Annotated in this window: 60 protein-coding genes; 37 read left to right on the top strand and 23 right to left on the bottom strand. The window is 59.3% G+C overall.

Annotated elements, in window-relative coordinates:
* Together ABJP42_RS09735 and ABJP42_RS09730 are read left to right on the top strand one after the other, a co-directional pair.
* Nucleotides 1-1,364 (top strand): chromosome segregation SMC family protein (locus ABJP42_RS09735; RefSeq protein WP_490363207.1); only part of this gene is annotated, 1,364 nt, incomplete at its 5' end.
* Between the two features lie 3 nt (nt 1,365-1,367).
* A complete protein-coding gene (locus ABJP42_RS09730) occupies nt 1,368-1,970 on the top strand; it encodes a YbjN domain-containing protein (protein ID WP_348340114.1) in 603 nt (200 codons plus the stop codon).
* Between the two features lie 122 nt (nt 1,971-2,092).
* On the opposite strand, the gene ABJP42_RS09725 is transcribed toward ABJP42_RS09730, so the two are convergent.
* The 4 genes from ABJP42_RS09725 to ABJP42_RS09710 all read right to left on the bottom strand — a co-directional run bounded on the left by ABJP42_RS09725 (nt 2,093) and on the right by ABJP42_RS09710 (nt 6,286).
* The gene (locus tag ABJP42_RS09725) at nt 2,093-3,262 is read right to left on the bottom strand and encodes a lytic murein transglycosylase (RefSeq protein WP_348340113.1); all 1,170 of its coding nucleotides are present in this window, start codon (nt 3,260-3,262) and stop codon (nt 2,093-2,095) included.
* Between the two features lie 40 nt (nt 3,263-3,302).
* Entirely contained in the window at nt 3,303-4,214 is a 912-nt protein-coding gene (gene cbiB, locus ABJP42_RS09720) for an adenosylcobinamide-phosphate synthase CbiB (RefSeq protein ID WP_348340112.1), read from the bottom strand.
* On the bottom strand, nt 4,211-5,185 hold the full coding sequence (locus ABJP42_RS09715) for a threonine-phosphate decarboxylase (RefSeq protein WP_348340111.1): 975 nt from the start codon (nt 5,183-5,185) through the stop codon (nt 4,211-4,213). The genes cbiB and ABJP42_RS09715 overlap by 4 nt, the downstream gene beginning before the upstream one ends.
* Nucleotides 5,186-5,311: 126 nt before the next feature.
* Complete coding sequence (locus tag ABJP42_RS09710) at nt 5,312-6,286, bottom strand: glutathione S-transferase family protein (protein WP_348340110.1); 975 nt, start codon at nt 6,284-6,286, stop codon at nt 5,312-5,314.
* 255 nt (nt 6,287-6,541) lie between these two features.
* Here ABJP42_RS09710 and ABJP42_RS09705 point away from each other — a divergent pair, with 255 nt between their 5' ends.
* Nucleotides 6,542-6,910 (top strand): hypothetical protein, encoded by a 369-nt coding sequence (locus ABJP42_RS09705; protein ID WP_348340109.1) that lies wholly within the window; start codon nt 6,542-6,544, stop codon nt 6,908-6,910.
* 94 nt (nt 6,911-7,004) lie between these two features.
* Here ABJP42_RS09705 and ABJP42_RS09700 read toward each other — a convergent pair whose 3' ends face one another.
* Both ABJP42_RS09700 and ABJP42_RS09695 read right to left on the bottom strand, forming a co-directional pair.
* The gene (locus ABJP42_RS09700; RefSeq protein WP_348340108.1) at nt 7,005-7,538 is read right to left on the bottom strand and encodes a L,D-transpeptidase family protein; all 534 of its coding nucleotides are present in this window, start codon (nt 7,536-7,538) and stop codon (nt 7,005-7,007) included.
* Between the two features lie 5 nt (nt 7,539-7,543).
* Nucleotides 7,544-8,716 carry a MalY/PatB family protein gene (locus ABJP42_RS09695; protein ID WP_348340107.1) on the bottom strand — a complete coding sequence of 391 codons (1,173 nt, stop codon included), beginning with the start codon at nt 8,714-8,716 and terminating at the stop codon, nt 7,544-7,546.
* A gap of 192 nt (nt 8,717-8,908) precedes the next feature.
* Between ABJP42_RS09695 and def (ABJP42_RS09690) the strand changes: the two genes are divergently transcribed.
* From def (ABJP42_RS09690) to ABJP42_RS09660, 7 genes are all read left to right on the top strand, one after another.
* Entirely contained in the window at nt 8,909-9,427 is a 519-nt protein-coding gene (gene def / locus ABJP42_RS09690) for a peptide deformylase (protein ID WP_348340106.1), read from the top strand.
* A 4-nt stretch (nt 9,428-9,431) separates the two neighbouring features.
* Nucleotides 9,432-9,938, top strand: coding sequence for a peptide deformylase (def, locus tag ABJP42_RS09685; protein ID WP_348340105.1), 507 nt, complete (start codon nt 9,432-9,434; stop codon nt 9,936-9,938).
* A complete protein-coding gene (def, locus tag ABJP42_RS09680; RefSeq protein WP_348340104.1) occupies nt 9,935-10,432 on the top strand; it encodes a peptide deformylase in 498 nt (165 codons plus the stop codon). Before def (ABJP42_RS09685) ends, def (ABJP42_RS09680) begins: the two co-directional genes overlap by 4 nt.
* Nucleotides 10,433-10,448: 16 nt before the next feature.
* Nucleotides 10,449-11,357 carry a methionyl-tRNA formyltransferase gene (gene fmt / locus ABJP42_RS09675; RefSeq protein ID WP_348340103.1) on the top strand — a complete coding sequence of 303 codons (909 nt, stop codon included), beginning with the start codon at nt 10,449-10,451 and terminating at the stop codon, nt 11,355-11,357.
* Nucleotides 11,358-11,370: 13 nt separating this feature from the next.
* Complete coding sequence (locus tag ABJP42_RS09670) at nt 11,371-11,607, top strand: hypothetical protein (protein WP_348340102.1); 237 nt, start codon at nt 11,371-11,373, stop codon at nt 11,605-11,607.
* Nucleotides 11,608-11,619: 12 nt separating this feature from the next.
* Entirely contained in the window at nt 11,620-11,856 is a 237-nt protein-coding gene (locus tag ABJP42_RS09665) for a GlsB/YeaQ/YmgE family stress response membrane protein (protein ID WP_348340101.1), read from the top strand.
* 72 nt (nt 11,857-11,928) lie between these two features.
* Nucleotides 11,929-12,387: a hypothetical protein gene (locus ABJP42_RS09660; protein ID WP_348340100.1), complete on the top strand. Its 459-nt coding sequence runs from the start codon at nt 11,929-11,931 to the stop codon at nt 12,385-12,387.
* 21 nt (nt 12,388-12,408) lie between these two features.
* Here ABJP42_RS09660 and ABJP42_RS09655 read toward each other — a convergent pair whose 3' ends face one another.
* The 5 genes from ABJP42_RS09655 to ispH form a co-directional block, all read right to left on the bottom strand.
* Complete coding sequence (locus ABJP42_RS09655) at nt 12,409-13,032, bottom strand: trimeric intracellular cation channel family protein (RefSeq protein WP_348340099.1); 624 nt, start codon at nt 13,030-13,032, stop codon at nt 12,409-12,411.
* A 31-nt stretch (nt 13,033-13,063) separates the two neighbouring features.
* Nucleotides 13,064-13,531 (bottom strand): ribonuclease HI, encoded by a 468-nt coding sequence (gene rnhA / locus ABJP42_RS09650; protein WP_348340098.1) that lies wholly within the window; start codon nt 13,529-13,531, stop codon nt 13,064-13,066.
* Nucleotides 13,524-14,117 carry a class I SAM-dependent DNA methyltransferase gene (locus ABJP42_RS09645; RefSeq protein WP_348340097.1) on the bottom strand — a complete coding sequence of 198 codons (594 nt, stop codon included), beginning with the start codon at nt 14,115-14,117 and terminating at the stop codon, nt 13,524-13,526. Before ABJP42_RS09645 ends, rnhA begins: the two co-directional genes overlap by 8 nt.
* A 52-nt stretch (nt 14,118-14,169) precedes the next feature.
* Nucleotides 14,170-14,784 carry a LysE family translocator gene (locus tag ABJP42_RS09640; protein WP_348340096.1) on the bottom strand — a complete coding sequence of 205 codons (615 nt, stop codon included), beginning with the start codon at nt 14,782-14,784 and terminating at the stop codon, nt 14,170-14,172.
* 103 nt (nt 14,785-14,887) lie between these two features.
* Complete coding sequence (gene ispH / locus ABJP42_RS09635; protein ID WP_348340095.1) at nt 14,888-15,862, bottom strand: 4-hydroxy-3-methylbut-2-enyl diphosphate reductase; 975 nt, start codon at nt 15,860-15,862, stop codon at nt 14,888-14,890.
* 269 nt (nt 15,863-16,131) lie between these two features.
* Here ispH and ABJP42_RS09630 point away from each other — a divergent pair, with 269 nt between their 5' ends.
* Nucleotides 16,132-18,354, top strand: a complete 2,223-nt coding sequence (locus tag ABJP42_RS09630) for an ATP-binding protein (protein ID WP_348340094.1) — start codon at nt 16,132-16,134, stop codon at nt 18,352-18,354.
* A 264-nt stretch (nt 18,355-18,618) separates the two neighbouring features.
* On the opposite strand, the gene ABJP42_RS09625 is transcribed toward ABJP42_RS09630, so the two are convergent.
* Nucleotides 18,619-19,194 (bottom strand): LabA-like NYN domain-containing protein, encoded by a 576-nt coding sequence (locus ABJP42_RS09625; protein ID WP_348340093.1) that lies wholly within the window; start codon nt 19,192-19,194, stop codon nt 18,619-18,621.
* A 124-nt stretch (nt 19,195-19,318) separates the two neighbouring features.
* On the opposite strand from ABJP42_RS09625, the gene folK reads away from it, so the two are divergent.
* The 12 genes from folK (at nt 19,319) to recO (ending at nt 28,855) form a co-directional block, all read left to right on the top strand.
* Nucleotides 19,319-19,900, top strand: a complete 582-nt coding sequence (gene folK / locus ABJP42_RS09620) for a 2-amino-4-hydroxy-6-hydroxymethyldihydropteridine diphosphokinase (RefSeq protein WP_348340092.1) — start codon at nt 19,319-19,321, stop codon at nt 19,898-19,900.
* Nucleotides 19,901-19,994: 94 nt separating this feature from the next.
* A complete protein-coding gene (gene rpoZ / locus ABJP42_RS09615) occupies nt 19,995-20,348 on the top strand; it encodes a DNA-directed RNA polymerase subunit omega (protein WP_009810773.1) in 354 nt (117 codons plus the stop codon).
* A gap of 40 nt (nt 20,349-20,388) precedes the next feature.
* Nucleotides 20,389-22,521 (top strand): RelA/SpoT family protein, encoded by a 2,133-nt coding sequence (locus ABJP42_RS09610; RefSeq protein ID WP_348340091.1) that lies wholly within the window; start codon nt 20,389-20,391, stop codon nt 22,519-22,521.
* A 32-nt stretch (nt 22,522-22,553) separates the two neighbouring features.
* A complete protein-coding gene (locus ABJP42_RS09605; RefSeq protein WP_348340090.1) occupies nt 22,554-23,261 on the top strand; it encodes a DUF2062 domain-containing protein in 708 nt (235 codons plus the stop codon).
* 85 nt (nt 23,262-23,346) lie between these two features.
* Nucleotides 23,347-24,096 (top strand): pyridoxine 5'-phosphate synthase, encoded by a 750-nt coding sequence (locus ABJP42_RS09600; protein WP_348340089.1) that lies wholly within the window; start codon nt 23,347-23,349, stop codon nt 24,094-24,096.
* Nucleotides 24,097-24,098: 2 nt separating this feature from the next.
* A complete protein-coding gene (locus ABJP42_RS09595) occupies nt 24,099-24,599 on the top strand; it encodes a hypothetical protein (protein ID WP_348340088.1) in 501 nt (166 codons plus the stop codon).
* A gap of 60 nt (nt 24,600-24,659) precedes the next feature.
* On the top strand, nt 24,660-25,091 hold the full coding sequence (acpS, locus tag ABJP42_RS09590) for a holo-ACP synthase (protein ID WP_348340087.1): 432 nt from the start codon (nt 24,660-24,662) through the stop codon (nt 25,089-25,091).
* A 61-nt stretch (nt 25,092-25,152) separates the two neighbouring features.
* Complete coding sequence (lepB, locus tag ABJP42_RS09585; RefSeq protein ID WP_348340086.1) at nt 25,153-25,989, top strand: signal peptidase I; 837 nt, start codon at nt 25,153-25,155, stop codon at nt 25,987-25,989.
* A complete protein-coding gene (gene rnc, locus ABJP42_RS09580; protein ID WP_348340085.1) occupies nt 25,986-26,672 on the top strand; it encodes a ribonuclease III in 687 nt (228 codons plus the stop codon). The genes lepB and rnc overlap by 4 nt, the downstream gene beginning before the upstream one ends.
* Nucleotides 26,669-27,574, top strand: coding sequence for a GTPase Era (era, locus tag ABJP42_RS09575; RefSeq protein WP_348340084.1), 906 nt, complete (start codon nt 26,669-26,671; stop codon nt 27,572-27,574). The genes rnc and era overlap by 4 nt, the downstream gene beginning before the upstream one ends.
* A 124-nt stretch (nt 27,575-27,698) precedes the next feature.
* Nucleotides 27,699-28,028, top strand: a complete 330-nt coding sequence (locus ABJP42_RS09570) for a DUF1491 family protein (RefSeq protein ID WP_348340083.1) — start codon at nt 27,699-27,701, stop codon at nt 28,026-28,028.
* 101 nt (nt 28,029-28,129) lie between these two features.
* Entirely contained in the window at nt 28,130-28,855 is a 726-nt protein-coding gene (gene recO / locus ABJP42_RS09565) for a DNA repair protein RecO (RefSeq protein WP_348340082.1), read from the top strand.
* A 27-nt stretch (nt 28,856-28,882) separates the two neighbouring features.
* Here the strand turns inward: recO and ABJP42_RS09560 are convergent, their stop codons facing one another.
* From ABJP42_RS09560 to ABJP42_RS09550, 3 genes are all read right to left on the bottom strand, one after another.
* Nucleotides 28,883-29,320 carry an META domain-containing protein gene (locus tag ABJP42_RS09560; RefSeq protein WP_348340081.1) on the bottom strand — a complete coding sequence of 146 codons (438 nt, stop codon included), beginning with the start codon at nt 29,318-29,320 and terminating at the stop codon, nt 28,883-28,885.
* A gap of 34 nt (nt 29,321-29,354) precedes the next feature.
* Complete coding sequence (locus tag ABJP42_RS09555; protein ID WP_348340080.1) at nt 29,355-30,089, bottom strand: SGNH/GDSL hydrolase family protein; 735 nt, start codon at nt 30,087-30,089, stop codon at nt 29,355-29,357.
* A gap of 225 nt (nt 30,090-30,314) precedes the next feature.
* Entirely contained in the window at nt 30,315-32,000 is a 1,686-nt protein-coding gene (locus tag ABJP42_RS09550; protein WP_348340079.1) for an acyl-CoA dehydrogenase family protein, read from the bottom strand.
* A 159-nt stretch (nt 32,001-32,159) separates the two neighbouring features.
* On the opposite strand from ABJP42_RS09550, the gene ABJP42_RS09545 reads away from it, so the two are divergent.
* The 3 genes from ABJP42_RS09545 (at nt 32,160) to dgt (ending at nt 35,341) form a co-directional block, all read left to right on the top strand.
* Nucleotides 32,160-32,927: a sulfite exporter TauE/SafE family protein gene (locus ABJP42_RS09545; protein WP_348340078.1), complete on the top strand. Its 768-nt coding sequence runs from the start codon at nt 32,160-32,162 to the stop codon at nt 32,925-32,927.
* A gap of 46 nt (nt 32,928-32,973) precedes the next feature.
* Nucleotides 32,974-33,870 (top strand): cation diffusion facilitator family transporter, encoded by an 897-nt coding sequence (locus tag ABJP42_RS09540; RefSeq protein WP_348340077.1) that lies wholly within the window; start codon nt 32,974-32,976, stop codon nt 33,868-33,870.
* Nucleotides 33,871-33,979: 109 nt separating this feature from the next.
* Nucleotides 33,980-35,341, top strand: coding sequence for a dGTP triphosphohydrolase (gene dgt, locus ABJP42_RS09535; RefSeq protein ID WP_348340115.1), 1,362 nt, complete (start codon nt 33,980-33,982; stop codon nt 35,339-35,341).
* A gap of 93 nt (nt 35,342-35,434) precedes the next feature.
* Here the strand turns inward: dgt and ABJP42_RS09530 are convergent, their stop codons facing one another.
* Nucleotides 35,435-37,033: a phosphoenolpyruvate carboxykinase gene (locus ABJP42_RS09530; protein ID WP_348340076.1), complete on the bottom strand. Its 1,599-nt coding sequence runs from the start codon at nt 37,031-37,033 to the stop codon at nt 35,435-35,437.
* A gap of 356 nt (nt 37,034-37,389) precedes the next feature.
* Here ABJP42_RS09530 and ABJP42_RS09525 point away from each other — a divergent pair, with 356 nt between their 5' ends.
* The 7 genes from ABJP42_RS09525 to ABJP42_RS09495 are packed head-to-tail and all read left to right on the top strand — an operon-like array spanning nt 37,390 to nt 42,833.
* Nucleotides 37,390-38,094 carry a response regulator transcription factor gene (locus ABJP42_RS09525; RefSeq protein ID WP_348340075.1) on the top strand — a complete coding sequence of 235 codons (705 nt, stop codon included), beginning with the start codon at nt 37,390-37,392 and terminating at the stop codon, nt 38,092-38,094.
* A 33-nt stretch (nt 38,095-38,127) separates the two neighbouring features.
* Entirely contained in the window at nt 38,128-39,843 is a 1,716-nt protein-coding gene (locus tag ABJP42_RS09520; protein ID WP_348340074.1) for a sensor histidine kinase, read from the top strand.
* A 6-nt stretch (nt 39,844-39,849) separates the two neighbouring features.
* On the top strand, nt 39,850-40,296 hold the full coding sequence (locus ABJP42_RS09515) for an HPr kinase/phosphorylase (protein WP_348340073.1): 447 nt from the start codon (nt 39,850-39,852) through the stop codon (nt 40,294-40,296).
* A gap of 14 nt (nt 40,297-40,310) precedes the next feature.
* Nucleotides 40,311-41,207: an RNase adapter RapZ gene (gene rapZ, locus ABJP42_RS09510; RefSeq protein ID WP_348340072.1), complete on the top strand. Its 897-nt coding sequence runs from the start codon at nt 40,311-40,313 to the stop codon at nt 41,205-41,207.
* A gap of 21 nt (nt 41,208-41,228) precedes the next feature.
* Nucleotides 41,229-41,636, top strand: coding sequence for a PTS sugar transporter subunit IIA (locus tag ABJP42_RS09505; RefSeq protein WP_348340071.1), 408 nt, complete (start codon nt 41,229-41,231; stop codon nt 41,634-41,636).
* A complete protein-coding gene (locus tag ABJP42_RS09500) occupies nt 41,637-41,906 on the top strand; it encodes an HPr family phosphocarrier protein (RefSeq protein ID WP_058333034.1) in 270 nt (89 codons plus the stop codon).
* A 33-nt stretch (nt 41,907-41,939) separates the two neighbouring features.
* Complete coding sequence (locus ABJP42_RS09495; RefSeq protein ID WP_348340070.1) at nt 41,940-42,833, top strand: lysophospholipid acyltransferase family protein; 894 nt, start codon at nt 41,940-41,942, stop codon at nt 42,831-42,833.
* A gap of 230 nt (nt 42,834-43,063) precedes the next feature.
* Here the strand turns inward: ABJP42_RS09495 and ABJP42_RS09490 are convergent, their stop codons facing one another.
* Nucleotides 43,064-43,939 carry a 3-hydroxybutyryl-CoA dehydrogenase gene (locus tag ABJP42_RS09490; RefSeq protein ID WP_348340069.1) on the bottom strand — a complete coding sequence of 292 codons (876 nt, stop codon included), beginning with the start codon at nt 43,937-43,939 and terminating at the stop codon, nt 43,064-43,066.
* 157 nt (nt 43,940-44,096) lie between these two features.
* Between ABJP42_RS09490 and ABJP42_RS09485 the strand changes: the two genes are divergently transcribed.
* On the top strand, nt 44,097-44,912 hold the full coding sequence (locus tag ABJP42_RS09485) for a DUF6473 family protein (RefSeq protein ID WP_348340068.1): 816 nt from the start codon (nt 44,097-44,099) through the stop codon (nt 44,910-44,912).
* A 121-nt stretch (nt 44,913-45,033) separates the two neighbouring features.
* On the opposite strand, the gene ABJP42_RS09480 is transcribed toward ABJP42_RS09485, so the two are convergent.
* The 6 genes from ABJP42_RS09480 to ABJP42_RS09455 form a co-directional block, all read right to left on the bottom strand.
* Entirely contained in the window at nt 45,034-45,963 is a 930-nt protein-coding gene (locus ABJP42_RS09480; RefSeq protein ID WP_348340067.1) for an electron transfer flavoprotein subunit alpha/FixB family protein, read from the bottom strand.
* Nucleotides 45,963-46,721, bottom strand: coding sequence for an electron transfer flavoprotein subunit beta/FixA family protein (locus tag ABJP42_RS09475; protein ID WP_348340066.1), 759 nt, complete (start codon nt 46,719-46,721; stop codon nt 45,963-45,965). Before ABJP42_RS09475 ends, ABJP42_RS09480 begins: the two co-directional genes overlap by 1 nt.
* Before the next feature lie 377 nt (nt 46,722-47,098).
* The gene (locus tag ABJP42_RS09470) at nt 47,099-47,671 is read right to left on the bottom strand and encodes a cob(I)yrinic acid a,c-diamide adenosyltransferase (protein WP_348340065.1); all 573 of its coding nucleotides are present in this window, start codon (nt 47,669-47,671) and stop codon (nt 47,099-47,101) included.
* Nucleotides 47,672-47,674: 3 nt separating this feature from the next.
* Complete coding sequence (locus ABJP42_RS09465; RefSeq protein WP_348340064.1) at nt 47,675-47,881, bottom strand: twin transmembrane helix small protein; 207 nt, start codon at nt 47,879-47,881, stop codon at nt 47,675-47,677.
* A 71-nt stretch (nt 47,882-47,952) separates the two neighbouring features.
* A complete protein-coding gene (locus tag ABJP42_RS09460) occupies nt 47,953-48,783 on the bottom strand; it encodes an SDR family NAD(P)-dependent oxidoreductase (protein ID WP_348340063.1) in 831 nt (276 codons plus the stop codon).
* A gap of 59 nt (nt 48,784-48,842) precedes the next feature.
* Nucleotides 48,843-49,544: an SH3 domain-containing protein gene (locus ABJP42_RS09455; RefSeq protein WP_348340062.1), complete on the bottom strand. Its 702-nt coding sequence runs from the start codon at nt 49,542-49,544 to the stop codon at nt 48,843-48,845.
* Nucleotides 49,545-49,898: 354 nt separating this feature from the next.
* On the opposite strand from ABJP42_RS09455, the gene ABJP42_RS09450 reads away from it, so the two are divergent.
* From ABJP42_RS09450 to ABJP42_RS09440, 3 genes are all read left to right on the top strand, one after another.
* Entirely contained in the window at nt 49,899-52,244 is a 2,346-nt protein-coding gene (locus ABJP42_RS09450) for a DNA topoisomerase IV subunit A (RefSeq protein ID WP_348340061.1), read from the top strand.
* Between the two features lie 141 nt (nt 52,245-52,385).
* Nucleotides 52,386-52,967: a hypothetical protein gene (locus ABJP42_RS09445; RefSeq protein WP_348340060.1), complete on the top strand. Its 582-nt coding sequence runs from the start codon at nt 52,386-52,388 to the stop codon at nt 52,965-52,967.
* A gap of 192 nt (nt 52,968-53,159) precedes the next feature.
* Nucleotides 53,160-53,390, top strand: a 231-nt coding sequence (locus ABJP42_RS09440) for a GTP-binding protein (protein ID WP_348340059.1), incomplete at its 3' end; no start/stop codon positions are given.

Raw genomic sequence — 53,390 nt, 5'->3', positions numbered from 1 at the left:
CTGAGGCCGAACGTAATCTGGCCGAGGGCAAGCTGGAGACCTTGGGCATTGCTGTGGCCCGCCACAGCGAGGATGCGATGAATGCCCGCCTGCAGCTGAAAGAGGCCGAGGCGGCGCAGGCGGATCTTGGCGATCTGGACGCGGCCCGCGCCGGGGTTGAGGACGTCAAACAGGGGGTCGAGGCCGCCCGGATCACCATGTTGACCCATCGTTCGGCCCATGATGAGCTGCGCCGCGAGGGGGAAGCTCGCACCAAACGCTCCCAGCAGGTCACCAAGGAGCTGTCCGGGTGGCGGCACCGGCTGGAGACCGCAGAGCGGCGCATCGAAGAACTGGCCGAACGGCGCGAGGCTTCGCAGGAGGAGCTGGAAGAGGCCCATGCGGTGCCGGCCGAGATTGCCGAAAAGCGCGAAGAGCTGAGCGAAGCCATCGCGGACGCAGAGGGACGCAAGACCGAGGCCTCAGAAGCGCTGATTGCGGCCGAAGCTGCCCTGCGTGAACTGGTGCAGATCGAACGGGATGCGGAACGGCTTGCCTCGGAAGGGCGTGAGGCGCGGGCGCGTTCTGAGGCGCTGTGTGAGGCAGCGCGCGAAACCGTTGCCCATACCGCCGAACGGATCAGCGAAGACCAGAATTGCAGTCCAGAGGTCCTGCTGGAACGGCTGGAGGTCAGCCCGGACCAGATGCCAGGCGCCGAAGAGCTGGAGGCAGAGGTCAATCGCCACAAGCGGCAACGCGATGCCTTGGGGGCGGTGAACCTGCGCGCCGAAGAGGATGCCCGTGAAATCCAGACCGAGCATGATGAGCTGGTCTCGGAAAAATCGGATCTGGAAGAGGCGATCAAGACCCTGCGCAGCGGCATTGCCAGCCTCAACCGCGAGGGGCGGGAACGGCTGTTAACAGCCTTCGAGGAAGTAAACGCCAGCTTTGCCAATCTCTTCACCCATCTGTTTGGCGGGGGTGAGGCCAATCTGGTGATGGTCGAAAGCGATGACCCACTGGATGCCGGCTTGGAGATCATGTGCCAGCCGCCTGGCAAGAAACTCTCGACCCTGTCGCTGCTCTCAGGTGGCGAACAGACACTGACGGCCATGGCGCTGATCTTTGCGGTCTTCCTGTCCAACCCGGCGCCGATCTGTGTACTCGACGAGGTGGATGCGCCGCTGGATGACGCCAATGTCACCCGGTTCTGTGATCTGTTGGATGAGATGTGTCGCCAGACGGAAACCCGGTTCCTGATCATCACCCACCACGCTGTGACTATGGCGCGGATGGACCGGCTTTTTGGGGTGACGATGCAGGAAAAGGGCGTCAGCCAGCTGGTTTCAGTGGATTTGAAAAAGGCCGAGGCCTTGGTGGCCTAGTCTGTGCGCAACCAAAAGGCTTTGGTGCAGGGGAAAACGGGGAAAAACCGCCCCCTTGTTTGCAGCAGGGACGCTTTTGTATTGAGACAAAAGAACATTAAGGCCAAAGTTAACAAAAACGTATTGGAGGATATTATGAACCTGACCAAAATTCTTGCGGTTGCCGCACTTGCGATTGCTCCAGTTGCCGCACAGGCGCAAAACCTGACGGCCCGCGACGCCAGCAGCATCCAGAACTTTTTCTTGGATGAAGGATCTGACGTTGAATTGCTGGAAGATAATGTGGGCGACCCACAGCTGAACGTCATCCATTATGGCAGTGAATTCACCATCTTTTTCTACGGATGTCATGACAATACCAACTGTGACTCCATTCAGTTCTATTCTGGCTATGCAACAGACGGCGGCGTGCGGTTGAAAACCGTCAACACTTTCAACGCCGAAAAGCGTTGGGTGCGCGCCTATGTGGGCGACTCCGGTTCGACCAAACTGGAGATGGACCTCTATATGGGTGACGGTGGGATCAATGCTGATGATTTTGCCGAAACTGTTGGTCTCTGGTCGCGCCTGATGGGCGACTTCGAAGAAGTAATCGGCTACAACTAAATCCCTGCACCGGGTGCTTTGACCTCGAAGTGCGAAGGTAGGAGTAACCAGAAAAAAGGGCGTGACAGATGTCACGCCCTTTTCATTTGAGGTTTTCTGCGGCGTTTGACCTTTGGTTCTGATTACAGGCGCTGTAGTAAAGCCGGGGTTGGCCAAGCATCTGCAGGCAGGCCAAGGCGCTGTTGCTCCTGCTGCACGGCGGCGCGGGTTTTTGCGCCCAGGATGCCGTCGATTTTGCCCACATCATGTCCCATGCCCTGCAGCTTTTGCTGCAGCTGCTTCATTTGTGCGCCGCTCAGCCCCTGATCGGGATTGCCAGCGGCATAGACCGATGCGCCCTCCAGCCGATTGGCAAAATAGGCGGCGGTCAGAACATAGGTGAAGCTTTGGTTCCATTCAAAATAGACGTCAAAGTTGGGGTAGGCGAGAAAGGCCGGCCCCTTGTGGCCTTGGGGCAAAAGCAAGGAAGCCTGTAGATTGCCAGCCGCCAAGGAACCTTCCTTGGCGCGTAGCCCCATGGCTTGCCAGTCCTGGACCGATAGCTTGGTATCGGTGCCGGATTTGGACATATCCAATCCCTGGGGAATGGTGACTTCCTGCAGCCAGGGCTGCCCAGCCTGCCAGCCCAGATGCGATAGCATCTTGCCGCCGGACATCAGCGCATCGGCAGGGGAGGTCTTGAGGCTGACCTGTCCATCGCCATCGGCATCAACTCCATTGTCGAGGATGTCCTGCGGCAGCATTTGCACCATCCCGATCTCACCGGCCCAAGCACCGGTGGTGCGGGCGGGGTCAAAATTGCCCCGCTTGTAAAGCTCCAAGGCGGCAAAGATTTGTGGGCGGAACAGATCGGGGCGGCGGCAGTCATGCGCCAGGGTGATCAGCGCATTACGGGTGTTGAAATCCCCCTGAAAGCTGCCGTAATCGGTTTCAAAGGCCCAAAAGGCCAAAAGCACGCCGCGGTCAATGCCATAGGTGCTCTCGATCCGGCGGAAAGTGCTGTCGTATTTCTGCGACATCGATTTGCCGCGATTGATGCGGCTTTGCGAGATCAGACGGCGGGAAAACTCGATAAAGGGTTTCTGAAACACCCCCTGGGCGCGATCAGCCCTTAGCACCTTGGGATCCTGCTTGGCCCCTTGGAAAAACCCGTTGACGGTGGCGGTGTCATAGCCTGCGGTGACGGCTTCGGATTTGAGGGACTTTACAAAGTTGGAAAAGCTGCCGCCACATTGGGCAAAAGCCGTCGCCGGCATCAGGAGGGCGGCAAGGGCGAGGGGCAAAATGCGCATGATGGGCGGTCCTTAAGGAAGCTCTAAAACATCGTATGTGCTAAAAGATGAGCGCAAAAGCAACCAGCAGCGCCACTCCCATTGCCCAGGTTTGCCAAAGAATCTCACAGCAGCGCAGAATTGCCGGTCCGGAAATGCTTTTGGCACCTGGGGCGTTCACCCAGGGAAATTGCCGCATTTCGCCATCATAAGAGCGCGGTCCCGCCAGCGACAGGCCAAGGGCGCGGGCCATCGCGGCCTCTGGCCAGCCGGCATTGGGAGAGCGGTGTTTGGCGGCATCGCGGGCGATCTCTGGCCAGTCACGCAGCCCCCCGCCCACCAGCGCCATCATCAGACCCGTCAGCCGCGCCGGGATCAGATTGACCAGATCATCCAGCCGGGCGGTGGCCCAGCCAAACTCTTCAAAGCGGGTATTGCGATAGCCAATCATGCTGTCGCCGGTATTGATCATCTTATAGGCTAAAAGCCCCGGCAGACCGCCCAGCAAGAACCAAAAGGCTGGGGCCACCACCCCATCTGACATGTTCTCCGAGCCGCTCTCGATGGCAGAGCGGGCCACCTGTGGTCCGGTCATGCCTGCGGTGTCGCGGCTGACGATCATCGCCACCGCCTGCTGTCCCTTGGCCAGGGACTGCGCCAGCCCAGTAGCCACGGCGCGCAGGTGTTCGACCAGCGAACGCTGCGCCAAAAGCACGGCGGCGACCACAATTTCGACCATCGGGCCAAAGAGCGACAGCAACCAGCCGAGTGCGAGCCCAAGACCCACCAGTGCTGCACTGGCCAGAAGGCCCTTGGCCCGTTTGGAAGCGCCGGTGTTGAGGCGAGTTTCGAGCCAGGAGACACAATTGCCCATCAGCACTGCTGGATGTGGCAGGCGGGACCAGAGCCAGGCGGGCTCCCCCAGAAGGGCATCCAGTATCAGGGCCAGCAGCAGGATTTCGGCGGTGCTCACAGGGCATCCTCCAACCGGTCCCAACCGGATTGGGGCGGCAGGCCGAGGCGGATGAGGTTTTTGGAATAGGGAAAGATCCGGCTCCAGATATGGGCCCGTGCCAGATGGTCCTGCCAGCGGGCGGCGTACTCGACCTCGTAGAGGCGAAACAGGTCGGTGCCACCCTGCAGCTTTGCCCCGCGTGAGATGAGTAATTGATCCAACCTCAGCGCATCCCGTGCCAGGGCCCGGCGGCTGCGCTGCGCCCAGTCCTGGTCCTGCAATGCCTGAATGCCGGTTTTCAGCGCCGGGCCAGAGACCGCCCAGGGGCCCTGCAGATGGGCCAGCTGTTGGATCAAGACCGGATCGCCAATAGCAAAGCCAAGCCGCATGCCGGCCAGCCCCCAGAACTTGCCAAAGCTCTTGAGCAGGATCACGCCCGGCTTGGCAGCAAGATGGATCAGGCTCTGATCGGGGCAGATATCGCAAAAGCTCTCATCGATGATGGTGAGCGGCGCGGTCAGCTCTTGGTCCTGCCACAGCCGTCCGTCGGGATTGTTAGGATGCACCGCGACCTGCGCTTCGGCTGCGGCATCCCCGGACAGGGACCAGCCGTGATGGGCAAAGGCGGCGGCGTGTTCGTTATAGGTTGGCGTCTCGATCCGCACCCGTCCTGCCGGGCGCAGGCTCGGGAGCAGGGCAATCAGCGCCGAAGCTCCGGGAGCAGGCAAAACAGCGGCACTGGCTGGCACCGACCAGAACTGCCGCGCGGCCTGTTGCAGCGCCTCGTTGGCGGCACTGTCCGGCAGTTCGCTCCAATCCGAGGCGGCAAACTCCGGCAAGGGATAGGGCGCGGGGTTGATGCCGGTGGAGAGATCAATCCAGTCGCTGCGATTGCCGCCGTATTGCGCGATGGCGGCGCTGAGGTTGCCGCCATGATCGCGCTGGGTTGCGCCGGTTTCTATCCGGCTTTCAGGACCATTTGCCGCCATGGAACAGGCTCCGTGTCTGTGACAGTTGCAACGCTGCGGGGCGTTGCTCCCTTTGCATATGAAACAGAGCCAGCTGTAAGGCAAGCGTGGTTCATATTTGCCAGGGGTCACAGGCCGGCGGGGGGCTTATCCCCGTTGAGGGGGCTGCATCCAATCGATGTCGGGGTTTGCCGGGATGATCCGGTGAGGATTGATGGTGTCATGGCTGTAGTGGTAGTGGCGCACGATATGCTGCATGCCCACGGTCGCGCTGACTCCCGGCACCTGATACAGCTCGCGGCAATAGGCCCAGAGGTTGGGGTAGTCGATGATACGCTTCTTGTTGCATTTGAAATGCAGGTGGTAGACCGGATCAAACCGCAACAGCGTGGTGAACAGCCGCCAGTCTGCCTCGGTCAGTTCCTCGCCCATCAGGTAGCGATGCTGTGACAGCAGATCTTCGAGCCAGTCGAGCGAGTCAAACAGCGGGCCGATGGCGGCGTCATAGGCCTGCTGGCTGGTGGCAAAGCCGCATTTGTAGACGCCATTGTTGACGCTGTCATAGATCCGCGCATTGACCGCCTCGATCGGCTCGCGCAGCTCTTCGGGCCAGAAATCAAGCGCATTGCCGGTGATCCCGTCAAAGGCGGAGTTGAACATGCGGATGATATCGGCGCTCTCGTTTGACACGATGGTCTCGCGTTTCTTGTCCCAGAGGATCGGCACCGTGACCCGGCCGGTATATTTGGCATCGGCCCGCGTGTAGATCTGATGCGCATGGCTGCTGCCAAACAGATCATCCCCCGTGGCGCCATGCTCGTCGCGCTCAAAAGTCCAGCCTTCGCCCAGCATGTCCGGGTGCACGACGGAAATGGAGATATGATCTTCCAGCCCTTTCAGGGCGCGAAAAATCAGGGTGCGATGGGCCCAGGGGCAGGCCAGAGACACATAGAGATGATAGCGACCTCTTTCGGCCTTGAACCCCTCAGTGCCGGTCGGGCCGGCGCTGCCATCCGCGGTGATCCAATTGCGGAACTGAGCCTCGGATCGCTTGAAGGCGCCACCGGTGGATTTGGTATCGTACCATTGATCTTTCCAGATCCCGTCAATCAATAGTCCCATCGGTTGTCCTCTTTGGTGTGGCTGAATGCTAGGCTGAGGCTGAAGATAGGCGGCAATGCAAATTGGTCCTATCCCCGCCGTCGCGCAGCTGCTCTGCATGGCTGCACATCACGACCTGGTGCGTCATCAGCGCGCGCACTGTCTCAAAATGTTCACTTGATTTTATCCATTTCTGGGTCACCTTTAGAACAAGAGCTGAGAGTCTGACTCGCTGCGATTCTCACCGTTCCACTACTTGCCAGAAGGCCCTTCGCCATGACCACATATGTGCCAAAAGCCGTTCAAGAAGCCCTGGATGCTGCACGCATTTCCGGGTTGAAAAACAAAAGCCGTCTACGGGTGGCTGTAGGAGATGGCTATTTCCCAGTGCTGCGGACCTGGGATACTGGATTTTCGGTTGAAGAAGAATTTGTGCCGCAGCTGCGTGGCCTCGTGGATCTCTACGAGGGGTCTCGGCACCTGTCGCAGTGCCTGATCGTCGCCTCCGAGGCCGAGGGCGGGGAGATGCGCTATGAATTCAAACGCGCCACAGCGGCTTCTGAAACCGCGCCGCTGGATTTCTACCGTGCCCCGGATGCGCCGGTGGGCCTGCTGGGTAATGAGGGGGCTGAATCCCGCCTTTAAGGGACAACAGGCACAGGCCGCCCAACGAGGACGGGAGATTGAGTTGGACCCGTGCGCCTACCGGCGGCGGGTCTTTTCTTTGGTATTCGCCTGTTTAGGGTCTGATTTCCACCTCTGTGCCCAGATCGACAAGGCGCCAAAGGGTTTCCATTTCTGTATCGCTGATGGCAATACAGCCTGCAGTCCAGTCACCGGGTAAGACAAGGGCCCCGGCCAGGGTATTGGGCTGACCATGGATGAAGATATCGCTGCCGGGATCGATGCCGGCCTCGGCAGCACGGGCGATGTCTTTAGCCCGCGGATAGTTCAGCCCCAAAGACAGATGGTAGCCGCTGTTTTGGTTGCGGCGATCGACCTTGAACAGACCTTCGGGCGTTTTGCCATCGCCTTCGCGGGCCTTATCGCCAACCGGGGCAAACCCTAGCGCGATGTCGAATTCCAGAACGGTTTGCCCCATCCGGCTGGCGGTCAGTCGGCGGGCAGACTTTTCGATAAGGATGCGATCCACCCGGTCTACCTGTGCTGCCAGGTCAGGCGGAGGTGTGCGGGGGCCATAGCTCCGCCAAAGCCCCCAGCCCAGGATCGCGATCAAAGCAACCGAGACAAGTATCAGACCCCTGCGCAGCATGGGTATTACTGCAGATCCGCGAAGGCCTTGGCCAAGCGTTCACCGGCCTCGATCACACGGCTGCGCTGGGTGCCCATGTTAAAGCGCAGGAAGCTTTCGCCGCCAAGGCCAAAGGTGGTGCCGTGGTTGGCGGCGATACCGGCATCCTGTTCCACCCGTTTGGTGAATTCTTCGCGGCTCATACCGGTGCCGGAGAAATCGATCCAGGACAGGTAAGTCGCCTGCAGCTTCATCGAGCTGAGACCGGGGATTTCAGCAATGGCGGCATCAAAAACCTGACGGTTGCCATCGATATAGGCGACCAGCTCGTCCGCCCATTTGGCGCCTTCGGGTCCATAGACCGCCGCTGTGGCCATCTGCCCGGCTGAGTTCGGCGACAGGGCGAGCGCCAGCATACGGCGCTGAAACTTTGCCCGCAGGTCAGGATCGGGGATGATCACCTGGCCTGTGTGCAATCCGGCAAAGTTGAAGGTCTTGGAGGGGGCGGTCAACATCAGCAGCCGGTCGGTGATCTCTGGCACTGCGTTCTGCATCGGAATATGCGTGGCACCGTCAAAAACCAGATCATGGTGGATCTCATCCGAGAGCAGGATCAGATCATGCCGCTTAGCAAAATCCGCCACCCCCTGCAGCTCTTCCTGGGTCCAGACCCGGCCACCGGGGTTATGCGGCGAGCAGAGGATGACCATCTTCTCCTTGCCAGTCATCTGCGCGTCATAGCTGGCCATATCCATCTCGTAGCGACCCTGGCGATTGATCATCTCGCATTCCACCACTTTTCGCCCGGCATTGTTAATCACCTTGGCAAAGGCGTGATAGACGGGGGTGAACAGAACGATACCGTCGCCCGGCTGGGTAAAGGTATCCAGACACATGCCCACGCCATTGACCAGACCGGTGGTGGTAAAGATCGCCTCCGGGTCGACTTCCCAGCCGTGGCGGTTCTGCATCCACCAGCGGATCGCATCCTTGTAGGGTTTGTCGACATTCACATAGCCATAGATCCCGTGATCGGCCATTTCGCGCATCTTGTCGCTGACCATGGGCGGCACGGCAAAATCCATATCCGCCACCCACATCGCCAGCCCGTCGTCCGGGGAGACCCCATAGAGGCTCTCCATAAAGTCCCATTTGGCGCAGTGGGTGCCGCGACGGTCGATGATGCTGTCAAAATCCATAAAGGTGCTCCGCTAGTTTTCCTGCGAAGCTAGCGGCAAATGCGCTTTGTGCAAGGGGATCTGTGCTCCTGGCCGCCCGAGGGCCTGGGATCGGCGGTAAAATTGGCAGCTGCGTCAGGGCAGCAGGCAAATGACGCAGGTGCGATGCAGGGACCGTTGCAGAGCCTGAGGCAATGGCCTAAATCATCCCCCATGAAACATTCGATCCTGATCCATCCCGATCCCCGTTTGAAAAAGATCTGCGCCCCGGTGGCCGATCTTTCGGACAAGCTGCGCCAGCTTTCTGACGATATGCTGGAAACCATGTATGCCGCCCCCGGCATTGGCCTGGCGGCGCCGCAGATTGGCGTGATGGATCGCCTCATCGTGCTGGACTGCGAAAAGGCAGAGGGTGTTGCGCCCAAGCCCTTGGTGATGTTCAACCCGGAGATTGTCTCTTCTTCGGAGGAGACCAACGTCTATGAAGAAGGCTGCCTGTCGATCCCGGATCAATATGCCGAGGTCACCCGCCCCAAAGAGGTCGAGGTGGAATGGATGGACCGCGACGGCAATCTGCAGCGCCAGAGCTTCGACGGGCTTTGGGCCACCTGCGTGCAGCACGAGATCGACCATCTGGAGGGCAAGCTGTTCATTGATTATCTGAAACCGCTGAAGCGGCAGATGATCACCCGCAAGATGCAAAAGCTCAAACGCGAGCGGGCGCGGGGCTGAACGCATGGCGCGGCTCCCCATCCTGCAATGGCCTGATCCCGGTCTCTCAACTCTTTGCACCCCGGTGGGGGAGGAAGACCTAACCGGGCTGATCGCGGATATGTTTGAAACCATGTATGCCGCCCCCGGGCGCGGCTTGGCGGCACCGCAGGTAGGCGTTCTGAAACGGCTGTTTGTGATGGATGCCACCTGGAAAGAGGCGCCTGGCACACCGCTGGTGATGATCAACCCGGAAATCCTGTCCTTTGGCACCGATCAGGAACCCGGTGACGAGGGCTGCCTGTCCATTCCCGGCGTGCTGGCCTCGGTGCAGCGCCCAACAACTGTCTCCCTGCGTTGGCAGGATCAGGACCGCAGCTGGCAAAGCGGCAGCTTTGACGGCTTTGCCGCCCGCTGCATTCAACACGAATTTGACCATCTTGAGGGTCTGGTGACCTTTGACCGTCTGTCTCCCGAGGCCCGCACCGAGTCTGAGGCGACCTATCAACACCATTTGGAGAGCTCCGCATGACCGCTCGCACCTGCCTACCCTGGCCCGACAAACGCCTGCGCACCGCCTCCACCGAGGTGAGCGAAATCACCGATGAGATCCGCCAGATCTGGAGCGATATGATCGACACCATGGAGGCAATGCCGGGCGTTGGCCTTGGCGCCAACCAGATCGGTGTGATGCTGCGTCTCGCTGTGGTGGATGGCTCCAAGGAGCGCGGCAAAGCGGTGCGTATGGCCAACCCGGAGGTGCTGCATGCCTCGACCCAGCTGCGCGAGCACGAAGAGGCCAGCCCCAACCTGCCCGGCGTCTCGGCCAAGATCAAACGCCCACGCGCGGTGACTGTGCGCTACATGGATGAGACCGGCGCGATCACCGAGCGTGATTTTGTTGGCATCGAGGCCACCAGCGTGCAGCATCAGATCGACCATCTGAACGGCAAGCTCTACTTTGATCACCTGTCGAAGATGAAGCGCGATATGCTGATCAAGAAATCCAAGAAACTGAACGGCTAAGGCCAGGGAGCAGCAGATGCGCGTCATCTTTATGGGAACACCGGAGTTTTCGGTGCCGGTTTTGGACGCGCTGGTCGCGGCCGGCCACGAGATTGCAGCGGTCTACTGCCAGCCGCCCCGGCCCGCTGGGCGTGGCAAAAAGGATCGCCCCACCCCGGTGCATGCCCGCGCCATCGAGCTGGGCTTTGACGTCCGCCACCCGGTGTCCTTGAAAGGCGCCGCCGAACAGGCCGAATTTACCGCTCTGAAGGCGGATATTGCAGTGGTCGTGGCCTATGGGCTGATCCTGCCGCAGGCAGTTTTGGATGCGCCTGCCAAGGGCTGTCTGAATATTCACGCCAGCCTGTTGCCGCGCTGGCGCGGGGCCGCGCCTATTCATCGCGCCATCATGGCCGGCGACGCAGAGACCGGCGTTTGCATCATGCAGATGGAGGCCGGGCTCGACACCGGCCCGGTGCTGCTGCGTGAAGGCACAGCCATTGGCGATGAGGAAACCACCAGCCAGCTGCATGATCGCCTGTCAGAGATGGGCGCTTCGCTGATTGTAACCGCGCTGCGTCATCTTGATGGTCTGGAGGCCGACCCTCAGCCTGATGAGGGTGTCACCTATGCCGCCAAGATCGACAAGAATGAGGCGCAGATTGATTGGACCCAGCCCGCCGAAGAGGTTGACCGCAAGATTCGCGGGTTGTCGCCCTTTCCCGGGGCCTGGGTGGAGATCGATGGTCAGCGGGTGAAACTGCTCGCCTCGCGCCTGGCCAAGGGAAGTGCCGCGCCGGGGCAGGTGCTGGATGGGGCCAACCTGATCATCGCCTGCGGCAGTGGCGCGGTGGAGCTGTTGCGCTTGCAACGGGCCGGCAAAGCTGCGCAGGATCGCGAAGTCTTTACACGCGGTTTCCCGCTAGAGACCGGACGCCAGTTGTAGCGGGAGAGCTGAGATGTTTCTGACCCTGATGGGCACTGTGGTCATTGCCGGGATCACCGGCTACGCCGCCGAAAAAAGTGGTTTTACCCATAACGGTTATCTGCCGTCGATCATCATCTGTGTCGGCGGCGCATTTCTGTTTTACTTTGTGCGGATCATGTTTGGCTTTGGCTTTGGTTCTCCGGGGCTCAACGCCATTGTTTCTTCCATTGGGGCGCTGATCATCGTGCCCTTCCATTGGCGAAAGTAGCGGAGCGATTTTATGAGTATCGTCTTTCTGATCATCATTGGCATCGCTGCCGGGTTTCTGGCGACGCGGATCATGGGCATCGAATCTGACATCATCACCACCATGGCCATCGGCATCGCCGGAGCGCTGATTGGCGGGTTGGTCTTGCGTGCGCTTTTGGCGATGCTGGGCATGGTGGCAGGGTTGGTAGGCGCGGTGTTTGGTGCCTTGGCGCTGATTTGGTTATGGCAGACCTATATCAAGCGCTGACCCCGGTCAGGCTTAGCCGCTCTATTGGCAGTAGCCAAGACGTGGTGTTGAGCTGTGATTGATCAATAGAGAATGCTGTTTGAAAAGGTCGCTTCTCGAATGTTTATTGAGCACACGCATCTGCATTTTCAGTCTGTTCCTCTGGATCGGGGCGAATTCCTGCTTCTCAAAATGATCATTGAGCTGGGACAGGCCGGAGGAGGTCTGCGGTTTGAGAACGGGTTGAGCCCGAAGATGAATGCTCTTGTGAGCGATCACAGCGGCTGCTGGGAGGCTCTGCGGGCAGGTGCCAAGGTGGGGATGCAGGAGGCAGGTGTTGAAAACGCAGTGGCCTGCCTTATTGGTGCTAAGTTCCAAGATGGCAGTCTTACCTTGCCCCTGTGCGAGCAGCTTTCAAAAACATGCATCACACGCGCCATAGCGGAACCAGATGTTTGTTTTACGGAAACAGGGAATAGGCGGCAGATCCAACGTTTCAAAGAAAGGAACGCTGACCTGTTGGCAGCTTGGGATGCTAACCAGTTTTATTAACGGTCGGCCTGACGCAGGCATTTACTGGCGCGGCGGGCGGCTTTTGTAGACGGGAAGGTGCCAGCCAAAACCGATTGAGCCAGCGCGCAGCCCCCAGCAAACGCCAGCACAAAGAATGAGGGCAAACCCGGAGCTGAAGCCAAACGAACTGGCTGCAACGGCAACCATGGCACCGCTCATGGCGCAGGTGATGTAGAGCTCGCCCTGTTTCAACACCAATGGCACCTCGCCAACCACCACGTCACGCATCAGTCCGCCGAGGCTGCCGGTGGCCATGCCCATCAGCACCACAATGACCGCGGGTTTGCCCATCGCTAGGGCCGCCCCCGTGCCGGCAGAGACCGCGATGGCGAGGGCAAAGCTGTCGAGCCAGATCACCCAGCGCAACCGGCTTTCGACCAGATGAGCGGTGAAAAACACCACCACGGCGGCTCCGGTTGCCAGCAGGATGTGGTTGGGATCCGCAACCCAGAAAACCTGCTCACGGTTCAGCAGCAAATCCCGCACCGTGCCGCCGCCTACGGCCGTGAGGCAGGAAATGAAGGCAAAGCCAACAATATCGAGCTGGGCGCGGCTGGCGACCAGGGCGCCGGTGAGGGCAAAGACCAGAACCGAGGCATAATCAAGCAGAGTGACAAAGCTCATGACTGACGATCCTTGGGTCCCGGCTCTGGCCTCATGTCTTGGCCTTACCCTTTTTGAACGGAGCCATACCGGCGCGGGCCAGCTCATCGGCGCGCTCGTTTTCAGGATGGCCTGCATGGCCCTTGACCCATTCCCAGGTGACCTGATGGCGGCTTTGCGCGGCATCCAGCCGTTGCCAGAGTTCGACGTTTTTCACAGGCTTCTTAGCGGCGTTTTTCCAGCCGTTTTTCTTCCAGCCAAAAATCCAGCCGGTGATGCCGTTTTTCACGTAGTTGCTATCGGTCACCAGGGTGAGCGCCGAAGGCCGGTCAAGGCTTTCCAGCGCGTTGATTGCGGCCAGAAGTTCCATCCGGTTGTTGGTGGTGTTGGCCTCACCACCTTTGAGCTCTTTTTCCTTGATGACGCTATCGCCATCCTTGGCCTGCAGCAAAGCGCCCCAGCCACCGGGGCCGGGATTGCCGGAGCAGGCACCATCAGTATAGGCATAAAGATCAGCCATGACAGGCCACCGAAATCCAACGCGCCATGGTGCCGTCGAGGCCCTCGCTTTTGCCAGAGGCGCAGTCCAGCACGGTAAACCCGGCAGTGGTGAGCAGATCTTTCAATTCGTCTTCCTCGTAGTAGGTATAAAGCCGCCCAAGGGCGTCGCGGGCCTCGCCTTTACCCAGTTTGAGGGCGATGTAAAAGGCGCCACCGGGTCTCAGGCTCTGTTTGATGGCCTGCAGATGTCCGGGCAGCGCGGCGCGGGGCGCGTGCAGCAGGCTGAAATTGGCCCAGATCCCGTCATAAGTTGCGGTGCCTGAGATCTCATCAAATGTGGCCTGCCAGGCTGTGACGCCCTCCAGTGCATTTGCCAGCATGACCATCTCTGTCGAGGCATCCATGGCATCCGCTTGCAGGCCAGCGGCTGACATCACGGCGGCGGAGGTGCCCGGTCCGCAGCCCAGATCCAGTACCCGGCCCATGGTGGGGCAGGCGGCGATGAATTCCTGCAACCGGGGATCCTCAGCCAGGTAGGTCCGGTTTCTGGCCTCATAATCGGCGGCCTTGTCATCATAGATGCGGAGAGTTTCAGCGTCGCTCATCAAGGGGCCTTGGGTCAAAAGGGGCTGGGGGGAGGGCGTGTGGCTATGGGATCTAGGCGCGTTCCAGAGCCAGCCGGGCCGCCAAGGCGGCAAAGATGCCGGCAAATCCGCGGTTCAGCCACTTCAACACGGTTTCAGAGCCCAGGACAAATTGACGGGCCTGGGCGGCAAAGAAACCGTAGAGCACAAAGACAACAAAGGTCAGCGCCATGAACACCGCGCCGAGCAGGCTCATCTCCAGTGTTGCCGTGGCAGGGTCGCCGGAGAGGAAGGGCGGCAGCAGGGCGAGGAAAAACACTGATAGCTTGGGGTTGAGGATATTGATCAAGGCGCCGCGCTGGGCGATGCGCAGCGGCGACTGTCGTTTGGAATCCGCCGCGATCGCAAGCGCCCCACCGGAACGCAGCGCCTGCCAGGCGAGATACAGCAGATAGAGTACCCCGAGAATCTTGACGATCTGGAACAGCAGCGCCGAGCTGTGCAGCACTGCCGCCAGCCCCAATGTGGCGGCAGCCAGATGCGGCAGAATGCCGATGGTACAGCCCAGGGCAGCCCAAAGCGCAGACCGCGCACCCTGGCCCAGCCCAAGCGCCAGCGTATAGAGCACGCCTGTACCGGGTGCCAAAACCACTACAATCGCGGTGATGAGAAACTGCATGGAAATCACGGTCTATCCCCTTGTGATAGCTGCGCCCTGTAGGAGCTGTTGCCACAGCCTAAGAGCAAGCAAGACAGCCGTAAACAGTCAGTTTGGCCCGTTCAGCAAGATGTTAGGCAGAGGAGCTTGCAGCCGGGCTGCTGGCCTGGCGCAACACCCGAGGGACTTTGAACTCCACCCGTTCCACGGCGGTTTCGACCACCTCTACGGTGACATCATAGCGGGCGCGAAAGGCGTCGATCACCTCATTGACAAGCAATTCTGGCGCCGAGGCACCAGCGGTGATGGCAATGCTGGAGATCCCGTCCAGCGCACGCCAGTCGATATTGTCCGCCCGCTGCACTAGCTGGGCGTATTTGCACCCGGCCTTGGAGCCAACCTCGACCAGACGCCGCGAGTTTGACGAGTTGGGCGCACCAACCACCAGCATAGCGTCCGATTTGGGGGCCACTGCCTTGACCGCCTCTTGTCGGTTGGTGGTGGCGTAGCAGATGTCTTCTTTGTGGGGGCCGACGATGGCGGGGAACCGTGCCTCCAGCGCTGCAACGATGCCCTTGGTGTCATCCACCGAGAGGGTAGTCTGGGTGACATAGGCAAGGTGCTGAGGGTCGCGAACCTCGACATGGGCGACGTCATCGGGTGTTTCCACCAGAAGCACTTCGCCTTCGGGCAATTGCCCCATGGTGCCGACGGTTTCGGGATGGCCCTTGTGGCCGATCATGATCATCTGGAGCCCGGCTTCGGCGTGGCGCTGGGCCTCGATATGGACCTTGCTGACCAGTGGGCAGGTGGCATCAACATAGACCATCTGGCGCGCCTCGGCGGCAGCGGGGACTGATTTTGGCACGCCGTGGGCAGAAAAGATCACCGGCCGATCCTCGGGGCATTCGTCCAGCTCTTCGACAAAGACCGCGCCCTTGTCGCGCAGCCCGTCGACGACAAATTTGTTATGCACGATCTCGTGGCGCACATAGACCGGCGCCCCCCATTTCTCCAGCGCCAGTTCAACGATCTTGATGGCGCGGTCCACACCGGCGCAAAAGCCACGCGGCGCGGCCAGATAGAGCGTGAGGGCAGGTTTGGTCATGGGCGTCTCCTTGGAAGTAGAGGTAAGGCTTTGCTCAGCGAAGGTCCAGTCTCGGAGAGGTAAGAACTCAGTGGAATGGTTTGGCTATAGGCTGGGGCTGTTCTGGCCCAGGAGAAGTCTATGCGAAAAGGGGAATGTTAACCTGATTACGCGATGTTGAGCGGATGGGTTTTAAGGCCCGGTATTGGGCTGCCAAAAGTTTTGCTGAGACGAAGCTCTTTGGGATGCAGAAACTTATTATTTGGCGACCAAGAGGATTGGGGAGCGCGATGTCTGACCTCGCAGATGGATCAAGTGAATTCCCTTCGCCGGGCAAAAGAGATTTCCTGGCCAAGCAATACCGCGTGGCAATGGAACGGCGGTTTCACACCGTAAGTGTCACTTGCAATGCGGTTGTGGTTCTGGGGCTTGCCTGGATCTTCGTGGGTGTTGCAATTGATGCGCCGGTGGTGGTGATCAATTCCTCTGTTGCCATCCTCGGCTCTATCGCCACTCGGCTTTTGCTCAAGACTGAGTATAAGCTTCTCGCCCGGATTTTGTGGTACGCAATTGGGTTGGCCGTGGTCATGGCGGTAGTGTTCACCCTGCCGCCTTCCAGCAATGTGGAACTGTTCTTTGTGATCTTGCTGGGCGGGCCCTTTATGACCTTTTCCATTCGGCATGAAAAGCCGATGATCATTGCCTTGCTGGGTATTGTTCTGGGCAGCTGGTTGTTGTTTCGCTATCTTGGGCATGACTATTTTGGGCCACCTGTTCCCCTGGAGAACATTCCGGAGGCCTATCTGTCTGGTGGAGTTCTCGCGACCATTTTTGTGATCACCATCGCTGAGATGATGGCCTTTGGACAATTGGCTGAAAGCTACAGCGACGATTTGCTGGAGGCCCATCAGGACGAACGCAAGGCCAATCAGGCCAAAAGCGAGTTTCTGGCGGCGATGAGCCATGAAATCCGAACCCCGATGAATGGGGTTTTGGGCATGGTAGAAGTGCTGGAAAAAACCGATCTCGCGACCGAGCAGCGAAGGATCCTGCACACGATCCAGGAATCCTCCAGCGCTTTGCTCTGGATCATTGATGACATCCTGGACGTTTCTCGGATTGAGGCGGGTAAGATGGAATTGTTCCAGACCCCTGTGCGTCTGCTCCCCCTGATCGAGGGGGCGGCTGCGACAGTGCGATCGCAGGCAAGCCAATTGAGTGTCGACCTTTGTTTGTCGATCCAGGCGGAGTTGCCGGATACGTTGCAGGGAGATGCTGGGCGTTTGCGGCAGATCCTGCTCAACCTGTTGGGCAATGCCATCAAGTTTTCTGAACCCAGTGACGAAGGCGAGCCCGGAAAAGTCCGGTTCCGAGTCGAAATCACGGAGCCCGGCTGGATTAATTTTCTGGTCGAGGACAATGGCATTGGCATCGAACCAGAATTGCAGGAAACTATTTTCTCTCCCTTTGAACGTTCCGCCCTGGTGTCAAAGCGGATGATCAAAGGCAATGGGCTGGGCCTGACAATTGTTCAGCAATTGGTCACAAAGATGGGCGGCGCTGTCTCGGTCGTGAGTGCTCCGGGTGAGGGCAGCGCCTTTACCGTGCGCCTGCCGGTGGTGAACCCTTCGGGGCCGATCAGGGGGCCAAAACTGGCCGGCACCAGGGTTGTGGCGCTGGCCACGGGGCAAGAGGGTCGAGAGTGTGACTGGGCTGCCTATGTGCTGGCTGCGGATTGCGATCTGAAATGGGTGACGGATCAGGATGAGTTCCTTGCATTGGCCCGTGTTGCCGGGCGGGAGACCATTTTTGTCCTGCCGCAGGAAGACAGCGATGAGCCTCCGTCGACCTGGTTCCGGGATCGTATCCGTAATGAGCTTGGGGATTTGAACGTGCTGGAGTTCAGCCCCAATGAGGCGGCTCTGTTGGGGCGGGCACGTCCGTGCTGGGCGATGGTTCAGACTGGGCCAATCCTGCCAAGCGATTTCTGGGAAGCCCTCGAAGGACTGGCTGGCCGACGTCACCAAGAGAACCGGGGCCAAGGTCTGGGTCCAGCAGATGCCTTGAGCGGGCAGGGCAATGCAGAGAAACCTGCCTGCCGTATTCTGGTTGCCGAAGACAATGAGATCAACCGCGCGGTCCTCTCAAGCCAGTTGGCACTGCTTGGCTGCGAGGTGACCATGACGCGGGACGGGGCAGAGTGCTTGGCGGCCTGGTCCACGGGCACTTATGATGTGGTCCTGGCGGATTGTCAGATGCCAGTGATGGATGGGTTTGAACTGACCCGCGCCATCCGCAGGGCAGAGGCGGAAAAAGGTCTGCGCCATACGCCCATTGTGGCGGTAACGGCAAATGCATTGCAAAGCGAGGTCAGCAAATGCCTCTCTGCAGGAATGGATGATTTTATCTCCAAACCGGTGACGATTGCTGGGTTGGAAGCGGTGATCCGCCAGCAGCTGCCGGGGGCGGGCGTGAGCGACGAGATCCGTCGATGGGCCGCCCAAAGGGGCTGACATAGGATGAGACAAGCAGGCCGGTTGTCTTGCGGAAGAGCCCACTTGCCCTTTTGCGCCCGTCGGTCCGTTGGATCTAAGCGGAGGCCCGTCAGTGGGTGGGCCGTCAGTGGGTGGGATCCAAAACGGGCAGTGTGAGTGGGCCCGTTTTGAAAACAACATTTGGCTTGCCTTGTACGACCTGCGGCAGACGCGCCCAAAACTGGGCCCGTCTGTTTGGGCAGGCTTCACCTGGCGCTGTGATGAGATCAAAGCGCCAGAGCGTTATTCACCCGGTACTGCAGAAACGGACCGAGTGTCGACCGGATGCTCCCGAGGGGGGCGACCGATGACATCTTTCAGCTCTTCCAGCTCGATGAAATTGTCAGCCTGGCGCCGCAGCTCGTCCGAGATCATCGGAGGCTGGCTGCGAATAGTAGAGACGACAGAGACGCGTACGCCTTGACGCTGCAGGCTGGCGATCAGCGGGCGGAAATCTCCGTCGCCTGAAAACAGTACGATGTGGTCTACGCGTGGCGCCAGTTCCATGGCATCCACCGCAAGCTCGATGTCCATGTTGCCTTTGACTTTGCGACGTCCCATGCTGTCGGTGTATTCCTTGGCCGGTTTTGTCACCATGGTGAAACCATTGTAGTGCAACCAGTCCACCAGTGGTCGGATGGGGGAATACTCGTCATTCTCCAGCAGGGCCGTATAATAAAAGGCACGCAAGAGCTTTCCGCGACGCATAAATTCCTGTCGCAAAAGCTTGTAGTCGATATCAAATCCCAGCGCCTTGGCAGCGGCGTAAAGATTCGAACCGTCTATGAACAGCGCAAGCCGTTCGTCTTTGTAAAACATCCTAAAGTGTCCTTCCGGTAAATCCGTTTACGCCAAATGATCCGTGAGTGAATTTGTAGCGGCGAAACGGGTGGACATATTGTAAGTACTTTGTCACCTGCTTCAAGCCTACGGGGTTTCTTAAATGGGGTCAAAAGTGACCATTTTACGATCAAAAGCGATAATCGCGCTGGGCGGCAATCTACCGCTGGGCAAGATGTCGCCACGACAAATACTATTGGCTGCAGTGAAGCAAATTACTCTCCTTATGCAGGTAGAATGCCAAGTTTCGAGACTTTTTCAAACCCCTTGTTTTCCGGCAGGGGCTGGGCCGGACTATGTCAATGCGGTTTTGACGGTTGAAACCGCGCTGGTGCCGCAGGATTTAATGCAGCTTCTGCAAGAGGTTGAAGCCGAGTTTTCCCGCGTAAGGGAGCGGCGCTGGGGTATGCGTACTTTGGATTTGGATCTTCTGGCTATGGGGGATTATGTGCTGCCGGACCCGGCGGGATACCAACATTGGGCAGAGCTACCGCTCGAGCAGCAAATGCAACAGACACCGACCGAGTTGATTCTTCCGCACCCGCGTATTCAGGATCGGGCCTTTGTCCTGGTGCCGCTCTGCGACATTTGGCCCGACTGGCACCATCCGATTTTGGGCAAAACCGCTGCCGAACTCTGTGCAGCACTGCCAAAATCGGACCTAGAGGCGGTCCAGCCGCTGTAATACCGCAGATGTGACTCTTTCTGTGCTTGTCAACAAAAAGATTTGGGCGTAAAAGTCGCGCTTCCGGACCCACATTACTTTTGGAGAGTCGCCTATGGCCCGCGTAACGGTTGAAGACTGCGTAGACAAAGTACCCAACCGCTTTGAGCTGGTGATGTTGGCGGCCCATCGGGCACGCGAAATCGCTGCCGGCGCCGAGCTGACCGTCGAGCGTGACAACGACAAGAACCCTGTTGTGTCGCTGCGCGAGATCGCGGACGAGACCCAGCGCGCGGATGATCTGCGTGAGCGTCTGATTGAAAACAATCAGAACCAGATCGAAGTGGATGAGCCCGAAGAAGATTCGATGGCTCTGCTGATGGGGGCCGAAAACGACAAGCCTGCTGATGACGATATGTCAGAAGAAAAGCTGCTGCGCGCGCTCATGGAGGCCCAGGGGCAAGGCTGACACCAGCCAACACTCCCAAAATTGAGGCTGCGGACCGGATATGATTTCACCAGAAGACCTGATTGCTCTGGTCCGCAACTACAATCCCAAGACCAACACCGATAAGATCGCCGAGGCCTTTGCCTATGGCGAAGAGATGCATGAAGGTCAGTACCGCCACTCAGGCGAGCCTTACTTCACCCATCCCGTGGCGGTTGCTGCCCTTTTGACCGAACAGCGCCTGGACGATGCCACCATCATCACTGCGCTGCTGCATGACACCATCGAAGACACCAAGGCCTCCTACGAGGAAGTCGCCACCCGCTTTGGCGAGGAAGTGGCGGAACTGGTTGATGGTGTTACCAAACTGACCAATCTGCAGCTCTCCAGCCGCGAAACCAAACAGGCAGAGAACTTCCGCAAACTGTTTATGGCCATGTCCAAGGACCTGCGGGTGATCCTGGTCAAACTGGCCGACAGGTTGCACAATATGCGCACCATCAAGGCGATGCGCCCCGAGAAACAGGCGCAGAAAGCCCGCGAAACCATGGATATCTATGCGCCGCTCGCCGGTCGCATGGGGATGCAGTGGATGCGCGAAGAGCTGGAAGATCTGGCCTTCAAGGTGCTCAACGCAGAGGGCCGCCAATCGATCATTCGCCGCTTTGTCACCCTGCAGCGCGAAACCGGTGATGTGATCCACCGGATCACCGGCGATATGCGCCATGAGCTGGAAAAGGCCGGGATCGAAGCCGAGGTCTTTGGCCGCGCCAAGAAACCCTATTCGATCTGGCGCAAAATGCAGGCCAAGGATCAGGGCTTCTCACGGCTGTCCGATATCTACGGTTTTCGGGTCATCACCCAGTGCGAAGAAGACAGCTACCGGGCGCTTGGGGCGATTCACCAGCGCTGGCGCGCGGTGCCGGGGCGGTTCAAGGATTACATCAGTCAACCCAAGTCCAATGGCTACCGCTCGATCCATACCACCGTATCGGGGCGCGATGGCAAGCGGGTCGAAGTGCAGATCCGCACCCGACAGATGCATGATGTGGCGGAAACTGGCGTAGCGGCGCATTGGTCCTACCGGGACGGCGTGCGCTCGCAGAATCCCTTTGCGGTTGATCCCGCAAAATGGATCGCCTCGCTGACGGAACAGTTTGACGCCGAGGAGGATCACGACGAATTCCTCGAAGCGGTGAAGCTGGAGATGTATTCCGATCAGGTGTTCTGCTTCACCCCCAAGGGCGATGTGACCAAGCTGCCCAAGGGCGCCACTCCGATCGATTTTGCCTATGCCATCCACACCCGCATCGGTCATGCCTGTGTCGGGGCTAAGATTGACGGCATTCGGGTGCCATTGTGGACACGGATCCGCAACGGTCAATCGGTTGAGGTGATCACCGCCGAGGGCCAGAGCCCGCAGGTGAGCTGGCTGGAGATTGCCACCACTGGCAAGGCGCGCACCGCCATCCGTCGCGCCCTGCGCGAGGCGGACCGGGCGCGTTTTGTTAAACTGGGTCGGGAACTTGCGCGTTCTGCCTTTGAACATGTCGATCGTAAATCTACCGATAAAACGCTGGAAACAGCGGCGCGAGCGCTGCGGATTAACTCGGTGAACGAGCTTTTGGCGCGGCTTGGTGCCGCCGAGATCACCGCCCATGACGTGGTGCAGGCGGTCTATCCGGAACTCACCTCGCAAGAGGGCGATGTGATCTCGCCGCGCCGGGCGGTGATTGGTCTGGAAACCGGCCAGAGTTTTGAGCGCGCTCCCTGTTGCCAGCCGCTGCCGGGAGAGCGGATCATCGGCATTACCTATCGCGGGCGCGGGGTTGTGGTGCATGCGGCAGATTGTGATCGTCTGGGCGAATTTGAGAGCCAGCCGGAGCGCTGGGTTGATGTGCATTGGCACAGCGGTACCCATCCGGCGGCCTATGGGGTCACCCTGGGGTTGACCATTGGCAATGATGCCGGCGTGCTGGGACGAATTTGCACATTGATTGGTGAGAAGAAGGCCAATATCTCCGACCTAGAATTTGCGGATCGGAAACCAGACTTTTACCGGCTGATGATAAATGTCGAACTGCGGGATGTGGAACAGCTGCATTCCCTGATGCTGACATTGGAAGCCGAGAGCGATGTCGCAGAAGTGGCGCGTTTCCGGGAAAAACCGGAGGCACGGCCGATAGCGCAGTAACGCTCGGTTGGAACTAGGAAGGACGCAGGGCTTTGGTATTCAGGCGCCGTGATAGACGCCCGCTTTTACGAGCGGTTGCGGATTTCATCTGGCCCCGCGGGGGCTGGAGACGGGCGTTTCTATACGTAAAGCACCGGGTCCGCCGCCTGCCTGATTCGCCGGAACGCATCGCGCGCGGTGTCTGGGCCGGGGTCTTCACCACCTTCACACCGTTTTATGCCATGCATTTTGTTGTCGCGGCGCTGATCGCGCGGCTGATGAACGGCAATATTCTGGCTGCCCTCAGCGGCACCTTCTTTGGCAACCCACTGACCTATGTACCCATCGGGGTTGCCGCCCTGCAGACCGGACACTGGATGCTGGGCACCGAATACGAAGAGGTCGACCAATCCCTGGTGGGCAAGTTCCTCGATGCGGGCAAGGATCTCAAAAACAACCTCTTTGCCCTGTTCCATGACCGTCCGGCGGATTGGGACGGGTTGCATGTATTTTACGACGAGGTGTTCTTTCCCTATCTGGTGGGCGGGGTTCTGCCCGGTGTCATCACCGCCACCATTTGCTACATGGTCAGCCTGCCGGTGATCCGCGCCTATCAGCAGCACCGGCGCTCGCGCATCAAAGCCAAATTTGAAGCGATCAAGAAACGCGCCGAGATGGAAACCGCTGGTGTCACTGAGGTTGTTGAACCCAAAAAGCAAAAGCCAAAACTGGCCCTGCCGCGGGTGCGCAAGGCGAAATAGGCGCTAGCTCTTCGTCTTGGGGGTTGCCCTTGGCCGCTTGCCGTCTAATCTCGGGCCAACAGAGACTGATTTCAGGACAAATGACATGGCTCAGAATGTGTTGCGCTTGGGTGTGAACATCGACCACGTGGCGACGGTGCGCAATGCCCGTGGCGGCGACAATCCCGATCCGGTGCGCGCTGCCGTGCTGGCGCAGAACGCCGGTGCCGATGGCATCACCGCCCATCTGCGTGAAGACCGCCGTCATATTATCGACAGCGATATTGATGGTTTGATGGCGGCGCTGAAAATTCCGCTGAATTTTGAGATGGCCGCGACCGAGGAAATGCAGGCGATTGCCCTGCGCCACAAACCCCATGCGGTCTGCCTGGTGCCGGAAAAACGCGAGGAGCGCACCACCGAGGGCGGGCTGGATGTGGCAGGCAATGACAATGCGCTTGCCGAATACATCGCCCCCCTGCGCGCCGCCGGTAGCCGGGTGTCGATGTTCATCGGTGCCGAGAAATCCCAGGTTGAGGCCAGCCACCGGATTGGCGCCCCGGTCATTGAACTGCATGCCGGCGCCTATGCCGATGCCTGGGCCGAAGGCCGCTGGGAGGAGCGCGACGCCGAACTGGCGAAGATCACCGAAATGGCCACCTTTGCCCATGGGCTGGGGCTGGAGGTTCATGTCGGCCATGGGCTCACCTATGAAAGTGTTGGTCCAATTGCCGCCCTGCCTGAGGTTAAGGAGCTGAACATTGGCCATTTTCTGATGGGCGAAGCCATGTTTGTCGGCCTGCCTGCGGCGCTGGCTGAGATGCGTCGCCAGATGGATCTGGCGCGGAAAGGATAACGATGAAACCTTCTCTCTCTACAGCTGCGAGCAGTGCGGCGATTCTTCTGGCCGGGCTGTCGCCAGCCTTTGCACAGAGCTTGGAAAGCTGTGATTGGGTCGCCTCTGCGGCCAATCTGGTTGAGCCCTGGGCAGAGACCACACAGACCCTTGGCGAGGGGGTGGTCCGCATTGCCTTGCTGGATACCGGTGGCGAACCCATCTGTTGTTCCCGGCATCTGCTGCTTTTGTATCCGGGAGAATACGGCCAGGGCTGTCAGGTCCTGTCGGCAGAGGCGGGTACTGGATTCCGGGAGGTCTATATCGACGAGGTCGAGAGCAGCTACCGTATGGGAGAGGAGCTTTTGCTCTCTATCCCTGTTGGGGACTATGACCCGGATACCGGAGATGTGCTTGCCTCCAGCATTCGGCCGGTACAGATGCGGTTTGATCTCTCGATGGGTGAAGTGATGTTGCAGTCCACAACCCCGGCTGTGGTCTCTACTGCGGGACCCAAAAAATAGGAGCGCTGGGGCGTCGGGGCTGATCTGGCCTGGGTGCTGATCCAGCGATGAGGGAAGACAATGATCCTCGGCATCGGAAGTGATCTGGCAAATATCGAGCGGATCCAAGGCACTCTGGACCGCTTTGGCGATCGCTTTCGCAACCGGGTCTTTACCGATGTCGAACAGGCCAAGGCCGAGCGTCGCCGGGATGTGGCAGGCACCTATGCCAAACGCTGGGCCGCCAAAGAGGCCTGTTCCAAGGCGCTGGGCACCGGGCTGCGCATGGGGATCGCCTGGAAAGACATGGCCGTGAGCAATCTGCGCACTGGTCAGCCAGTGATGCATGTTACCGGCTGGGCCGCTGACCGTCTGGCCAAGATGACGCCGCCGGGCCATCAGGCGATTATTCATGTGACCCTGACCGATGATCACCCCTGGGCGCAGGCTTTTGTGGTCATCGAGGCGCAACCAATCGTCAGTCTACCCGGTGAAACGGGTGGTGAAGCTTGACTCGCGCCCCTCACACCCTCATGTAGCGCCGGACCCTTTTATTTATAACCCGGAGAGCCTGATGACGGCAAAACCCACGGCCGGCCAATCGATCCTCGAAACGGTAAAGACCATTGTTTATGCCCTGTTGATCGCAGGGGTCTTTCGGACCCTGTTTTTCCAACCCTTCTGGATCCCCTCGGGGTCGATGAAGGAGACTCTGCTCATTGGTGATTTCCTCTTCGTGAACAAGATGGCCTATGGATATTCCTATGCCTCCTGTCCCAGTGTGCGCATCGGCGCCATCGGGCTGGATATTGATGCCAAAGATATCTGCGGCTTTCTCGACAGTGAAAACACCCGTTTCCTGGGTTCTGATCCCGAACGCGGCGATGTTGTGGTCTTCCGTCATCCGGTGACGGGAACCGATTTCATCAAGCGCCTGATCGGCCTGCCCGGTGACAAAATCCAGATGAAGCAGGGTGTGTTGCACATCAACGGGACCGCCGTGGCCCTGGAAGATGCGGGCAACTTCGAGGAAGAGATGGCAGCCCAGGGGCCGCAGGGCTCCTACCCGCGTTGTGAAAACGCCCCCGTTGGCAAGGGGGCAACCTGTCTGAAGTCGCGCCAGATTGAGACCCTGCCAGGGGGCAACTCTCATGTGATCCTCAATATTGCGGATCAGTCGGCGGATCATACCGGCGTCTATCAGGTGCCAGAGGGGCATTTCTTCTTCATGGGGGACAACCGCGATAACTCCAGCGACAGCCGTCTTCCACAGACCGCTGGTGGTGTTGGCTTTGTGCCGCTTGAAAACCTGATCGGACGGGCGGATCGCATTATGTTCTCCTCCTCTGGGCGTTCGATGTTGTTTTTCTGGACCTGGCGCAGTGATCGTTACTTCAAGGGGATCGAGTGAAACTCTCCAAGGAAATGCGCGCCTTTCAGGACCGGATCGGGCATCAGTTTGCCCGGCCCGATCTTTTGGTGCGGGCGCTGACCCATCCGTCGGTCTCCTCGCCCAATCGCAAGGACAACCAGCGTTTGGAGTTTCTGGGCGATCGTGTGCTAGGCTTGGTGATGGCAACAGCGCTGCTGGAACATGACAAACAGGCCAGCGAAGGCCAGTTGGCGCCGCGTTTCAACGCGCTGGTGCGCAAAGAGGCCTGCGCCGATGTCGCCCGCGAGATCGAACTCGGCGAGGTGCTGAAACTGGGCCGTTCGGAAATGATGTCGGGCGGGCGGCGCAAGCTGGCTCTGCTTGGCGACGGCATGGAGGCGGTGATTGCCGCCGTCTACAAGGACGCCGGTTTTGAGGTGGCCCAGGCGATGATCCTGCGGCTCTGGGGCGATAGGGTGCATCAGGTCGAAGAAGACGCCCGCGATGCCAAAACCGCGCTGCAGGAATATGTGCAGGCCCGGCGCCAAACCCCGCCGGACTATGTGCAGGTGGCCCGCGAAGGCCCGGATCACCAACCCATCTTTACCATTGCCGTTCGGCTGGAAGACGGCACCGAAGAGCGCGCAGTTGCGGGTTCAAAACGTCTCGCAGAACAGGCCGCAGCCAAGGCGCTCTTGGCACGTTTGGAGCAGAAAACATGACAAAACGCGCCGGATTCGTCGCCCTGATCGGAGAGCCCAATGCGGGCAAATCCACCCTGCTGAACCGCATGGTCGGGGCCAAGGTTTCAATCGTCACCCATAAGGTGCAAACCACCCGTGCTCGGGTGCGCGGCGTGGCGATGGAGGGCGAGAGCCAGATCGTTTTTGTCGACACCCCGGGCCTGTTTCAGCCGCGCCGCCGTCTGGACCGTGCCATGGTGGCAGCTGCCTGGGGTGGCGCAGCTGACGCCGAAATTGTCCTGCTGCTGGTCGAGGCCCATCGCGGCATCACCGAAGGTGTCGAACGCATCCTCGAAGGTCTGGCTGATGTGGCTCAGGGCCGCACCGTGGCTCTGGTGATCAACAAGATCGACCGGGTGCAATCCGAAGTGCTGTTGGGGCTCACCAAGGACCTGAACGAACGCTTTGATTTTGCCGAGACCTTCCTGATCTCTGCCGAGCGCGGCCATGGTGTCGAGGATCTGCGCTCCTGGCTGGCCAAGAAATTGCCGGAAGGCCCCTGGCTCTACCCGGAAGACCAGATCGCCGATCTGCCGATGCGGATGATCGCCGCCGAAATCACCCGCGAAAAATTGACCCTGCGGCTGCACCAAGAACTGCCCTATCAGATGACGGTCGAGACCGAGAGCTGGGAAGAACGCAAAGACGGCTCCGCCAAGATCGACCAGGTGATCTACGTAGTGCGCGATGGCCATAAGGGCATCGTTTTGGGCAAACGCGGTGAAACCATCAAGGCGGTCTCTCAGTCTTCGCGCGAAGAGCTCACAGAATTCCTGGGCCGCAAGGTGCATCTGTTCCTGCAGGTCAAGGTGCGCCCCAATTGGCTGGAAGAGGCCGAGCGTTACTCCGAAATGGGCCTCGATTTCAAAGACGGAAACTAGTGGCGCCTCCCCTTGCCCCGGGGAGTCCTTTCATATCATCTTTCTATAAATATTCCCGCCGGAGGCTACACAGGCCCTGCCAAGCCCCCAACCCCCGGCGGCTTCCCTGTAGATCAGAGGCCTCATGACCCGTTTGACCGCCCGTTTCTGGGTTGATGCCTATCTTGCCCGCCTGCGCTTTCAGGAGGTCCCTGCCTTTGTCACCGCCCATGGCGATGACACCGCCGGGGCGGTGCTGGTCAAGCTGAACACTCTGGATGGTCAGGCGCAAAGCTTTCATCGCTCTTATGATCTGATGAGCGGTGATCGCAAATGGATCGAACATGCCAGCGGCGCGGAGGCAGATGTCGATGCTGCCATCCGCCGCCAGCAGGAGTTTGACCCGGATCTCTGGGTCATCGAGGTCGAAGATCGCCAGGGGCGGCATCTGCTGGAAGAACCGGGGCTGGAGTGAAGCTCTGACGGGCTACAATGGCTTGCCGTTGCTTCTCTCTTCGGCTCTGATGGGCGGCAAGGCGGGATGCACCTGCAGCGCAGAACCGGGAGCAACAAACAGTGGAATGGCGAGATCATGGCATCCTGCTGACCCGGCGGCGGCACGGCGAAAGTGCTGCGATCATTGATGTCTTCACCGAAGGTCACGGGCGTCATGCCGGCATCGTCCATGGCGGTGCCAGCCGCAAAAAGGCGCCTGTGCTGCAACCCGGTGCCCAGCTTGATCTGCTCTGGCGGGCCAGATTGGAAGACCACCTTGGCAGCTATCAGGCCGAGCCCCTGCGCAGCCGGGCGGCGGCGGCCCTATCGGGACGTCTGGCGCTGGCGGGGCTCAATGCGGTCACAGGTCTTTTGGGGTTTTGCCTCGCGGAACGCGCGCCCTATCCGGCGCTCTACAAAAAAACCGAACGCCTGCTTGATCTCTTGGACGAGGAAGAGCTCTGGCCGCTGGCCTATCTGCGCTGGGAGATGGCCCTGCTGGAGGAAATGGGCTTTGGCCTGGATCTGAGCGCCTGCGCGGTCTCTGGCCGCAACGAAGATCTGGCCTATATCTCCCCCAAATCTGGCCGGGCCGTGTCCAGACAGGATGCAGGGCAATGGGTCAGCCGATTGCTGCCTCTGCCCCCGGTGATGCGGGGAGAAGGGCAGGCGCCGGATCACGAGGTGGCGGAGGGGCTGCACACCACCGGGTTTTTCCTGGAAAGCCGTCTGGCCCCCAGTCTCGGCAATCGCCCCCTGCCAGAGGCGCGGGCGCGGTTCATCGAGGCTTTTGCACGCCGTCTCTAGGCTCTGTCCCTGCCAAGGGATGCTGCCTCAGGGGCGAGCTTCAAACACCATTTCCCGGCCTGCCTCATTGCGCAGAATCAGCACATTGCCAGCCACCTCTGCCTCGCTCATCTGCTGCAGGGCTTGCAAATAGGCAGTCTCAGAAGCTTGTTCCGGGCAGGTGGTGCGGGTGGCGATCAGCGCTGCGACCTCGAACCAGGGATAGGGTGCCGTCTGGTTGCCATGATAGCGATTGCAGGGCGCCTCTCCGGCCAGTTTTCCGGTTTCCGGGAAGGTCAGCGTAGCCTTGGCCTCAAAGGCCTGATCATCCAGCAGGGTCAGATGCCAGACCTTTCCCGCCGCGCCGTATCCGGCCAGGGTTTCGTCGGTGCAGCCGATCAAAAGGGCGGCGGCCGTCACCAGGGCGGGAATGGCAGGGACCCGCAACGCAAGACTGGATTGGGAGAGTTTTGGAAAGCGGCGCATCGGGTCGGTCCTTTCTTGGTGAGAGCCAGACAGGCTAGTTCTGCGGCCTGTTGCTCTCGATAAGATCTGCAATACGGGTGCCGATGGCATCACTGCCCTTGATAGAGGGATGGATCATATCCAGCGCGTGATAGCTGCGGTCCCCGTAGGGGACGATATCGGCCAGGGAGACAAAATACACCCCCTCATCCCGTGCAGCCATCTGGGTGGCGCGCCGGTCCAGCTCTTCGCCTTCGTCCTTGCAGTATTCAATTGGAGAGCCTCGACCCGGGCTGCGTAGATAGCCTGTGTAGATCACTCGGGAGCCTTTGGCGCGCAACTGCGCCACCAGGTCCGGGATGGCACCCTCTGTGCCATCCTCGGAGGCCAGCCGGTCCAATTTGCGCTTACAGCCCGCGCAGCCACAGCCTAGCCATAGATCGTTGCCGCCGCCATTGAGCACTACCCAATCCCAGTCGCCCTTGACCAGCTGTTTGGGAATGCTGAGCCCCGCTGCGCCACTCACGGGTAGATTGTAGATCATCCGCGCCGCCGAGACGGAGCGGTCGGTCACCTCGACCTGCAGCCGATGTTCCATCACGTCCGACACCGCCCGCCCCGAGGTGCCGTTCCAGGCCATCAGGGAATCACCCATGACCAGAATGCCGCCCTGTTTATCTTTGGGCGCCCGCTCCCCGCAGGTGGCGAGGGCAAGCAGGGTGATACAGGCGACAAGAAAGCGGGGCAGGGAGAATCGGGGCTGGGAAAATCGAGACAGGAAATGGGGCATGGCGCTGGTCTAACTGGGCTAGGGAGATTGAAACATCATACACTCGAACCGGGTATCGTTAAACTTTTAGAAAGCCTGGGCGGGCGTCATGTGGCAAAGCCGGGGCATTTTCAGGGCAGCCGACCGGTTAGAGATAGCCAGGCCGGACTCTGCCTCCGCACAGCAAAATGCCCGACCATTGGCCGGGCATCTAATCGCATTCTGTGAGGAGAAAGAGAGGGGCGGTTAGGCCAGCAGGCGGCGGGCAATCACCTGCGCTTGAATTTCTGCCGCGCCCTCAAAGATATTAAGAATCCGCGCGTCGCAAAGCACGCGGGAGATCTTGTATTCCAGCGCAAAACCGTTGCCGCCGTGGATCTGCAAGCCATTGTCGGCTGCGGCCCAGGCCACCCGCGCGCCCAGCAGTTTGGCCATGCCAGCCTCCAGGTCGCAGCGATGCCCATTGTCCTTTTCCCAGGCCGAGAAATAGGTGAGCTGGCGCGCAACCATGATCTCGACCGCCATCATCGCCAGCTTGCCAGAGACACGGGGGAAGTTGATCAGGCTTTTGCCAAATTGCTTGCGGTCCTGGGCATATTGCATGCCGATATCCAGCGCCGATTGCGCCACGCCGATGGCGCGGGCCGCGGTCTGGATACGGGCGCTTTCAAAGGTTTCCATCAGCTGTTTGAAACCCTTGCCCTCGGCACCGCCCAGCAGGTTCTCCTGCTTGACTTTGAAGCCGTCAAAGCCGAGCTCGTATTCCTTCATGCCGCGATAGCCCAGCACTTCGATCTCGCCGCCGGTCATGCCCTCAGTGGGGAAGGGGTTTTCATCCGTGCCGGGGGTTTTTTCGGCCAGGAACATCGACAGGCCCCGGTGGTCACTGGTTTCGGGGTCGGTGCGCGCCAGCAGGGTCATCACATGGGTGCGAGCGGCATGGGTGATCCAGGTCTTGTTGCCGGTGACCTCATAGTCGCCACCTTCGGTTTTCACCGCGCGGGTGCGCAAAGAGCCGAGGTCAGAGCCGGTGTTTGGCTCGGTGAAAACAGCCGTGGGCAGGATTTCGGCGCTGGAGATCTTGGGCAGCCACTGGGCCTTTTGCTCGTCTGTACCACCGCAGAGGATCAGCTCTGCAGCGATTTCCGAGCGGGTGGCCAGCGAGCCGACACCGATATATCCGCGCGACAGCTCTTCGGAGACCACAACCATCGAGGCCTTGGAGAGGCCAAAGCCGCCAAACTCTTCGGGGATGGTGAGGCCAAAAACGCCCATCTCGGCCAGCTCTTCGATGACCTCCATCGGGATCAGCTCATCCTTCAGGTGCCAGTCATGGGCATGGGGTTCAACTTTTTCCGAAGCATAGCGGCGGAACTGGTCGCGGATCATTTCCAGCTCTTCTTCCAGACCAGAGGCGCCAAACATGGTGGCACCGGCCTGTTCCTGCATCAGCTCGGCCAGGCGGCTGCGGGCGGCTTGGGTATTGCCGCCTTCGCTGAGGGTCACCACGGCGTCGCTGCGCAGGGTGGCAAGCGCGTCCTGACCAAGACCAAGATCCTGCAGACGCAGAACCTCACCCTGGTTCATCTGGATGCCGCCCTGCACCTGGGCCAGGTATTCGCCAAAGGCGATCTGGTGGATCAGCTGCTCCATCTCGTTGAAGGCGCCATCGCTGTCCAGCTTGGCAGCCCATTGCTGCATCTGGCGCAGCGAGTAGACATAGGTGGCCAGCCAGGACAGCCCATGGGCGGCGGTCTGGTTTGCTTCGATCAACTGGCCCGAGACGCGATCGTCCTGGCTCACCAGTGCGCGCACCGTGGCACGGGCGGCCTCCAGCGTTGCCTCCAACGGGGCAATCGCGGCCGCGGTGAGCGTCAGCAGGTTGGGGAGCACAATCGGTTTCATTTGCAGGTCCTGTCCGTCATGAGCCATTGAATCACGTCCTTCTGTGGTGGCTTGGTGGTAAATCACTTTGCAGGTGCAGCGCAACAAAAATACGCCGCGCTGCGGCAATTCGATAAAAAGTTGCGTGACGGAATTTCGCGACGGGGAGTGGTTCTCCTAGGGAAGAGAGGATGATAGGGCAGGGAGATGGACCAATTTTTTTCCCTTACTTCGCCGATGGAATTGACCATCGCCTTTGGGATCGCGCTGCTTGCCGGCACGGTCAAAGGCATGGTTGGCTTTGCCCTGCCGATGATTCTGGTCTCGGGGCTAAGCCTGATTATCGCGCCAGAACTTGCTCTCGCCGGGCTGATCCTGCCCACGCTGGTGACCAATTGGATGCAGGCGTTGCGGCAGGGGGCGGGGGCGGCCTTTGCCTCGCTGAAGCGGTTTCGGATCTTCCTGCTGGCCGGGCTGGTGTTCCTGCTGCTCAGCGCCCAGATGGTGCGTATCCTGCCGCAACAGGTAATGTTTCTGGCTATTGGCGGGCCAGTGACCCTGTTTGTGCTGCTGCAGCTTTTGGGCGTGCCGCTGACCCTGGCCAAGCCGACCCCGCGGGTTGAGGTCATGGTGGGCGCCTTTGCCGGGTTGATCGGCGGTGTCTCTGGTGTCTGGGGGCCGCCAACGGTGGCCTATCTGACGGCGCTTGGTACTGAGAAGAGCGAACAGATACGGGTGCAGGGCGTGATCTATGGCATGGGGGCGGTGGCGCTGCTCTTTGCCCATGTCGGATCGGGCGTGATGCGCAGCGAGACCCTGCCGCTTTCTGTTCTGCTGGTCCTGCCTGCGGTGGCGGGCATGTGGATCGGCGGCAAGCTGCATGATCGCATCGATCAAAGACTTTTTAAGCAAGCCACGCTAATTGTTCTGCTGCTGGCGGGGCTCAATCTGTTGCGACGCGGGCTGATGCTGTAAAATCCCCCTGTAACGGGGGCTGTAACCAAAGGGTGCTGCGAGTAGGATGCAGGGGATGAACGCAGAACGGCTTGCCCTTGGTACAATCCTTGTGGCGCTCTTGGTGCTGGCCCTGAAGCTGCTGGCCTGGAAGCTGACGGGTTCCGTGGCGCTGCTCTCGGATGCGCTGGAATCCCTGGTTAATGTTGGCGGTGCGGTCATGGCCTGGATGGCGGTGCACTACGCCAAAAAGCCCGCTGATGCCGATCATCCCTTTGGACATCACAAGGCAGAGTATTTCTCGGCTGTGCTCGAAGGCATCATGATCATCATTGCGGCGCTGCTCATCGTCCAGCAATCCCTGCAGGCGCTTAGCAATCTGAGCGGGACCGCTGACTGGGGCCGGGCCGGGCTTTTGGTCAATGGGGCGGCGCTGGTTTTGAACCTGATCTGGGCAAGGCTGCTGATCACCCGCGGCAGCGCGCTGAGCTCTCCGGCGCTGATTGCCGGTGGGCGGCATTTGATGAGCGATGTCTGGACCTCGGTCGGGGTTCTGCTGGGGCTGGTGCTGGCGCTGGCAACCGGATGGGCCATTTTAGACCCGCTTTTGGCGTTGTTTGTTGCGGTGAACATCCTGCGCGAAGGCTACTGCGTGGTGGTCTCGTCAGTAAATGGGCTGATGGATTCCGCCGCCCCCGAAGAAGAGCGTGCCCAGATCGAAGAGTTGCTGCATCATGCGGCGGTTGGCGCCTTGCAGGTGCATGGGCTGAAAACCCGCCGCGCCGGGGTGGCCCTGTTTGTGGAGTTTCACATGGTGGTGGAAGGCACAATGACGGTGCGGGCCTCGCATGACATCTGTGATTGCATCGAAGAGGCCATTCAGGCGGCCTTCCCTGAGGCACAGGTCACTATTCATGTTGAGCCCGAACACAAACTGGAACCCTCCGGAATTGCGCCGGGCTAAATGACGGTCCGATGGATGAGCCAGCACCGGTTCTGCAATTGCATTCTGAGGCGTGCTCCCGTTTAACCGCCTCATGATTTGGACAGTCACGGGAGCGGGCGCGATGGCGATGGAATGGAACAGGTTGTTGAATGCGGGACGGCTGTGTCGCCCGGACTTTCCTGAAGAACCCGGTCGCCCTGCCTACCTGCAGGACTATGACCGGATCCTGTTCTCGGAACCTTTTCGCCGTCTGGCGCAAAAGACTCAGGTGCACCCGCTTTATGAACATGACCATGTGCATCACCGGATGATCCACTCATTGGAGACCGCCAGCGCAGGTCGCTCGCTTGGGGTGATGGCGGGTCAGGCAATGCTAAACCAGGGCTATATCACCGAAGCACAGCGCGAGGTGATTGCCGGAACGGTTCAGGCGGCCTGCTTGGTGCATGACATTGGCAATCCGCCCTTTGGCCATTCCGGCGAGGACAGCATTGGCCAGTGGTTTGCACAGCAGTTCCAAACCGGCTCTGGCGTTGCGGGATCAATCCCAAAGGCGCAGCAGGCGGAGTTTGAGGCCTTTGAAGGCAATGCTCAGGGGTTTCGCATCGCTGCAACCCTGGAAATGGCCCGGCGTGAGGGCGGCATGCGGCTGTCTTACGCTACCCTTGCTGCCTTTATGAAATATCCCTGCACTGCGCAGGCGCGGCAACTGGCTGCGGATGGCCCTGCTGGGGATGGTTATGTCGGGTTGAAGAAATTTGGCGTCTTTCAATCAGAGGTCGCGCTTTTTGCCGAGGTGGCTGAGGCGACGGGCCTGCGCGGAGATGGCACGGGGGCCGGTAGATACTGGCGCCGCCACCCGCTGGCCTTTCTGGTCGAGGCGGCGGATGACATCTGCTACCGGATCCTCGACCTCGAAGATGCCGCCACGGTGGGGGATCTGGGCACCGATCAGGTCATTGCCTGTCTCGAAGAGGTGGCGGGCAAGCCCAACCGCGAAGATGACGCCGCAATGAGCCTGCGCGAAGTGGTGGCGATGCGTCGCGCCAGCGCCATCCATCAGGCGATCAAATCAGCCGTCGAGGCCTTTATGGAACACTACGATGCCATAATGGCCGGGGAGTTCAGCGATGGGCTGATGGAGGTCTCCTCAAAGGCAAAGGCCTTTGCCCAGATGAAAGAGATTTCAAACGCGCGGATTTTCACAGCGCGGCGTAAGACCGAGCTGGAGATCGCCGGGCGACAAGTGATTTTTGCAGTGCTGGATCATTTTCATGCGCTCTACGGGGATCTGCGGGCCTGCGGCTGGGATGTTGATACCTTGCTGGAGCGCCATGGCTATTGGGCCAAAATGGTGCGCGCGGTGGACCTGGACCTGCGGGGAATCTCGGATGAATACAGTGCTATGCACAGCCTTGGGGATTTTGTCTCGGGCATGACGGATCGCTATGCCGTCAAGGTCCGGGACATGGTTGCCGGGCGGATCTAAGGAAGGCCTGAACTCCACATTCTTACCAGACCATGTTGAAACGAAAAAAACCGGCCATTGGCCGGGTTTTCTATTTGTGCGATGTCGCAGGCCTTAGCTGATTGCGGCGGCTTTTACGTCTTCGTCGATATAGGGCAGATACTGTTGGAAGTTGTTGGAGAACATCTCCACCAGTTTAGCGGCCTGTTTGTCATAGGCGGCCTGATCGTCCCAGGTGCGGCGCGGGTCCAGAAGCACTTCGGCAACGCCGGGCACGGAAACCGGCACGTCAAAGCCGAAGTTGCTGTCCTTGCGGAACTCGGCATCGGCGAGCGAGCCTTCGAGCGCCGCGGTCAGCAGGGCGCGAGTGGCGCGGATTGGCATCCGCGAGCCAACGCCATAAGCGCCACCGGTCCAGCCGGTGTTGACCAGCCAGCAGGTTGCCCCGTGCTGAGCGATCTTTTCACGCAACAGGTTGCCGTATACCTCGGGGCGGCGCGGCATGAAGGGCGCACCAAAACAGGTGGAGAATGTCGGCTCGGGCTCGGTCACGCCGCGCTCGGTGCCGGCCACCTTGGAGGTGAAGCCCGAAAGGAAGTGATACATCGCCTGCGCCGGGGTCAGACGGGCAATGGGAGGCAGCACGCCAAAGGCATCACATGTCAGCATGATGATGTTCTTGGGGTGGCCGCCGGTTGCAGACTCGGAGGCATTGGAGATGTAGTGCAGCGGATAGGCACAGCGCATGTTTGCGGTGAGGCTATCGTCTTCGAAATCCAGCTCTTTGGTCTCTTCGTCAAAGACCATGTTTTCGATCACGGTGCCGAATTTCGAGGTGGTTGCGTAAATCTCGGGCTCAGCCTCGGGGTTGAGGCTGATGGTCTTGGCGTAGCAGCCACCTTCAAAGTTGAAGGTTCCATTGTCAGCCCAGCCGTGCTCATCATCGCCGATCAGCACGCGGTCAGGGTCGGCAGAGAGTGTGGTCTTGCCGGTGCCGGAGAGGCCAAAGAACACAGCCGTGTCGACCGGGTTGCCCTTGGCATGGTTGGCCGAGCAATGCATCGGCATGATGCCTTTTTCGGGCAGCAGGTAGTTCAGCAGAGTAAAGACTGACTTTTTGTTTTCACCAGCGTATTCGGTGCCGCCGATCAGGATCATCTTGCGATCAAAGTTCATCGCAATGACGGTTTCAGAGCGGCAGTTGTGTCGCTTGGGGTCGGCCTGGAAGCTGGGACAGTTGATGACGGTGAAGTCAGCAATAAAATCATCCAGGTCCTCGCGCTCGGGGCGACGCAGCATGGTGCGGATGAACAGGCCGTGCCAGGCCAGTTCAGTTACCATGCGGACATTGATCGAATGCTTGGGGTCTGCACCGCCAACCAGATCCTGTACGTGGTATTCGCCACCCTTCATGTGCTCCAGCATGTCGACATAAAGGTTGTCGAAACCTTCGGGCGACATCTCGGCGTTGTTTTCCCACCAGATAGTGTCTTTGACGCTGTCGGATTTGACGACGTGTTTATCCTTGGGGGAGCGACCGGTGAACTTGCCGGTAGTGACGAGGAAAGCGCCGCCATTGCCAAGAGTACCTTCGTCGCGCTTCAGAGCAGCCTCAACAAGCGCAGGCTCCATGAGGTTGTAATGGACATTGCCCAGACCCTCGATACCTTGATCCTCGAGGCGGAAATTCGGGTTAACCCGTCCAGATGCCATGTGTTCTCTCTCCTGTGCCGGCCTTGCGTGGCCGCATAGATTAAAAGCTGCGCCCCAAGGCAAATCGGGGCAGAAGTGCCGGTAGCGACACCGGTTAGGCTGCTCATAACATGACGTTTCCATGACTGAACAGGACGGTTTGGCGCAGTTAGCGCCATCAAGGCGGAGTTTAGCGCAACCATTGTCCGGGATGCCGGATCACTGTTCACTGTTCAGCGGATGATAAGACATTTTTGCCCTAATTATGCCCAATCCGAGCCGTGATTCGCCAATGGGGATTGATTCGCCGGGCAAGACGAGCGATTAAGGTTAAAAAATACAGGCAAAAATAAAGAGCAGGTTTAGGGGCAAATCCAATGTCGAAGATTGCTTTGGTGGATGATGACCGCAACATTTTGACTTCTGTAGCGATGACGCTCGAAGCCGAAGGGTTTGAGGTGGAAACCTATAATGATGGGCAGGCCGCACTGGATGCCTTTAACAAGAAACTGCCGGACATGGCCGTGCTGGACATCAAGATGCCCCGCATGGATGGGATGGATCTTCTGCAGCGTCTGCGCCAGAAAACCCAGATGCCGGTGATCTTTCTCACTTCTAAGGATGATGAGATCGACGAGGTTCTCGGGCTTCGTATGGGCGCTGATGACTACGTCAAAAAGCCTTTCTCGCAGCGCCTGCTGGTCGAACGGATCCGTGCGCTGCTGCGTCGCCAGGAAGCGCTGAACAGCGATGAAGTTGGTGCGGAGACACCGGAAACCAAGGTGATGGACCGCGGGAACCTGCGGATGGACCCTCTGCGCCATGCGGTCAGCTGGAAGGGCAAGGATGTCTCGCTCACGGTGACCGAATTCCTGCTGCTGCAGGCACTGGCGCAGCGTCCCGGTTTTGTCAAAAGCCGCGATCAGCTGATGGATGTTGCCTATGATGATCAGGTCTATGTGGATGACCGGACCATCGACAGCCATATCAAACGTCTTCGCAAGAAGATGCGCACCGCCGATGGTGATTTTGCAGCGATCGAGACCCTTTACGGGATCGGCTATCGCTACAATGAAGAATAAGGTCGGCGGTCATTTCCAGGGAGGCGTGCACCGATGCGTGACACGGGTCTGACAGGGCATCAGCAGGATGGGGATGTGGTTCTGGGCGACGATTGGGTCGCGCCGGACCAAACTGTTGCAGCTGAAATGCAGGTGAAACGGGCGCGACGCGGCTTTTTCTCTCTCAAAGGCTCGCCGCTGACGCGGAAAATCATCACTTTCAACCTGATTGCGCTGATCATTCTGGTTGCCGGAATCCTCTACCTGAACTCCTCACGGCAAAGCCTGGTCACCCAGCGGGCCGGGGCCCTGGTGGCTGAGGTCTCGTTGATTGCGGATGTCTTTGAGGCCGTGCTGCCCTCCTCTGGGGCGGTCAGCCTGTCGACCGGCGATGGCATCGACCCCGTTCAGACCCTCGAAGGCCTGACCCTGCGCGGAGGGATTGAGGCCTATGTCTTTGATACCTCTGGTGTTCTGGTGGCCCAGGTGACGGGCGTCAATCGGCCTGATGCGCTGAATGCCCTGAACGAAGGGTTCAAAAACCGGACGCTGATCTCGGACGGGCTCTCGGCCCTGTGGTCGGCAATTGGCGGGGTGTTCCAGTCCCAAAGCACCGAAGAAGGCTACATCAAACCGCTGGAAGAACAGCTGCGCACCCTAGCGCAACAGTCTCTGACCGGCACCGCCAAGATCGAAGTTGTTGGAGATTCCAATGGAGGCACGCTGTTTTCGGCGGTGGCCCCGATCCTGAGCAACGGCACTGCCATCGGGGTGGTGGCGCTGACCTCGCCTGCAGGTGAAATCGATGCACTGGTGCGCGGCGAACGGGAACGCGTGCTGCAGATCTTCATCATTGCGCTGCTGGTTTCGGTGGGGCTTAGCCTTGTGCTTGCCTCCACCATCGCCAATCCCTTGGCGGATCTGGCCGAGGCCGCTGAGCTGGGCCGCGACCGCGATGCCCGGAAGGCGCAGTCTGGCCGCATCCGCATTCCTGATCTATCGGCCCGGCCGGATGAAATTGGTCGGTTGAGTCGGGCGCTGCGCGGCATGGTCAAGGCGCTCTATAGCCGGATCGACAGCAACGAACAGTTTGCCGCTGATGTGGCCCATGAGATTAAAAACCCGCTGGCCAGCCTGCAATCCGCTGTCGGCACCCTGCGGATGGTGAAACGCGACGATCAGCGGGAAAAGCTGATGGAGGTGATCGAACATGACGTACGACGCCTGGACCGTCTGGTCAGCGACATTTCCAATGCCTCCCGTCTGGACGCGGAACTGGTCAAAGAGGAAGAGGAAGAGTTCGACCTTCTGCAGACCCTGACCAACCTGAACCAGTATCTGGGCGAAGATGCCCGCGCCAAAGAGATCGACTATATCACTGATCTGCCGCAACGGCCGGTGATGATCCAGGGGCTGGAAGCGCGTCTGGCGCAGGTCTTTGTCAACCTGATCACCAATGCGATTTCCTTCTGCGAAGAAGGCGATGCCATCCGGGTCTGGGCGCGGCGTCGTGACAACCGCGTTCTGATTGTGGTCGAAGACACCGGCCCCGGCATCCCCGAACAGGCGCTCTCCAAGATCTTTAAGCGGTTTTATTCCCAGCGCCCTGATGAACATTTTGGCAATAACTCCGGCCTAGGCCTGGCAATTTCCAAACAGATCATCGAGGCCCATGGCGGCGTGGTCTGGGCCGAAAACATCCGCCCCACCGAGGCAGATGTCACCTCCGAGCCGCTGGGAGCACGGTTTGTTGTTGGCCTGCCTGTCTGATCTGTGATGACACAAGACCCGCTCTGCCTCACTCTGCACGCCAGCTGTGTGGCCTGGGGCGGGCGTGGCGTGCTGATCCGGGGGCGCTCTGGCGGCGGAAAATCCGCGCTGGCCTTGCAGATGATGGCATATGGCGCTGATCTGGTCGCAGATGACCAGGTGATGCTTTGGCGCGAAACCCAGGGGGTGATGGCTAGGGCTCCCTCGGCTTTGTCCGGCCTCATTGAGGCGCGACATCTCGGAATTTTGACGGCACAGCCCCTCGAAGAAGTGGCGCTCTGCGCTATTGTTGATCTCGACCAACTAGAAACTGACCGGCTGCCCAAGCGGCGCTTTGAGACCCTGCTGGAGCAGGAAGTCCAAATCTTTCATCGGGTGGATGGTCCATATTTTGCAGCTGCTCTGATGCAATTCCTCAGATCCGGAGCGCTGGATCCAGATGCCAGACCCTAACCCGCGGAGAACCCATGTCTGACACCCTGCCAGAGCAACGCCCGGATCCCCGCCCGGATCCCAAGGCCACCCCCATCGTGCTGGTGACCGGCCCCTCGGGAGCGGGCCGCACAACGGCCATCAACGTGTTGGAGGACCTGGGGTTTGAGGCCATTGACAACCTGCCGCTGCGCCTGCTGCCAGGCTTGGTCTCGGCGGCCGGAGTTGCCGGGCCCATGGCCCTGGGGCTGGACAGTCGCAACCGAGATTTCTCTCCGGCGGCCCTGTTGGATGTGATCGACATGCTGGAGGCCAGCGAAGGCTGCGACCTGTCGGTGCTCTATTTGGATTCCCGTCCCGAGGTGCTGTTGCGGCGCTTTTCGGAAACCCGGCGGCGCCATCCATTGTCACCGGCAGAGACGCCGGAAATCGGGGTGCAACGCGAGCTGAGTCTGATGTCCCCGATCCGCGACCGGGCCAGCCTGCTGCTGGATACCTCGGATATGAATGTGCATCAGCTGAAGGCCGAGATTGAACATCTCTTTGCCCCCGGCGGTCGCAATCTGGCGCTTTCGGTGCAGAGTTTTTCCTATAAACGCGGCGTGCCCCGCAGCATTGATATGGTGTTTGACTGCCGCTTTCTGGACAACCCCTATTGGCAACCTGACCTGCGGGGGCTCAACGGGCGCGACGCGGCGGTGCAGACCCATGTTAAGGCGGATGCGCGCTATGAGGGATTCTTTTCGCGGGTTCTGGATCTGACGCGGTTTTTGCTGCCCGCCTACCGCGAAGAGGGTAAATCGCATCTTTCGATTGCCTTTGGGTGTACCGGTGGTCAGCATCGCTCGGTCACGCTGGCAGAAACCCTTGCAAAAGCCCTTGCAGAAGAGGGGCAGCAGGTGTCAATTAGACATCGCGAGCTGCAAGGCTAGCTGGGATACGGAGTTGCAGGGTTGATCGGGATCGTGATCGTGGCGCATGGCGGGCTGGCCAGGGAATACCTGGCCGCAGTCGAACATGTTGTGGGCCCACAGCCCAATCTGGCAGCCATTGCCATTGGTCCGGACGACGACCGCGAAGATAAGCAATGCGAAATCTGCGCCGCTGCCGACCAGGTGGATACGGGCGATGGCGTGGTGGTGGTCACGGATCTTTATGGCGGATCGCCTTCGAATCTCAGTCTACGCGCCTGCGCGCCAGTGAACCGACGCATACTTTACGGAGCAAATCTGCCCCTTTTGATCAAGCTGGCCAAGTCCCGTCACCTCGCGGTGGCAGAGGCGGTGCGGCAGGCGATGGAAGCTGGGCGCAAGTATATTAACTCTCAAAATATCAACCCCGAAGGGGAGCAGGCGCGTTAAATGACTTTGAAGACATTGAAAATTGTGAACGAAAAGGGGCTGCATGCCCGCGCCTCGGCCAAACTGGTAGAGGTTGTCGAGGGATTTGACGCCACCGCCGAGGTGTCAAAGGACGGCATGTCGGCCTCTGGGGACAGTATTATGGGGCTTTTGATGTTGGCAGCCTCGAAAGGAACGACTATTGACGTCGAGACTTCGGGGCCGGATGCTGGTGCTCTGGCTGACGCTGTCGAAGCTCTGGTTGCCGATAAATTCGGCGAGGGCTTTTGACCTCGGCCTCTTCGAACTGACAGGAATGGCATAGTGGCGGATACCGCACATGATCAGAACACCGGCACCGGGCCGGATGCTGAAAAGGGCAATGGCGAGGTCTATGACCGCCGCACCCTGACCTATGCCAATTCCTTTGATGACCGCTGGACCTCTTTGGCGATCAAAGCCATCGAGTGGATGACCGGCAAGCTGACCATCCTGCGCATGGTCAAGAAGTTTGAAAGCCAGAATGCCGAATACCGGGGCCAGAAGTTCTGGCGCGGTGCGCTCAATATTATGGGCATCAATCTGATGACACCGGAAGAGCAGATCGCGCGGATCCCCGGTGACGGCCCGGTGGTGATCGTTGCCAACCATCCCCATGGCATGGTGGATGGGATGATCTTTGCCGATCTGATTGGCCGGGTCCGTCAGGACTACCGGATTCTGACCCGTTCGGTGCTGACCGGATTGGACGAGGCCGCGACCTCTTTCATGATCCCGGTGCCCTTCCCGCATGACCCGGACGCGCAAAAGAAGATGGTCGAGATGCGCGCCAAGACCATGACCCATCTCAAAGCGGGCGGCGTCGTGGCGCTGTTTCCTTCGGGGGTAGTGATGTCGTCCGAGAGCTGGTTTGGCCCGGCAGTGGAGCAGGAATGGAATGTTTTCACCGCCCAGCTGATCCGCCGCTCTGGCGCGCGGGTGGTGCCGATCTTCTTTCCTGGCAGCAACTCGCGTAGCTATCAGATTGCCAATATGATCTCACCCATTCTGCGCCAGGGGCTGCTGCTGCACGAGATTGTAAGGTCTTGCAATAAGCCGCAGGCGCCAGTGGTCGGAGAGCCGCTGACAGAGATCCAGATGGAGCAGTTGCAAAGCGATCCACGTGGGTTTATGGCCTGGCTGCGCGACCATACGTTGAGCCTCGGCGACAAGAGCTGAGCGAAAGCCTGAAGAGGGTGTTTCAGCCTCCGAGTCACCAAAGCAGCAGCCTCACAGCCCGCATCTCCTGATCCCTGCCTGACAGAGCGCTGTCCCTGTCCCAAGCAAAATGACGGTATCCACGCCCCAAGGGGCGCGGAGCCTCCGCAATTTGGCCTGTGCCCTGTCCAGCCCTCTGTCTTGCGGGTGTCAGGCGATGAGGGCTCCGAAGCAGCGGTTTTTGGGGGGGGCTAGCGGGTTGGGACCGGGGTTTCACCCCGGTAGTCGTAAAAGCCACGCTGGGTTTTACGGCCCAGCCAGCCGGCCTCGACATATTTGGTCAGCAGTGGGCAGGGGCGGTATTTGGTATCGGCCAGGCCTTCGTGCAGCACATTCATGATCGCCAGACAGGTGTCGAGACCGATGAAATCTGCCAGCTCCAGCGGGCCCATCGGGTGATTGGCCCCCAGTTTCATCGACTCATCGATGGATTTGACCGAGCCGACGCCCTCATAGAGCGTATAGACCGCCTCGTTGATCATCGGCATCAGGATCCGGTTGACGATAAAGGCGGGGAAATCTTCGGCGCTGGCAGCGGTTTTGCCAAGGCGCTCCACCACGGCCTGACAGCTGGCAAAGGTTTCTTCGTCGGTGGCAATGCCGCGGATCAGTTCCACCAGTTGCATCACCGGCACCGGGTTCATGAAGTGAAATCCCATGAAGCGTTCCGGGCGGTCGGTGCGGCTGGCAAGGCGGGTGATCGAGATCGAAGAGGTGTTGGAGGTAAGAATCGTATGCGGCAGCAGATGCGGCTGCAGGTCCTCAAAGATCGCCTGTTTGACGGTTTCACGCTCGGTTGCGGCTTCGATTACCAGATCCGTGGCGCCAATATCGGCCAGCACAAGCGTGGTACTGATCCGGTCCAGGGTGGCGGTAACATCGCCTTCTGGGATCTTTCCTTTGCTGGCCTGGCGCGCCAGATTTTTATGGATCGCGCTCAGAGCGGCATCCAGAGACTGCTGGTTAATGTCATTCAAAACAACATCATACCCGGCAAGTGCCATGACATGAGCGATGCCGTTGCCCATCTGGCCCGCGCCGATGATGCCAATCTTTTTGATATCCATGTCTCTGGCTCCCAGTTTGCCTGCGCCGCAACCTTATCGGGGGCTTTGGGGCAGACACAAGGCCACTCATTCGGAATTTTAGGCGAAATTTAACTTTAGGAAATTTGCAATCTTTCCCCGCCAAAGTGATCCTTGGGTGAATAAATTGGTGGGAACTATGAGCTACGAACTCAAAAGCGCTGGGGCGCTTTCGGGGGGGACGTGCTGCTATGCGGGCTCGCGCTTGCCAGTACGTGGCCCCAAAAGAGATCTGGACAGTCCATATATCGCATTTCTTGGCGGAACCGAGGTGTTTGGCCGGTTTGTGAAGACTCCTCTTTCGGATGTCAGTGAATCTTTGTTGAAGATGCCATGTGTCAATTTTGCCGGTGTAAACGCTGGCTTGGATACCTTTGCCAGCGATCAGGCGCTGCAGTCGGTAGCGCGTTCTTCCGAGATTTCGGTGCTGCAGCTTCTGGGCGCGCAGAATATCTCTAACCGCTACTACCGGGTGCATCCGCGGCGCAATGACCGCTTCCTGCAGGCGCAGCCGCCGCTCAAGGAGCTGTTTCCTGAGGTGGATTATACCGAGTTTCATTTTAACAAACACCTGCTGAGCTCTTTACAGGCCCGGTCTGAGGAACGGTTTGCCGAGGTTCGGCGCCATCTTCAGGAGGTTTGGATTACCCGGATGCAGGAGGTAATCACGACCCTGGAGGGGCGGGTGCTTATGCTCTGGGTGCGATATGATCTCAAAGGCAGCGCGGCCTTCAATCACGAACCGGTTCTGGTCGACCGCAGCATGGTCTCGGCCCTATTGGGCAGCACCATGGGGCTGGTTGAGGTGGATGTGGCCACCGCTGGGATCGAAGGTGATTTTGATGGCATGATTATGGGAGAACTGGATTTTCCGGCGGCCCAGCACATGTTGGGGCCAAAGGAGCACGCCCGGATTGGCTGTGCTCTGGCCGAGAAACTGCAGGGGCTGATCTGAAGCGGGCCATTTATGGCCTTGTGGCAGCTTGTATCGAAATGAAAACGGGGCCCGCGGTTTTCGCGAGCCCCGTTTTTTGTGTCGCAGGCATCAGAGAGAGCCCTGATGCGTGGCACTTGGCTTAGCCGAGTTTTTCGGTCAGCTCAGGCACGGCAGCAAAGAGATCCGCAACCAAGCCAAAGTCAGCAACCTGGAAGATAGGTGCTTCTTCGTCCTTGTTGATCGCAACGATCACTTTGGAGTCTTTCATGCCGGCCAGGTGCTGGATCGCACCAGAGATACCAACCGCAATGTAGAGATCCGGAGCCACGACCTTACCGGTCTGGCCGACCTGCCAGTCGTTGGGGGCATAGCCAGAATCGACCGCAGCACGCGAGGCACCAACTGCCGCGCCCAGCTTGTCTGCCAGGCCTTCGATCAGTTTGAAGTCTTCTTCAGAGCCAACGCCGCGACCACCTGAGACCACCACACCAGCCGAGGTCAGCTCGGGGCGGTCAGAGGCGGCAACCTTGTCTTCGACCCATTCGGACAGGCCGGGGTTCTCAGCGGCAGCAATGGTGTCGACCGAGGCAGATCCGCCGTCGCCAGCTGCGTCAAAGGTCGCGGTGCGGAAAGAGATAACTTTCTTGGCATCCGAGGATTTGACGGTCTGGATGGCGTTGCCTGCATAGATCGGGCGCTCAAAGGTGGAGCCGTCAACAACAGCCGTCACATCCGAGATCACCATGACATCCAGCAGTGCAGCTACGCGGGGCAGCACGTTTTTGGCGTCGGTGGTGGCAGGGGCTACGATATGCTCATAGTCGCCTGCCAGCGAGGCGATCAGCGCCGCTGTCGGTTCCGCAAGGCGGTGACCCAGCGAAGCATCTTCAGCAACGAGAACCTTGGCAACGCCTGCGATCTTGGCGGCCTCGGCACCGGCTGCGGCAGCGGATGCGCCAGCGGCCAGAACGGTGACATCACCCAGGGCTGCGGCCGCAGTCACGGCCTTTGCAGTTGCGTCCAGCGCCAGGGCGCCATCGGTGACTTCAGCAAGGAGAAGAACAGCCATTACACAGCCCCCGCTTCTTTGAGTTTCTCGACCAGCTCATCAACCGAACCAACCATGATACCGGCGGCACGGGCTGCTGGCTCGGAGGTGGAAACCACTTCCAGACGCGGCGTGGTGTCGACGCCATAGTCTTCGGCTGTCTTCTCGGCCATTGGCTTCTTCTTCGCCTTCATGATGTTTGGCAGCGAGGCATAGCGTGGCTCGTTCAGGCGCAGGTCAACAGTGACGATGGCAGGCATGTTCACTTTGATGGTCTGCAGGCCGCCGTCGACTTCGCGGGTCACAACGGCTTTGTCGCCATCGATGTCCAGCTCAGAGGCAAAGGTACCCTGCGACCAGCCCAGCAGAGCAGAGAGCATCTGACCGGTGGCGTTCATGTCGTTGTCGATTGCCTGCTTGCCTGCCAGAACCAGACCAGGCTGCTCTTCTTCGACAACCTTTGCCAGGATCTTGGCAACGGCGAGAGGCTCGATGTCGCTGTGCACATCATCAGCCGCAACAACCAGGATGGCGCGATCGGCGCCCATGGCCAGCGCGGTGCGCAGGGTTTCCTGGGATTGTTTTACACCGATGGAAACAGCAACGACTTCGTCAGCCTTGCCTGCTTCTTTGAGACGGATGGCCTCTTCTACAGCGATTTCGTCGAAGGGGTTCATCGACATTTTGACATTGGCGAGATCGACACCGCTTCCGTCCGCTTTGACGCGGACTTTCACGTTATAATCAATCACGCGCTTGACAGGCACGAGTACCTTCATTTTGCGTTCTCTCCTTAACAAACGGCACACCGCATAAACGGGCACCCTCTATGCTCTCGCGCTGTTGATACCGGGTCATTCCCGGGCACAACAGGGAAAAATCGTCACGTTGCAGTTCGCAGACGTCGTGTTTGGTCTTTTGACACGACAATCTTGCAAGAATGTTTCGTGCTGGCTGTCCGAATTTCGCATGGTGGCACAAACTCGGCTGGCGGTTTGCTCCGGTGTGACGGAGCCGGAACAGGTGTTAGCTAGGCGCGAATCGCGCCCCTGTCGATGGGGTTTACCTGCAGGTGACGCTGCGACGCAGCATGTGACGCTGGGTGCCTTTTGCAAAAACCTCGCCGATTTGGGCTGGTTATGGCCCTAAATCGCCACTAGCGATTGGCACCGGGAACCCAGAGTACGTCCTTGGCGCCATTGTCATTGGCCTGGCGGGAGGCGACAAAAAACCAATCCGACAGACGGTTAAGATAGGTCACCACCACAGGGTTGATCGCTTCGACGGTGGCCAGTTCCGTAGTCAGCCGTTCGGCGCGGCGTGCCACGGTGCGGCAGATGTGCAGATGTGCGGCCAGGGCGCTGCCGCCCGGCAGCACAAAACTGCGCAGCGGCGCCAGATCTTTGTTCATTGTGTCGATTTCGGATTCCAGACGGTCGACCTGCGACTGCGCCACCCGCAGCGGTGGGTATTCGGCCTCGGCATCTTTTTCCATCTCCGGGCGGCACAGATCAGCGCCAAGATCAAACAGATCGTTTTGGATGCGCGACAGGGCCGCGTCCATAGCGTCAGCGGCCTCAAGCCGGGCGACGCCGATACAGGCGTTCAGCTCGTCCGAAGTGCCATAGGCATTGACCCGCGCGTCATGTTTGGCAACCCGTGCACCATTGCCAAGCGCGGTGTCGCCCTTGTCGCCGGTGCGGGTGTAGATTTTGTTGAGGACCACCATGGTTTACTGGCCTCCCTGGCCGCGAAGATAGACATAGGCCACCAGAAGCACCACGGCGATGAACTGAAACAGCAGCCGCAGGCGCATCAGCTTGTTGGCGTATTTCTGGTTGAAGGCACCGCCCTTGCCAAAGCCGCCAAGCCCGAGAACCAGCACCACAACCACAGCCGCCATGGCCAGGATTGCAAGAATATAAAGCGGATCACCCATTTGATACCTTCCTTCGCGTTTGCCTGAGGCAGGTCTAGCCGTTGCGGCCGACCTTGGCGACAGGCAATTGCCTATCTAAGCCGCGCCAGGATGCGGTCAATTGCCCGCGTCGACAGGATCCGGCGCAACACCCCGGCAACATGGGTTGGCGTGGTCACATAGTAGCGCGGGCGGGGGCGTGGCGATTCGCAGGCATGGATCAGCTTGGCAGTCACCGCCGAGGCGGGCAGTTCAAACTGATCAGGGCCAGAGCTCTCGTAAAGCCGTTTCAGCAGCTTTTTCTCATAGAGCGGGCGCAGGGCGGAGGTCTTCCAGTCGATATAGCGCTCAAAATGGGGAATGGCATTGACCCGAAATTCGGAAGTCACCGGGCCGGGCTCGATCAATGAGACCTTGATCTCTGTGTCCACCAGCTCCACCCGCAGGGTGTCAGTCAGCCCTTCGATGGCGTATTTTGTCGCCACATAGGCGCCGCGCCAGGGGAAGGCGACAAAGCCCAGAATTGACGAGTTCTGAACGATGCGCCCATGACCCTGCGCCCGCATCACCGGCAGTACTTGCCGGGTCAGCTCGTGCCAGCCAAAGACATTGGTTTCAAAGATATTGCGCAGCCCATCGGTGGCCAGATCTTCAACCGCGCCGGGCAGCCCATGGGCGCCATTGTTGAATAGCACGTCCAGGGTACCACCTGTGGCCGCCAGAACCTCGGCAAGGCCTGCGGTGATGCTGTCGGCGTCGGTGTAGTCGATGCGCGGCGCATCAAAGCCTTCGGCGCGTAAGCGGTCGCAGTCCTGCGCCTTGCGGCAGGAGGCAAAGACCCGCCAGCCGCGGTCGCGCATCTCCTGTGCCGCATCCAGACCAATCCCAGAGGAGCAGCCGGTGATCAGGATTGTTTTTTGCATCAAGGGACCCTGTTTCTGAAATGGCCCATCACGCAAAAGCAACCGGGCCGTTCAGAGGGTTATGAGCGTTTCTTGCTCACCAGGGAAGCGGCAACCCAGCCTATTTTGTCACCAGAGCGGGTTCGGAGATGCAGCCAGCCGGTGCCGTTGTCTTCCATGATCAGGACTTCGTCGCCGGCCAAAAGCCGCGCCATCACCGGGTATATAGTGCCTGGACCCTGGCGCATATTCACCCGCGAGGCGCGGATTTCGCGGATGTCGAGGTAGCTTTCAGGGCTGGGCTGCGGCTCTGCCTCGGTCAGGTTTGCGTTCAGCGCCAGCGTTTCCTCGGCAAATTGGGTGGTCATTGCAGCGAGGCCGCCTTCGAGCGTGTCCAGATGCAGGGTGCCGGTCTCAGCCGCGATGCCAAAGGCCGTGTCGGTGGTCTGCAAGGCGCCCGCAGCAGAGGCAATCTGGGCCAGGGCCACGGTGCGGCGATGGGTCGGATCCGCCGCGGGGCGCGGCTCTGATGGTGTACGGGCTTCCACAAGGGGGCGTCTGGTCGCCGCTTGCAGCACCTGGGGCGTCACCAGCGAGTCGGCGCGCACCTTGGCGGAGCGGCGGAATTTATCCGTAGATTCGCCAGCAGAAGCCGCAGGCAGCGCTGCAGTGCTGCTGGCGATTTCCACCGGGCGTTCGGGTGCTACAAAATCGCGACCTCCGCTGATCTCGTAGAATCCCCAGCCCATGAAGGCAAAAGACACAATAACAAAGCGCGACATAGCGCATCCCCCAGAACAAAATCAATAACAGCAATAAATGGCGGCAGGCCCAAGTGAGCTGGAACACGGCATTGGACCACTGCGGCAGCAGCAGTGCCGCCATAGCCTAGATAAGTTCAATTAATATAGTGCGAATCTGGCTGGAACACAGGGGAGACTGCTTTGGCTTCTCCCCCTTTGGGCGCTATCAGCACAAAAGGTTAACGTTTTCTGTGACTTTTCAGGCCCAGAACAACACGGGTGCAGCGAGGAAAGGCGCAAAAAAACCCAGCAAACGCGGCATCTGGCAGCAAGACGGTGGATAAAACCGAACCATCGCTTTACCGCGCTAGGTGGGGGAAGTATCACCAAAGCATGAACGACAACGTAGATGATACCGATGCCCCGCAGCCGCAAAGCGGCGAGATCCTGGAACCCCTGCGCCGTGCCATTGGGGAGCGCTATCTGACCTATGCGCTCAGCACCATCATGCACCGGGCCCTGCCGGATGCGCGCGATGGGTTGAAGCCGGTGCACCGGCGTATCCTCTATGCGATGAACCGGCTGCGGCTCAGCTCTACGGGCGGGTTTTTGAAATCGGCCAAGATTTCCGGCGATACCATGGGGGATTTTCACCCACATGGCGATGCGGCGATCTATGATGCCATGGCGCGTCTGGCGCAGGATTTCAATGTCCGCTATCCGCTGGTGGATGGCCAGGGTAACTTTGGCAATATCGACGGCGATAACCCGGCGGCTTCGCGCTACACCGAGGCGCGCATGACTTTTGTCGCCGAGGCGATGCTGGAAGGGCTTTCCGAGGATTCGGTTGATTTTCGCGACAACTACGATGGCCGCCTGACCGAACCTGCGGTTCTGCCTGCGACCTTTCCCAATATCCTCGCCAATGGCGCGGCGGGGATTGCGGTTGGCATGGCGACCAATATCCCGCCCCACAATATTGCCGAGCTGGTCGATGCCTGTATCCATCTGATCAAATCGCCCGGCGCCGATGATGATACCCTGCTGAAATATGTGCCGGGTCCGGATTTCCCCACTGGTGGTATCATTGTTGAACCGCGCGAAAACATCGCCAAGGCCTATCGCACCGGGCGCGGCTCCTTCCGTCTGCGCTGCACCCACGAGGTCGAGGATCTGGGCCGAGGCCAGTGGCAGATCGTTGTCACTGAAATCCCCTATCAGGTGCAGAAATCCAAGCTCATCGAAAAGATCGCCGAGCTGATCCAGACCAAGAAGGTGCCGATTCTGGCGGATATCCGTGATGAAAGCGCCGAGGACATCCGCATTGTTCTGGAGCCCAAGTCAAAGAACGTCGACCCGGATGTGTTGATGAACATGATGTTCCGCAGCTCTGACCTTGAGGTGCGCTTTAGCCTCAACATGAACGTGCTGATCGACGGGGTGACCCCCAAGGTCTGTTCGATGAAGGAAGTGCTGCGCGCCTTCCTTGATCATCGTCGCGACGTGTTGCAGCGCCGGTCCGAATATCGCATGGGCAAGATCGATCACCGGCTGGAAGTGCTGGATGGCTTTATCATTGCCTTCCTCAATCTGGACCGGGTGATTGATATCATCCGCTATGACGAAGATCCCAAATCCGCCTTGATGCGGGAAAACTGGGATCTGGATCATCCGCGCGCCTTTGAAGAAACCGACTATGTCACGCCTGCGCCAGGCGAGGGCTCGCTGAGCGAGGTACAGGCCGAGGCAATCCTCAATATGCGCCTGCGGTCCCTGCGTCGCCTGGAAGAGGTGGAACTGACCAAGGAGCGCGATGCTTTGCGCGAAGAGCGCGCTGGGCTGGTTGAACTCTTGGGCTCGCAAGATCTGCAATGGGGTAAGATCACCGAACAGCTGCGCGCCACCAAAAAGCAATTTGGCAAGGACTACGTCGGCGGTGCCCGTCGCTCGCGCTTTGCCGAGGCAGGCGAAGTTGAGGATGTGCCGCTTGAGGCGATGATCGACCGCGAACCGATCACGGTTGTCTGCTCCCAGATGGGCTGGATCCGGGCGATGACCGGCCATATCGATCTAAACCGCGAGCTGAAGTTCAAGGATGGCGATGGCGCCCGCTTCATCTTCCACGCGGAAACCACGGATCGGCTGCTGGTCTTTGGTAGCAATGGCCGGTTTTACACTGTCAGTGCCGCCAATCTGCCCGGCGGGCGTGGCATGGGCGAGCCCCTGCGCCTGATGGTGGATCTGCCCAATGAGGTCGAGATTGTCGATATCCTGATCCACAACCCCGAGGGGCGGTTGCTGGTGGCCTCTTCGGCGGGCAATGGATTTATTTGCGCCGAAAAAGAGATCGTCGCCCAGACCCGCAGCGGCAAGCAGGTGCTGAACGTCAAGGACGATGACCGTGCCCAGATCTGTATCCCGGTCAGCGGTGACCATGTGGCGATTGTCTCTGAAAACGGCAAATTCCTGGTCTTCTCGGTCGAGGAAATGCCGGAACTCACCCGTGGTAAGGGTGTGCGTCTGCAAAAATACAATATGGCGCGCGGCAAACAGGGCTCGCTGGAGCTCGATGGCGGGCTCAGCGATATCACCACCTTCAATTGGGACGAGGGGATTTCCTGGGAGATGGGCGGCGGTAAAACCCGACATGAAACGGATCTCAGCCAGTGGCTGGGCAAACGCGCCGGCATTGGCAAACGCCCCCCCTACGGTTTCCCCCGGAACTACAAATTCAAATGATCCGGCGCTTTTACGCCCAAGACCTGTGTCCCTGAGGCCACCGAAATGTTCAGAGCCGCCCCGCCCGGTTTGCCGGTTGGGCGGCTCTGGTCTATCTGAAGTGAAATCAAACTCTGTTGCACCTACCCGATGAGGCCATTGATGATCCGAATTCTTGCTCTTCTGGCCTCCGTGGTCCTGCTCGCCGCTTGCGAAGAAACCAAGCTGAACGAGGCCAAAGAAGACCTCGGGGACTTCAATATGCGGGTGTCCTTTGTCTACACTGACAAGGCAAAGCAATGGCCGCTGTCACGCGCTGCGGAGCCGTCTGAGTGGAACGAGCCTATTGAACGCGCCGTAGCAGCGCGTCTGGGGCGGTATAATGGCTCTGGTAAATATGATGTGGCAATCACCCTCGAAGGTTTCCTGCTGGCGACTGGCGGAATTCCGGTGCTGGTGAACCCCAAAAGCGCGGCAGTGGTGAATGTCTTTGTTTATGATGTCACCACCAAGACCTACCTGGCCCGGGAACATCAGATGGAAATCTTTGAAGATACCACCGGGGAAAGCGTCATCATTGGATCTGGCTATAGCCGGACTAAGGAAGAGCAGATCGACGGGCTGGCCCTCAAGATCGTAGACGGTTTGGAAGAATACATGGCCGAGCAACATGCTGAAAACGGCTGGTTTAGCGGTGCGGATGCTACCGATGTTGTGGCTGAAGAGCTCGCCGCAACTGAATAGAAATCGATCCTCTAAGCTCCCTTAACTATTCCCAGATGTGACCGAGTGAAAACACAAAGGCCAAAGATGGCCTAAACCAGCTCTGTCTGGCAGGAACGGGTTGATTTTCTTCTCCAAACCAAATATGCGGCGCGCGCAGAGGAAATCTTTGGGTCGGTTGTCGGCCCTCTCTTTCAAAAGGGCGCCTAGAGAATGGCTAAGGAAAAGTTTGAACGTAATAAGCCGCACGTCAACATCGGCACCATCGGCCACGTTGACCACGGTAAAACCACGCTGACCGCGGCGATCACCAAATACTTTGGTGACTTCAAAGCCTACGATCAGATCGATGGCGCACCCGAAGAAAAAGCCCGCGGCATCACCATCTCGACAGCCCACGTTGAGTATGAAACCGAGACCCGCCACTACGCGCACGTCGACTGC

Source organism: Pseudophaeobacter sp. (assembly GCF_039971195.1).
Classification (GTDB): Bacteria; Pseudomonadota; Alphaproteobacteria; order Rhodobacterales; family Rhodobacteraceae; genus Pseudophaeobacter.
The sequence above is the reverse complement of the archived record's forward strand: the minus strand, read 5'-3'. Positions and strand labels throughout refer to the sequence as shown.

Bases quoted from the DNA above. Each gene is read 5' to 3' on its own strand.
- ABJP42_RS09725 (WP_348340113.1), bottom strand. From the start codon at position 3,262: ATGCGCATTTTGCCCCTCGCCCTTGCCGCCCTCCTGATGCCGGCGACG.
- ABJP42_RS09715 (WP_348340111.1), bottom strand. From the start codon at position 5,185: ATGGCGGCAAATGGTCCTGAAAGCCGGATAGAAACCGGCGCAACCCAG.
- ABJP42_RS09710 (WP_348340110.1), bottom strand. From the start codon at position 6,286: ATGGGACTATTGATTGACGGGATCTGGAAAGATCAATGGTACGATACC.
- ABJP42_RS09705 (WP_348340109.1), top strand. From the start codon at position 6,542: ATGACCACATATGTGCCAAAAGCCGTTCAAGAAGCCCTGGATGCTGCA.
- ABJP42_RS09700 (WP_348340108.1), bottom strand. From the start codon at position 7,538: ATGCTGCGCAGGGGTCTGATACTTGTCTCGGTTGCTTTGATCGCGATC.
- ABJP42_RS09695 (WP_348340107.1), bottom strand. From the start codon at position 8,716: ATGGATTTTGACAGCATCATCGACCGTCGCGGCACCCACTGCGCCAAA.
- def (WP_348340106.1), top strand. From the start codon at position 8,909: ATGAAACATTCGATCCTGATCCATCCCGATCCCCGTTTGAAAAAGATC.
- def (WP_348340105.1), top strand. From the start codon at position 9,432: ATGGCGCGGCTCCCCATCCTGCAATGGCCTGATCCCGGTCTCTCAACT.
- def (WP_348340104.1), top strand. From the start codon at position 9,935: ATGACCGCTCGCACCTGCCTACCCTGGCCCGACAAACGCCTGCGCACC.
- fmt (WP_348340103.1), top strand. From the start codon at position 10,449: ATGCGCGTCATCTTTATGGGAACACCGGAGTTTTCGGTGCCGGTTTTG.
- ABJP42_RS09670 (WP_348340102.1), top strand. From the start codon at position 11,371: ATGTTTCTGACCCTGATGGGCACTGTGGTCATTGCCGGGATCACCGGC.
- ABJP42_RS09665 (WP_348340101.1), top strand. From the start codon at position 11,620: ATGAGTATCGTCTTTCTGATCATCATTGGCATCGCTGCCGGGTTTCTG.
- ABJP42_RS09660 (WP_348340100.1), top strand. From the start codon at position 11,929: ATGCTGTTTGAAAAGGTCGCTTCTCGAATGTTTATTGAGCACACGCAT.
- ABJP42_RS09655 (WP_348340099.1), bottom strand. From the start codon at position 13,032: ATGAGCTTTGTCACTCTGCTTGATTATGCCTCGGTTCTGGTCTTTGCC.
- rnhA (WP_348340098.1), bottom strand. From the start codon at position 13,531: ATGGCTGATCTTTATGCCTATACTGATGGTGCCTGCTCCGGCAATCCC.
- ABJP42_RS09645 (WP_348340097.1), bottom strand. From the start codon at position 14,117: ATGAGCGACGCTGAAACTCTCCGCATCTATGATGACAAGGCCGCCGAT.
- ispH (WP_348340095.1), bottom strand. From the start codon at position 15,862: ATGACCAAACCTGCCCTCACGCTCTATCTGGCCGCGCCGCGTGGCTTT.
- ABJP42_RS09630 (WP_348340094.1), top strand. From the start codon at position 16,132: ATGTCTGACCTCGCAGATGGATCAAGTGAATTCCCTTCGCCGGGCAAA.
- ABJP42_RS09625 (WP_348340093.1), bottom strand. From the start codon at position 19,194: ATGTTTTACAAAGACGAACGGCTTGCGCTGTTCATAGACGGTTCGAAT.
- folK (WP_348340092.1), top strand. From the start codon at position 19,319: ATGGGGTCAAAAGTGACCATTTTACGATCAAAAGCGATAATCGCGCTG.
- rpoZ (WP_009810773.1), top strand. From the start codon at position 19,995: ATGGCCCGCGTAACGGTTGAAGACTGCGTAGACAAAGTACCCAACCGC.
- ABJP42_RS09610 (WP_348340091.1), top strand. From the start codon at position 20,389: ATGATTTCACCAGAAGACCTGATTGCTCTGGTCCGCAACTACAATCCC.
- ABJP42_RS09600 (WP_348340089.1), top strand. From the start codon at position 23,347: ATGGCTCAGAATGTGTTGCGCTTGGGTGTGAACATCGACCACGTGGCG.
- ABJP42_RS09595 (WP_348340088.1), top strand. From the start codon at position 24,099: ATGAAACCTTCTCTCTCTACAGCTGCGAGCAGTGCGGCGATTCTTCTG.
- acpS (WP_348340087.1), top strand. From the start codon at position 24,660: ATGATCCTCGGCATCGGAAGTGATCTGGCAAATATCGAGCGGATCCAA.
- lepB (WP_348340086.1), top strand. From the start codon at position 25,153: ATGACGGCAAAACCCACGGCCGGCCAATCGATCCTCGAAACGGTAAAG.
- era (WP_348340084.1), top strand. From the start codon at position 26,669: ATGACAAAACGCGCCGGATTCGTCGCCCTGATCGGAGAGCCCAATGCG.
- ABJP42_RS09570 (WP_348340083.1), top strand. From the start codon at position 27,699: ATGACCCGTTTGACCGCCCGTTTCTGGGTTGATGCCTATCTTGCCCGC.
- ABJP42_RS09560 (WP_348340081.1), bottom strand. From the start codon at position 29,320: ATGCGCCGCTTTCCAAAACTCTCCCAATCCAGTCTTGCGTTGCGGGTC.
- ABJP42_RS09555 (WP_348340080.1), bottom strand. From the start codon at position 30,089: ATGCCCCATTTCCTGTCTCGATTTTCCCAGCCCCGATTCTCCCTGCCC.
- ABJP42_RS09550 (WP_348340079.1), bottom strand. From the start codon at position 32,000: ATGGCTCATGACGGACAGGACCTGCAAATGAAACCGATTGTGCTCCCC.
- ABJP42_RS09545 (WP_348340078.1), top strand. From the start codon at position 32,160: ATGGACCAATTTTTTTCCCTTACTTCGCCGATGGAATTGACCATCGCC.
- ABJP42_RS09540 (WP_348340077.1), top strand. From the start codon at position 32,974: ATGCAGGGGATGAACGCAGAACGGCTTGCCCTTGGTACAATCCTTGTG.
- dgt (WP_348340115.1), top strand. From the start codon at position 33,980: ATGGAATGGAACAGGTTGTTGAATGCGGGACGGCTGTGTCGCCCGGAC.
- ABJP42_RS09530 (WP_348340076.1), bottom strand. From the start codon at position 37,033: ATGGCATCTGGACGGGTTAACCCGAATTTCCGCCTCGAGGATCAAGGT.
- ABJP42_RS09525 (WP_348340075.1), top strand. From the start codon at position 37,390: ATGTCGAAGATTGCTTTGGTGGATGATGACCGCAACATTTTGACTTCT.
- ABJP42_RS09520 (WP_348340074.1), top strand. From the start codon at position 38,128: ATGCGTGACACGGGTCTGACAGGGCATCAGCAGGATGGGGATGTGGTT.
- ABJP42_RS09515 (WP_348340073.1), top strand. From the start codon at position 39,850: ATGACACAAGACCCGCTCTGCCTCACTCTGCACGCCAGCTGTGTGGCC.
- rapZ (WP_348340072.1), top strand. From the start codon at position 40,311: ATGTCTGACACCCTGCCAGAGCAACGCCCGGATCCCCGCCCGGATCCC.
- ABJP42_RS09500 (WP_058333034.1), top strand. From the start codon at position 41,637: ATGACTTTGAAGACATTGAAAATTGTGAACGAAAAGGGGCTGCATGCC.
- ABJP42_RS09490 (WP_348340069.1), bottom strand. From the start codon at position 43,939: ATGGATATCAAAAAGATTGGCATCATCGGCGCGGGCCAGATGGGCAAC.
- ABJP42_RS09485 (WP_348340068.1), top strand. From the start codon at position 44,097: ATGAGCTACGAACTCAAAAGCGCTGGGGCGCTTTCGGGGGGGACGTGC.
- ABJP42_RS09480 (WP_348340067.1), bottom strand. From the start codon at position 45,963: ATGGCTGTTCTTCTCCTTGCTGAAGTCACCGATGGCGCCCTGGCGCTG.
- ABJP42_RS09475 (WP_348340066.1), bottom strand. From the start codon at position 46,721: ATGAAGGTACTCGTGCCTGTCAAGCGCGTGATTGATTATAACGTGAAA.
- ABJP42_RS09470 (WP_348340065.1), bottom strand. From the start codon at position 47,671: ATGGTGGTCCTCAACAAAATCTACACCCGCACCGGCGACAAGGGCGAC.
- ABJP42_RS09465 (WP_348340064.1), bottom strand. From the start codon at position 47,881: ATGGGTGATCCGCTTTATATTCTTGCAATCCTGGCCATGGCGGCTGTG.
- ABJP42_RS09460 (WP_348340063.1), bottom strand. From the start codon at position 48,783: ATGCAAAAAACAATCCTGATCACCGGCTGCTCCTCTGGGATTGGTCTG.
- ABJP42_RS09455 (WP_348340062.1), bottom strand. From the start codon at position 49,544: ATGTCGCGCTTTGTTATTGTGTCTTTTGCCTTCATGGGCTGGGGATTC.
- ABJP42_RS09450 (WP_348340061.1), top strand. From the start codon at position 49,899: ATGAACGACAACGTAGATGATACCGATGCCCCGCAGCCGCAAAGCGGC.
- ABJP42_RS09445 (WP_348340060.1), top strand. From the start codon at position 52,386: ATGATCCGAATTCTTGCTCTTCTGGCCTCCGTGGTCCTGCTCGCCGCT.